This is a genomic window from Chryseobacterium edaphi, assembly GCF_025628985.1.
GTDB classification, from domain to species: Bacteria; Bacteroidota; Bacteroidia; order Flavobacteriales; family Weeksellaceae; genus Chryseobacterium; species Chryseobacterium edaphi.
The window spans coordinates 57,672-115,342 of record NZ_JAOTEM010000005.1 but is presented as its reverse complement, the minus strand read 5'-3'; the positions used below and the strand labels follow the sequence as shown (position 1 = coordinate 115,342).

Here is a 57,671-nt window from a genome sequence, read left to right as displayed (position 1 = left end):
CTTCTGTTCAGCAAATCTTCGATAACCAAATAACCGTTTGTGGAGTAACCAACCTCACCTTCGCGCTTGTAGAAGGCATCTACGTTTCTCAGAATACCGTTTTTAGGCATCGGAACTCTTTTCCAAGTATCACCAAACATACCTGAAATCACGTTTTTGCACTGTGACTGCAACATCATCGACATCAACAAACCGATATCGTACAACAAAACTTTAGATTTCGGAGAAACCGGCTGTTGCATTGAACCCGAAACGTCTGCCGCTATCACCACTGAAGTATCGAAACCAAAACCTTTGATATTTTTTGCACTCACCATTACTGCGTCTTCCAACGCTTCTAAAATTGAGGACAAATATGGTGAATCAATTGTTTTCAATTCTCTATACGCCGCCAAAAATCTGAATGGCAATTGTTTTGAATTTCTCACCGCTTTTTCATCCGACAAATAATTGCACACCTTGTACATTGCATCCGAAGAAACGTTGGCTTCCAGGATGTTTCGCAAGTTTCTCAACGTTGCCATATAACCCAGTTTGTTGCTGAAAATCAATTCTTCCCATTTGTTTTTGAAAGCCGAGTTTCTTTCTGCTTCGTCCGCAAATTTTGTCTGACCCAAAACGGAAAGTTCAACTTCCCAAGTGTATGGAGTTTCCAAGGCATCGTTGACGATTTTGTTGAAAATTGCTTGTTGATTTTCATCTTTTGCTTGTGGGTGAACCAAAAACAAGGCGTCTTTCAAAGTAACTTCAGCTTTCCTGTTGTATTTTGCGAATTGGTATTCATCAAATTTATTGAAAGATTTTACCAAACCTTTTTGGATTTGTTTTGAAAGTTTATTTAACTTTTTTATTTCTTTTCTATCGTTGGCTAATTGGTAATACGCCAGTAATTCTGTGATTTCGTCTGCTCTTTGGATCACTCCGTCAACGGTTTTGCTTACCAAGTCTGTACCTGAAGTCTGCTTCGCCAATTCGGTCGTCAAAACCAATGGAATGGAACGCAAATACATATCTTTTCTTGCATAAACTGCCAGTTTTGCAACGAATTCCGGATCATTTTTCTGAATCAAAGACTGTATTCTCGCCAATCTTTCATTTCCTTTTTCATAGGAAGTGTTTGATAATCCTGTTGTAACAACAGCACTGTATAGTTCTTCTGCAGGCGTCATTATGTACGCTTTTGCACCTTCGTAGTTGGTCACTACTCTATTTTCTTTTCTTAAAAAATTAAATTTCATGGTTACTGTTTTTTTGTTAAACATTAAGGAGGATTATCGCTTCCTCTCTGATTTCTAATGCAAAGTAAAGATGGTATTGCGCAGTTTTTTTGCGTAGTATTTATTTTTGTGAAAAAGTTTTATTTTTTCTGATTTCTCTAATTGCTGAATATTTTTAAAACATCATAATATCCATAAAGTTTGGTGTTGATTTTTTAAAGTCAATTAAAAATAAAATCTATTTATTATTTATTTTTAAATAAAGGAATTAATATTTTGAGACTTTTGGAAAACCGTTTTTTAGCTTTGTACATTAAAAATTTAAGCTATGATCAAAGGATTATATGAAACTCACGTTCAGGTAAGTAATTTAGAAAACTCAGTGAAATTTTATACTGAAGTGTTGGGATTGGAATTTGCTCACAAAGACGAAACCCGCCCGATTGCATTTTTATGGATCGGAAAAAATAAAGAATCGATGTTGGGTTTGTGGGAACAAAAGGAAAATTTACAGACAAGACATTTTGCTTTTTCTGCCGATAAAGAAGATATTTTAAATTATTCTGTTGAGTTTTTGAAAAATAAAAATTTAAAGCCTTACAACTTTTTAAAAGACGGAAGTGATGAACCCATGGTTTTTGCGTGGATGCCTGCGTTAGCGATTTATTTTAATGACCCGGATGGAAACCAATTAGAATTTATTTCGATTTTGGAAGGTGATGGAAAACCTGAGCTGGGAGTACTTTCTTATGAAAAGTGGCTGGAAAGAAAATAAAAAAACTCCCTGTAAAAGGGAGATATTCATATATTTTCAGATTGCTAATTGCTGCATTAATACTGGTTTAAGCACCAATACAAAATTTTCGCAATATTTTTCGCATCATCAACACCTCTATGATGTGTGCCTTCAAGCTTGAGATTCAGTTCACCTAAAGCTCTTGCCATTCCGACACTTTTTCTGACGGTTGGATGCGTTTGTCCGAATAATGTTTTTACATTGATATGATCATCACTCAAAGGATAATCGACATTGAATTTTCTTGCCTGATTTTGAAGCATATTCAAGTCATAGTTTCCATAACTTGCCCAAGTTAGATCCTCAGAATCGTATTCTGCTCGTAGAATATCTAGCGCATCTTCAAGTAAAATACCTTCTTCATCAAGCATTTTCTGAGTAATGGAAGTCAGTTCCGTACAAAACGGACTTACTTTTGAGTATTGAGGTTTCACTAGGATTCCTTCATTTTGCGAAATCTTACCGGTTTTTGCATCCATGATACACACGCCGATTTCTATGATTTCACTTTCCTGACCTCTCGGCGGCCGGTCATCCCAACACGTGGCTTCGAGGTCTATAATTAATATATTGTCTGTTGTTTTCACTTTTTTAAATGTTTTAAAAGGTTGGAAGATGGGTGTAGGAAGATGGAAGTTCTACAGTACGTCATTCACTTCCTGCCTCCAACTTCAAACTTCCAGCCCAAGGTTATTCCAAAATTTCTCTTAAAATCCTGGCTGCATTATACGCATCGTCTGCTCCGCTGTGATGATTTCCTTCAAAATCCATATTCATAGCTTTAAGAGCTCTTTTTAAACCCATCATTTTGTAAAGTCCATTATAGGCTTTGAACTGATGCATAATGTTAATATAATTTTCTGAAAAAGGATTTTCGATACCGAGATAATCACATTGTTCCATAATCTGCTCTTTATCAAAATTTCCAAAACCTGCCCATGTAAGCGAAGTTGAATCAAATTCATCTCTTATTTTCTTGCAGGCTTCTTCGAAATGAATTCCTTTTTCTTCTATCAGTTGTGGAGTAATTCCTGTCAGATCTGTACAAAATCTGTTGATTTTAGACCTTTCCGGAATGACGTAAATGCTTTGTTTCTTAGAAATTGCTTTTGTTGTTCTGTTTAATTCGCAAATTCCTATTTCTATAATATCGACTTTTTGACCAGGTGGAATTCTGTCGTTTTCCCAACAAGTGGCTTCTAAGTCGACGATTAATATTTGATTTGTTGTTTTCATGTTTTTTGGTTTAAAGGATGGAAGCAGGAAGTTAGCGGATGGAAGTTTTCTACCGCACGAAAATACTTCCAGCCTCCAGCTTCAGACTTCCAGCTTATTAATTTCTCGGAGCAAAAGGTGGTGTCCACTTTTTTATTTTCATCAATTCTTTGACTTCCTCGTAAGAAATTGGATAAAAATTGTGACAATCGACTCCAACGTCAATGCTTAATGCGTTTTCGTCATCCGATAAAGTTCCGTGCGAATGTCCGTAGAGTTGCCAAACACCACGATGTGAACCGTTCCAGGTTCTCATGGAGTAATGAAAAAGAATGATTTTCTGTTTGCCGTTGCTGTTCTCGGGTTCATCAATTTTCAATTCATGGTAATATCTGATGGAAGCAAATCTTTTAGGATAAGTTAAAGCTGCACCTTCATGATTACCTTTTATTAAATGAATATTTCCATTTAATCTATCTAAAATTCCTTTGGTAAAGTCTGGTTTTCCCAAACTCATATCACCTAAATGGTAGACTGTATCGCTGTCTGCAATCTTTTCGTTCCATCTCTTAATAAGTTCTTCATTCATGTGCTCCAAAGACTCAAACGGTCTCTCGGAGAATTTTATAATATTTTCGTGACCAAAATGATGGTCTGCTGTGAAAAATATATTGGGTTTCATTTTTAGAATGCTGGAAGATGGAAGCTCGGTGCTGGAAGTTTTAATTTGTTTCTAAAACTTTCAATGTGCAACCTCCTTTTCCAGGCTTTTTTTTAATTTTTAATACAACTTTTAATAATTACATCAAGAGCTTTTTTAGCATTACTAGCATATAAACCTGAGCACCAAGCTGGATTTGCTTCTATCAATGCCCAACCGTTATCTTTTATGATTCCAAAATCCAACACAATTGAAGGTGGCAAAGAATCTAAATTATCTTTTACGAAGCTTTCGAAGAAACTGAAAAGTTCCACTTCCTCAGAATCAGATAAACCATTGGTATCAAATTGATTATCTCTCCAATATGTAGAATATGTTTCTACTTTTCCGTTAAGAACAAAGCAACGAACTTCCAATTCCCACTCTACAACATCAGAAATAAACACCATACTTTGTTTATCCAGACTGTCAAATCCTTTAATATCAGAAACATTCTCATAAACTCCGGCTTTGAAACTTTTAAAATCTGAACATTTAATAAAAATATTCTGATGATTTATAAATTGCTCCAATTGACCGTATTGAATATTACGTTTGGTAAATTTTTCTGAAATATTTGATAACCAATTATCTTCAGTTTTTAGTAAAGTCAAATCACATTGGCTGGAAACGATTTCAGCATAAATATCTTCGCCATAGACTGCAATCACATCATTTCTGAACTCTTTTGGAACATTCCATTTTAGATTAAATCGATTCAAATTGTAATCTGAGCCTATTGAAGCGTGTTTCAAATTGATACTGTCCTCAGTAAAAACAGGCGATAATGCAACTATATTTTTCATAATTATTAATTGTAGATATTTATACAAATCAGTTCCGATTTAAACCTTTCAAAACTACACTTTAACAGTCATCAATTCTTCTTTTATAACATCAATGACCATAGAATTCAACTTTTTGTTGATCCTTTTCTGTTCTTCTTTTTCTATACTTGTGAAAACTTTCGGGAAATCTTTTTCAAAATCCTCCAAAATATCCTTTGAAAAAAGACCGATGACTTTCCCAATCATTTTGGGTTCGAATTCACCAATTTTGCTGACAACATTATTCAATCGGCTTGCAGTTGCATACTTTTGGATTTCATCCCAAATATTCTGAGCATTTTCACTGAAATGAACCTCCTTTTGAGCGGGTCTGTCTTTTCTAACCATTTTAGATTTCTCAGTCCACTTTTCATTTTTATTTTTCAAAATGACTCTTGAGCCGTTTCCAAAATATTTGGTTTTCAAAGTTTTAACAATCGTTCCCTCACACATATTATTTTCGATTTCCGGCAATCCCAACCAAGCCGGAATTTTAGAATCGAAAACATTGGGAAACTTCAAAGCCTCATCCAAAGTCCCTTGAAATATAATTTTTGCATAGAAAAATCCGGTTTCCTCGAAAATTTGGTTCACCAAATCAGTATCCAAATAAGTAGTACCGTTCAACTTAATGTCGAATGCGTAAAATTCGTTATGAGGCGCATATTCAACACCTTTTTGAACTTTTATCGCATCTTTTACGGGTTCTACTTCTTTATGTTTGTAACCGCCACCGAACAATTCACCGTAGATTACTACAGTTTCCAAATCCGGATGGATCGTTTTCACTTTTCCGAACAAATCAATTACGTTTTTCCTGTAACGTTCCAACATTTGATGGGCATTATAGAATTTCTCATCCTTCCCGATGAAAGCGGTTCTTTTGGCAATTTTAATCTCCTTTCCATCGGTAAAGAAAGAGAAATTAGCACCGTGAACCTTCTCCTGCACGATGAAAACCTCGTCCCCAAAACCCTGCAACCTGATCTGATCGATCACGCGGGTTTGGTAAGCATTTTCTATAGAGTTATATGTTTTAAAAATCATTTTTTTAGTTTTTAATAGTTTCTAATTCGTTATTCTTCATTTGAGTAACGTGTCTTTGGGCGTGAAGTGAAAGGAAATAAATGTATTCATACACATTGATTTTTCCCAGTTCATTCACTGTCATGGTTGTTTTACATAGAAGGCCTTCGCCGTTTTTCATCAAGTCTAAATAGTTTAAACATTGATGATATTGCTGAGAAATTAAACTTCTGATTTCATTTAAATTTAATTCTTCTTTCGGCTCCATGTGTTCCGGTCTGATCCACTCAAAAGCTCCGTACTCACCTACTTTTTCAAATTTTTCTTTATTGAAACTGTAGTTTTTTATTTCAAGATTCAAATCAAGATTCTGATAATTACGCATTGCTTTTTTTGAACCTTTTTCAATAAGAATCAACAAATAAAAGTTCGTCAAATAAATATGTTCTAAAATCTGCTCAACCGTCCAACCTCCGTTTGAGGGCTGAAAGTTCAACGTTACTTTATCTTTTTCAAACCATCTGTCGACCTCATCAAAACTGAGTTTCAAATGCGTTTTTATCTCCTGAATTAATCTAAAAACATCCATTGCTTTAATTTTTTAAAACCTGATACAATAATTTCGCTGTATTGAAAGCATCATCTGCTCCGCTATGCGCATTACCTTCAAATTCAATATTTCTGGCCTGAAGTTCTTTTAACAGTCCGATTGGCTTTTCTCCTTTCATCAAACTTATCAGCACTTTCAAATCAAGATATGTTTCACTGAAAGGAAATTTAACATCCAATTCTTTGCATTGACTTTCCATAATCAATTTGTCAAATCCACCATAACCGGCGTATGTTCTTCTTAATGAATTGTATCTGTTTTTGATGTTTGAACAGGCTTCTTTAAAAGAAATCCCTTCTTTTTCCAGCTTTCCGGAAGTAATTCCTGTCAATTCTGTACAATATTCGCTGACTTCCGATTGTGTTGGCTTTATCAGATAACTTCTTTTATCCTCGATACTCCCGTCCGACATATTGAGTTTACAGATTCCGATTTCAATGATTTCTCTTTTTTGATTTTCGGGGATCTGCCCTTTTTCCCAACAGGTGGCTTCAATATCTATGACGATTACTTTGTCGTATAAAAACATATTACTTTATTTTTTTTAATTTGAAAAGTAAAGATTCAGTGCTTTAATAATACTTTTCACGTTGGTGTTTGGATAAAATCCAGAGCTGTTGATACAGTTTATTTCAACAATTTTCCAGTCTTCATCCGTTAAACAAATATCCATTACAAAGGCTTCTTCAAGAATAAAAAGCTGGATCATTTCATTAGCGAAACTCAATCCATCTTCTGAAACTTTTTCTTCAAAAGGAGTATTATCATTAAATTTATAATATCCTGCATCGATAATCTGTCCGCCAACAATCCAAAGTCTTGCTTCTTTAATCGTCCGTTTTGCTTCAGAAACCTGAACTAAAGAATCTTCTGTAATTCTGTTTGATTGATTTTTTAATGATTCAAAAACGAAGTCTTTCCATTCTGTTTCGTTGAAAATTTTTCCTGTGAAAATCTTCGCTTCGTTGTAAGGTTTAATGAATTTAATTTCATCTTTTTTCCAAATCAATTCTTCTGAAATTTCGTGAACGGAGACTTTGTGATTGAGAAGGTTTTCACCATAATATTTAGATTACACTTCATACAAATGATTACCTCCGTACAAAGAACCGGGAGACCAGTCTGTATTTTGTTTTGCCAATCTTGCAATCGTCACCGAGCCGTACACGAAAACATCTTTTCTATCTGTTTCGAAATCTATTTTTTCTGCAGTTGGCGGAATATTAATTACATGATAATCAATACTTAACTCTTCCAAGGCATCAAAAATTTTGTAATGATCGGGATCTAAATACACATTAGCCTGAACTAAAAAATACATGGTTATTAATTTTTTAAGGTTTATTTATTTATTTTTTGATGGAAGTTGGAAGCCGGATGCAGGAAGTTTATTTAAACTTTTCAAAAACTTCCATCTTCCTACATCCCGCTTCCAACTTTATTACACCATCATATCAGCACAATTTGAACTTGCGAATGCGTAAGGTTTTGCTTTAAATATATAACCCATTCCCAGAATATATCCCATTGCGTCTTTCAAAGCGACGTTGGATTTAAAATCTGGGTCGGTGTTAATATCTGCGTGTACCTCCATTTCCACATCATAAGTTTCCAGAATAGAACAAATGGCGTAGGCGATTTCTACGGATTTGTTGACCTCGTTCAACATTCGCTCTTTGATACTGATACTCTGTATTTCTCTGTCTTTTCTGATAAAGGTAAACGCTCCTTTTCCCTCACGAATGAAGACCACTGCCGTAGCATAATTAATGGCGTCACCATAAACGTGGGAGTCTGAACCCACACACACTTTCAGTCGGTGTCCATTTGCCTGTTCGCGGATGATGGCTTCTTCTACCAGCTGTGTGATAGAGTTTTGGAAAATTTTTCCGGTCATGTTTTGCCATGTTTGTTGTTGCGTTTCCATTTTTTCTACATGTTTTAAATTTGTTTTGTTTAAATTTTTATTTATTATTATTTACATATCTGTAATCCGGCAGAGTGCTATTTTAACGCAAAGTCCGCAAAGATTTTTTACTACTCACTGCTATTAAAGTTCGCAAAGGCGTTTCACTCAGCTAAGAACACAAAGCCTTTTTTCAATGATGACAGATAATTTTTGTTGATTCATCAGGACTCGAACCTGAACGACAAGAGTCAAAGTCTTGTGTGCTGACCAATTACACTATGAATCAGTTTTGTGGAACAGACAGGAATCGAACCTGTACCTCTAGTTTTTCAGACTAACGTGCAGACCTTCTACACCACTCTTCCAGGTTTATAAGTAATGAGCAATTGGTAATAATTAAAATCACGTTTAGAAATTTACATTTCTCTCAAATTACTAATTGCACATTACCCATTATTTATGTTTGTGTACGGAAAGAGGGACTCGAACCCCCAAAATCTTGAGCCTAAATCAAGTGTGTCTACCATTTCCACCATTCCCGCAAGTTTTTCATTGGTAATAAATAATGTGTAATTGGTAATATTAAAAATGTTGAATATAATTATTACTCATTGCACATTACTCATTACTTATATTCTGTATTCTATAAGGGAATCGAACCCTTGTTTTCTGCTTGAAAGGCAGGCATCCTGAACCATTAGACGAATAGAGCATTTTTCTTATGAATTGTCAATAGTCAATTTACTTCGTAGTCAATTTTTAAATTCACTTGCGCAGCAAAATTTACTATTCACATTTCACTTTATTTGACCATCTGACTAGGAATCGAACCTAAACAACAAGAGTATATTTCCTGCATGCTGCCATTACATTATCAGCGGTGTTTGTGGAAGTAGTAGGATTCGAACCTACTCAGCAATGAAGCAACAGATTTACAGTCTGCCCCGACTCTCCAACTTCGGCGTACTTCCCTTTTTTATGGGCAATAAGTAATTGGTAATGAGTAATTTTTCCAATTAACTTTTAACTCTAAATTTTGTGAAGAAAAACAAAGCTTGTCATTATTTTTTTAGTTTGATATAAGAACTTCTACGCTCGACAAACTTTTACTTTTTCTTCGGAACTAATCTCATTTTAGTTATTTGAGATGGTTATGGGAGTCAAACCCACTCAGCTTACGCAACGGTTTTGCAGACCGCCCCGACTCTTCCACTTCGGCGAACCATCAAGTTTTATGAATAATAAGTAATTGGTAATGAGTAATTTTCCAATTCTTAATTTTTCATATTGAAATTTTCATTAAAAAAATAAAGCCTGTCTTAATTTTTGTTTGATATAAGAACTTCTGCGCTTTGACAAACTATATTTTCACCTAAAAATTTATATTATGTTTAAAACTTCCTTCATCCATCTTCCAACCTTTACCTATTAATTTTCATTTTTTGAGTTAAGAAAAAGCCTGTCTATATTGTGTCTTTGGCGTAAGATCTTCTGCGCTTGACAAACTTTTTCTCTTCTCTTTTGAAACAATTAATTTTGTGTGAATGGTCAATTGTCAATTCGCATTGCTCGTCAATTTTTAAAATTCACTTGTGAAACAAAATTCACTTTTCACAATTCACATTTTCGTCTGGAAAGCAAGATTCGAACTTGCGACCTCCCGCGTCCAAGGCGGGTAAACAACCACCGTTATCTTTCCAGTTTTGCAGATTCACTTCAAAATTCTTCTCCGAGAGACAGTCGGATCGGAAATTTTTCCATGAATCTTTTGTAATTCTGAGAGGGATTGAACCTCTAACCTTCGGTTTAGAAAACCAACGCTCTATCCAATTGAGCTACAGAATTTTGATTGTGTGAATAGTTGTTAATTCGCTTTACTTGTCAATTTTAATTCACTTACGAAGTAAAATTCACCATTCACTCATTCACACTTTTGGGTATCTCCGGGGATCGAACCCTGTTCTCCGGTTCCACAGACCGGCGCTTTACCAAATAAGCTAAAGAAACCATAAAAAAAAGCGCCTCTTCTTGGGAGGCGCTCTATATTTTGACGTATCAGTTCATTAACTGACGCATTTATATAAGCACCTTTTATCCACAAATTCACTATCAAGTATACATGCATACCCTTTCGGCTCTTGTCCGTGTAGTCTTGAATACTGATTAGATATGTTATGTAATTGTTTCATTATATTCTTGTTTAAAATTTTTTTTTTGAAAAGATTAAAAACGTGTTGCTTTTAATTTTCGGTTGCAAAGTAAGGATGAATTTTTTTAACTCGCAAATCTATTTTTCATTTAAATATTTGAAAATCAATCAATTACAATTAAAATTTAGAATAGAGAATTTCCGTCCGCAATACTTTGCAGATGTCTTAAATACCTAAATGACTGTCTCTCATCGGGTTATTGATCACGCTCTATTTTCTTATTAATTGTTAATTTGTTATTAAATAATTTTCACTTTTATGGTTATTTTTTTTCATTCTAAATAATTTCTGCCTTAAAAACACAAAAAACGCCCCGATCATCGAGGCGTTTCTGCAGTATTTTGATTAAATTTTTACGGGTTTACAGTAAATAATTTTCAAAGCAAGCACATTTCGCCTCATTCAATATCATCCATTCATATCCAAACGATCCCTTTAGTACAGGGCGATCGCATAGATTTAAACTGATATGTGCTCTTTGTATTTTCATAATTTTATTGGTGCAAAGATAAATGTTTTTCTTTTATTGTTGATTATTAAGAGTCTGAACTTCAAATTTTTGGTTTTAAAAAATTCAAAATTCTATCCTATATTTTTAAATTTGTTTAAAATATGATCAACTTGAAAATACCATACACCTATTCAATAATTTTTCATCCATTGAGTTCGACTATTGGGGAGGTCATAAAATTCAAAAAAGATTTGACATCAAAAGCTGGCGATTATGCAAGTCAAAATTCTCTAGCTCATATCACTATTGCAGGTTTTGAAGCTACTGAAAATCAACTCACCGGTGTTAAGGAATATCTAAAGAAATTTGTAGAAAATATGGTTCCTTTTACCACATTATTCAATCAATTAAGTTGTTCGGCTTTTTCAAAATGTGCTGTGTTTTTGCCTTCTTTTGAATTTAATGATAGAATTCACAACATAACTAAGAATGTAAGAAACATAATTCCTGTTAAAGAAATGAGCAAAATATCTCCACCACATGTGAGTATAGGTCGGGATCTTTCAGAAGAACAATTGACAATTGCACTTCAATTTCTTAATAGTAAAAGTTTCAAATTCGATTGCTGTCAGTTAGCCTTGAGGAAATTTGATCCAAATACAGGTCAATATGAAATTATTCAAGAATTTTCTTTCACTGGAAAACCAAATCAGGAAAATTTCCGACAAACATCAATTGACTGGGATTTCTAAATGCCTCAAACTTGGTTAAATAAAAGATGATCAAAAATAATTAATTTAATTCCTAAACATCCTATTCCTCCCCGTCTTATACCTCGAAATATCTTTTAAAATCACCTCATCATCAGGATTAAAATGCTTCAATTCATTGACGATTTCAGAACGGGTCGCTACTTTTTCGGCGATGATTTCGTAGGCGATATTTCTTGTTGTAGTTTGAAGCTTTGGATCTTTTTTAAATTCATATTTAATGGCTTCAAGATAGGTGATCTTCTTATCTGAAGGTATTTTCTCGTACAATTCCTGAATCTGCTGATCGAGTTTTTTAACATCAAAAATATTCGCAAAATAATTGTTCAGACAATTGAATGCGTCGCGATCTTCTTCCCAACCTTTCAATAAAATTTTCTGTGCTTCATCCGGCAATTCCATTTTTTTTCGATAAATCAATGAACCTTTTACCATTTGATTGTTGTCTACATAATCGTCTACAACCATTTGATAATAAGCATTTGCGTTTTTTCTATCATTTATTTGTCTGTACAGATCGCCTACCTTCTCTTTCTGTTCGAGTTCTTTATACAAATCGATTGCCTTTCTGTATTGTTTTGCTTTCTCATAACAGTTTGCGGCTTCAGACTTATTTTTTAATTTTTTGAGATAAATCACCGCTGCTTCATTATATAAACCTCCGTCTTCCAAAGTTTTTGCTCCACGGTAGTTGTCCTGAAGAAGATTCATATACACTTTTGCCGCTTTTTTATAATCTTTTTCGGCGATGTATTTTTGTGCAAGCTCTTCATATTTATTTCTGATTCTGTCAAAAAGAGAACTCTCAACATACGAGCTTCCGCCTCCTCCACGGCGACCATTTGCTCCCTGATTTTGCTTTTCTTTGTCTTTTAAAGCGGTAATAACTAAAAAAATAATCACCGCTATGACAATAAAAATCACAAGATTTCCTATCACATTCCAGAACGTTGCATGAAATAGTTCAGCCAAAATTCCGATAACTTTGAAAATCACCAGAATAAAGAATGCTGCCATAAATTTGTCTATAAACTTCTGCCTATTCATCTTTATCCGATTTTAAAATTGTTTTGTCTTCGCTGAAAAGACGATAAAGAAGCAACACAACACCAATAATTAGAATCCAGACAAACCAGTTGTAGCCAAACATTTCGATCAAAGGATAAAATAGATAAGCCAACATTGCAACAAGCACAATGACGAGAAAAATTTTGATTCCGTTGGGAACATTTTCACCTCCGATATTCAAAGATTTTCTTTTAACGATGAATGAATATAAGCCGACAACTCCTGTCATAAAAATGATCAGCCAAATGATTTCCGAGAAAGAAATATCATTTTTTGAATAGGGTTTTTCGCTCTCTAATGTTTCAACTATTTTACCTCTGTTAAGATCAATCGGTGGTTCGACCATTTCTTTGGTTCCATAGAGACGGCCTAAAGAATCTTCAATTAAAATCTGTTTTTTTTTGAAAATGGTTTTCACAATTCCCTGATCGGCAGGTTTTCCCGAACTTATTTTGTTTAAAGAATCTGTAATTTTCTTCCTGACTTTTACTTCGTTTTGAACTAAATATTTTACTATTTTCTTACGGTAAATCTTTTTCAAAGAATCTGTAGCAGCACTTGTTTTATCATTAAGGTTAAAAATATCTGCTTGAATTTTATCAATCGGTCTTCCGCCGTTCTTTAAATACTCTTCATAGCTTTTTTCATTAGGTTTGCTGAGCTCTAAGGATGCATTGATATGCTCCTTCGTGAGATCATTCCGTTTTCTTCCATACATCGAATCGATCTTCAGATCAATATCTGTAACTCCTGATTGATAAGCAACAACCGGAGTCATAATATCTTTATCAACATCAGAAACTTTCCCGGATGAAGCCATTGGAACATTTTCTACAGCCTCAGTCTTATTCATATATACAAACAATCTGATCAAACCTATCACAATCAAAAACACCCAAAATACCCAACGATATTTTTCAGAATATGTCGATCTTTCTGAGCCTGAAGAATTTCCGCCAAATAATTTCCCCAACCAACTATTTCCAAACATCAATTTTGCAAAACCATCTCCTCTTGAAGTTCCTGTTACATCAAGAGGAATTCCAAGATCTACAGCTCGGTAAGGATATTTTTCGATGTATTTTAAATATTTTTCAATCTCCTTTTTATTTCCAGCCATCACTTTTTTCAGATCAAAAGGCAGATCTTTCATCCATTCTTCTTCGGTTTGTGGTTTTTGCAGAGCTTCAAGAACTTTTTCATCGTCCATTTCAACGGTATAGCTCTCAATTTTTCGTGGAATTTTCACACCGTTCGATGGTTTTCTTATTTTGTCTTCTGATTGTTTTGGATTTTGAACTAATGAGATCCAGTCAATTTCTTCATTTAATTTTACCAATCCGAATTCGGGATGCATGATTAAAAAATCAGCGTCAATATTTTGCCATTCTTCAGGATTTATTTTTGGGTAGAAAATTGTGTTTTCAGGAATAAAAAATTTATTGTCAACACACTGGAAATAGGAATTTCTTCCGATTTCACTCGGAGCATTATTTTGAAAAATTAAAAAACAACCATACAAAACATTCGGTTCATTTGAAGGAATCGGAAAAGACTGAATCTGATTTAAATCTATCCCTAAAGTTTCCATTTCATGAAGCCACGTAAAAGGTGAAGAACCTTTGATTAAAAGTCCTTTTTTGGGATAAATATTTTTCGGAAAAGGTTGTATTCTAAGTTCCATATTCCCAAATTTGATCAATGAATTTTTCCAAATATTCAGAGTACATTTCTTCTGAAGTTCTCACTTTAAGCAAAGTAGTTTCAGGTAAAAAGTATTCTGAACCGCTAAATTCCGTATTTGTTGCCAAAGCAAGAAAACCACCAATCGATGTTGGTACATAAAAAACAGGAATGTTTTTATCACTGCTTTTAAAAGTAAGCATTCCTCGAGAATCGGCAATGATTTCGCTGCCGTCGGAAAACGTAAATCTATTTTTATTTCTTTCAGCTAAAATATTGGCAACTGATCTGCTTTTGTAGATTTGTAGTGCGTCATTATAGCTTTTATGCAATTCATAATTTGAAAGAACAATGTTTTTATTTTCATTGATTCCGATAGTCATGACATTATTTAGAGTTTTATTCTCATAATCATTTAGTCTTGAAATTTCAGAGCTTACTTTTGAGACACTTTTTTTTATTAGATCATTATTTAAACTATTTTCTACCGAAATACTTCCTTCTGTATTTATCAAATGAATCAAATCGCTGTCTTCGTTAAAAAGATAAAAATATTTCTTGAAATAAATCAAACGATGGTCACTTGGAATATTTTTCCCTGTCAAATTCAATTCAGAATATTCCTTTGTATTCAAATTGAGTTTTGAAATCAGCTTTTTGTCCGGTTGATATTGACAAAGAATAAACTCTTGTCGTTTATTTTTTGCCAACGCAAACTGTCCTTTTGGCTTTAGCGAAATATTTTCTATTAAAACTTCACATCCACGATAGATTTTCGATACATGATAATTTTTCTTATCGTAATAATTATCAGATAAATAAGTTCTAAGAAGTTGTTTTTTATTACTTAAAATGAAAAATTCTCCTTCATATAAAAATGTAGCAATTTTATTAACAGGATTGGGAAACAGGATCGGATAATTCAGTGGAAGATCGGTTTTTCTACCGTTGTTATTTTCAATAATCTTCTTTCTTCGTGGCGGATTTGCCCATAATTCCTTTAAAGGAAGCACGATTTTCTGAATATGTTTTCTCGTTCCTTTATGATGTTTATAGAAATTCAATTCGCCGTCTGACGAAGTTGTCACTAAAAATTTCAGTCGGTCTCTATTTTCGTGAATGACTTTCTGTAGGTTTTGATTGGCTAAATTTTCCTGATTCGTAATAAAGAAAACTTCCAGATCTTTTTGAGTATGTTCTTCATTAAAAAACTTTTCGAGAGCATAAGAAACTTCCAAAACCGGACTCACCTGATTCAGATTTTCCACCACTTCATTTACTTTATCCAACGAAATTGGGATAGTGGTTTCTCCTAAAGCATAAACTTTACATTCCGAATTTGCCTTTGGATGTTTGATCACAGCAATCGCCGACGCAAACGCCAAAACTTTCGGAGTTCCCCAGTTTTTCAGAGAAGTATCAATCAAAATAATTCTCTCAAAAATATTTTCCTCAGGCGGAATTTCACGTTGAATGTACAATGCCTCGTTATTTGCAACACGGTTCATAAAAACCTCATCTTCATTGGCAAATTCGGACAAAAGCATTCTGTTGAAATCGCCTTTGTTGGTCACATCAGAAATCCCACCGATTGGCTGTTCGCCGGGAGAAAGATGACGCATCGGGATTTTCAGACCGCTCCAAATTCTTTTTATTAAACTACCGACCTGAAAAGTTTTTGGTTCTTCAATGAGTTCCTCAATAAAATCTTTGTCGGTTTCAACGGTGGTTTCTTCTTCGATAACTTCATCTTCAATATCTGCAATTTCCAAGTTGCCTTTCATTACCTGAATAAGCGTTTCACTTGAAGGAAACTTCTCATTCAAAGCAACTAAAATCCCTAAATCTTTGGAAAGTTTGGAAACAGTAATTTCTATTTTCTGCGCCGATTCGGCAATTTTCCGTGAGTTTCGTAAATATCCATTTAAAATATATTCTGAATGTTTTTCCGACACATTACCGGATGAATGTTTGAATATGGTCTGTAAAAGAAGAACTTTATTTTTTCCTTTTTTGTAATTGTAATGTAGAGATTTTAATGTCTCTAAGAATTGAAATGCAGGCCGAATCAAATGTTTAACATGTTCGTGCGATGCTAAAGGATGTTTTCTCAGATTTGTTTTAATTCCTTTAAGATCTAAATATCCGTCACTTGTAGCATACAACGTTAATAAAAGTGGACTCAAAATAGGCAAACCTATAAGTTGAAGTTCCTTTAATATTTCAATTAAATAAGGTCTATAAACAATTGGCCCCATTTCGGGTATCGAAATAAGGTTATTTTCATTATATCCGGTATCGTCAGGAACATCCTCATCTGTTTTCCATTCCCAGAAATAATCTTCATATGATTGGAAATATTCTTTTACATCCATTCTTGTGATTTTTCAGTGAGACGAAATGAACTAACAGACAATTTTCTAAAATCCCTCTTATTAATATGCAAAACACTTCCGTCTTCATTCCATAAAAGCCATTTTTCTTGAGTTGAATTAAATTTACTTTGGAGCAAAGAACTCAAATTTTTGAACTCAAAATCAAAACCTGTCGGTAAAAGATGATTGTCTTTCGTCCAATATGTTTTTCCCGGAAAACTCAATAAAGGATTTCCTGTAAATAATGCTTTATCATTAATCACAACCCAATTCAATTTTTCCAGTTTGAATTTTGGTAATGTGATGATTGTTTCTTTAATTTCAGCAATTGAACTTAATAAAGCAAATTCAGGCTGTTCGTCTTCACTTGGTTTTAACTGAACTTCAACTTTTTCATCAATTCCAAACAAATTATTGTTTGAAATTGGGAAAGTTAGTCGCAAAGCTTTATCAATCGGCGTCCAAAGCAAAGCCGTTCTCACTTTTTTACTTGGTACTAAAGCATCTTTTCGAAATAAAAGTCCGTCTCTCAATTCGTACAACAAAAAATTGGGCAACTGCTGAATTTCCGACGAAACAGCTTGTTCATCAGTAAAGCCTTTTAGCCAGATCACGTCATCATCTGAAGCAATCTGAACATTTTTCCAATCTCGAATTGAGCCAAGAAAATCCTCATCAACTCGTGGAATTTCTGCCCAGAATTCTTTTAGACGGTTTGAAGAATCTTCTGCCATAAGCTCTCAATTTCATGTTGAATATATTGCTTCTGTTCAGGATTTCTGATCCAGTCACAACGGGTTTGAAGATATCTTAATTTATCTTTAATCACATTTTGCTCTTCAAAACTCAGATTTCCTAAATTCCATTTGTCGACAAGAATTTTCACATCTTTCATCACTTCTTCCGGATTCGGAGTTTTGTTGTGTAAAGCTTGTGGATGAGATTTCGGATGATCATCTTTATCTATTGTTCTGTTAATGATTCCTTCTAAAATTTCGATTTGTTCTTCGGTGTCCCAAATGTGTTTCAACACCCATAAATCTGAAAGAATCGCTTCGTTTCGACCACAAATCAATGCGCTTGCAGCAATCAGATTTTGCAGTTTTACCGCTCGACGATCGGAAATAGCAATTCCGGTATTTCTAAGATTGATAATTGTATTTAAATATACTTCGTAAATCGGTTTTAAGTCGATGGTTTTACATAAATTCTGAAGATCTCTGATTTCGTTGGAAAGAATTTCAGGAGTTTCTGTTTCAATATTATTTTCAAGTTTTCTTCCGGCTAAAAGTACCTGCTGAAGAAGATCGGGATGTACGTAATCTACATTAATTCTGATCAGAAAACGGTCAAACAGCGCATTCAAAGCTTCGTCTTCGGGAAGCACATTACTCGCTCCCACAAACATCAATGTAGGAAGATTTCTGGTTTCTTTTCCTCTTTTAAAAATTTTCTCATTTAAGGCCATCAAAAGGGAATTCAGAATCGCAGAATTAGCATTGAAAATTTCATCTAGAAAAACCATTGAAGCTTCGGGCATCATTCCGTCGGTATTGGTAAAAAGCTCTCCTTCTTTTAGTTTTCTGATGTCGAAAGGTCCAAAAATTTCATTCGGTTCTGTAAAACGTGTCAATAAATATTCGAAATTTTTTCCGTCTTTCACTGTTTTTGCTAAAGTTCTTACGATTGCGGATTTTGCAGTTCCAGGAGGTCCGTATAAAAACGCATTTTCTCTTGCTAACAAACAGATTCCTAGTAAATCGACCACGTCATTTTTGCCAACAAATGTATCTTTGACGTAGGTAAGAACTTTGTTTAATTTTTCTATATTTTGAGTCATTTGTTTTTATATTTTTTCTGTAATTTTTTTTAACGCAAAGTCCGCAAAGTTTCTTTTTAACAACTAACCGTTTTTAAGTTCGCAAAGGCGTTTCACTTAGCGAAGAAATACAAAATGATTAGTTTTCTATTATTTTTAATTCTCTCCAAAAAACCTCTTTATACATTCCGAATTCTGCGATCAATAACTTATTAATAAAAGGAATTTCAGCTAATTGATAAGCTTTCTTTTCTACAATTCTTTCGAGATATAATTTTCGGTAGGTTTTATCTTTTAATTCTTCTTCCCAATTGATATTTTCCAAGTCCAGATCATATCCTATTCCTGAATAATGAAATTGCTGTAAAACAATTTCCAACATTTTAATCAGTGGATCTTCAGAATCTGCATTTTGTAAGGCTAAAATTGTCTGTGGTAAAAACCGTAAGGATAAATCGGCAGACAAAATTGAGGAAACATTTTTTGTTCCTTTAAATTTTGGAATCAATTTATTCAAATCCTTTGCCGTGTTTTCTCTGATCAAATACAATTGCGCACTGTAATACAGAATTTTAGCCGCCCAAACTGCCGTTTCTTTATCGCAATCTATTTGATCAGATAAAAATTCCAGTCGTTCTTTTTCAAATTCCATTTCAAAATAATCTGCGGCATCCTCTTCTTCCTTTTTTGAAATTTCTTTTAAATCTGAAAAAATCGTGATGCACTCATCTTTTCGGAGAAGAAACAGGGTGTCTAAAAATGGGGATTTGGTTTCCATCATCTAACAAAAATAGAAAATATTATTTGTGAACGGCTAATTTTACATCACAAGTTAATGGTAAATTAAAATTCATAAATATGATTGAATCACTTCATTCTCTACTTTTTACAAAACGTTTCTTAGCCCCGATTGAAGTGGAAATCCTTTTTTGAAAAAAAAGATTGCAACGGAAAGCGGGAAATAGCTCCAAAAAAAATTCACGCGCTTTGCGAATTGATCATTCATTTTTCACATATTTATTATCTTTGCACCATTCAAAATAATATTATGAGTGTACATATCAGTGCAAAAAAAGGAGAAATCGCTAAAGTAGTACTGCAACCGGGAGATCCGCTTCGAGCAAAATATATCGCTGAAAATTTTCTTGCAAACGCAAAATTGGTAAGTCAGACCAGAGGAATTTTTTACTATACAGGAACTTACAAAGGCAAAGAAATCACTGTCGGAGCGAGTGGAATGGGTTTCCCAAGCATTGGAATTTATTCTTTTGAGCTGTACACAGAATATGAAGTTGACACCATCATCAGAATCGGAACTTGTGGAGCTTACACCACTGATCTGAAAGTTTTTGATCTATTAAATGTTGAAAATGCAGCAAGTGAAAGTACCTACGCAAAATTTGCATGGGAAATTGAAGAAGATATCATTTCTCATCAGGGAAATATTTCTGAAATCATTAATGCAACTGCAGAACAATTATCTTTAAAAGCAAAAGCGACAAATATCCACAGCAGCGATATTTTTTACAGAAAAGATCCCGCAGTTCCTGCAATTGCTACAAAATACGATTGTCCGGCTGTTGAAATGGAAGCTTTTGGGTTGTTTGCCAATGCAAAACATTTAGGTAAAAATGCGGCTACGATCCTTACGGTTTCTGACATTATTCCGACGCATGAAAATATTTCTGCCGACCAAAGAGAAAAAGCGTTGAAACCTATGATCGAATTGGCTTTGGAAGCTGCCTGGAAAAGTATTTAAGTAAAAATTTAATATTTAAATCATATAAAAAAAGAGCTTTACATTTTCTGTAGAGCTCTTTTTTATATTTTGAAAAAGTTTCGGGCGACTTCGGTTGTTTCATCTGCGACCTCGGAAATCTTTATTTTTTTAAGATGTGCGATGGTTTGTGCGACATAAGGTAAAAATTTCGGTTCATTTCGGCGGCTTTGCATTCTCGGAACATTTTTCGGAAGCATAAAAGGCGCATCGGTTTCAATCATTAATCTGTCGAGTGGAACATATTTAATGACATCTTCCAAATGTTTAAATCTTTTATCATCACTTATCGCTCCTGTAAATCCTAAATAAAATCCTTTATCCAGATAAATTTTTGCTTCTTCCAAAGTTCCGGTAAAACAGTGAACAACTGCTTTTGGAAGTTTCGATAAATATTCGTCGGTGATTTCGTTAAACCTTTTAAAAGCCGATCTTTCGTGAAGAAATAAAGGTTTATTAATTTCGATTGCTAATTCGAGTTGGGCACGATAACATTTTTCCTGAATGAGTCTTGGCGAAAAATCCCTGTCGAAATCCAGTCCGCATTCTCCGACTGAAATGACGTGGTCTTGTTTTAATAATTTCCTTAATTCATTAATGTTTTCGTTGTTAAAAGATTTTGCATCATGAGGATGAATTCCTGCTGTTGAAAATAAAATTTCAGGATAATCTTCTGCGATTTCAGCTGATTCTTTGCTTCCACGGACGCTTGTTCCTGTGAGAATCATTTGTTCTACTCCATTGTCGAGAGCTTGGTTGATGATTTCTGCGTGCTCGTCATTAAATTGTTTATTGGTCAGATTGATACCAATATCAATGAATGTATTCATTTTTGTTTATTTTATTGATTAAAAAATATCTTTTTACGTTTGCTCTTTTTATTGAATCTTTAAAAGATTTTTCCGAATAAAAACTTCTGTAAGCAGAATGTGTTTTGCCGTAAATCTCTTGTGTAATTTTAACCCAAATCAGTTTTCGTCTTTTTTTTCTTTGCTTAAAAAATTTAATGGTTTCACTCAGCTGATTTTCGATTTCAGATTTTTCAGTTCTCCTCCATTTTTTGTTTCCATGCTTTTTCAAATAAGGTCCGATTTTACCATATTCGAAGCTTCTGAAAGTTCCTTTGTTGTAGGTGTTTTTCATAATTATTTAAATTAGAAAAGGGAAACAGGCAAGATTTGAACTCGCAACTTCTCGAGGTTTGAGACGTTTTTCCATTTAAACTACTGCTTCCATTTGGGGAGACAAGCAAGATTCGAACTTGCAACTCATTCTGGCAGAAATGTATTTTTCCACATTTATTACTATTGTCTCCAATTTGGGAGTACAGCGGGAGTCGAACCCGCAACCTCTAATCAGTGAAGTCAGTGTTCTTCCAATTAGAACTATGTACTCCTTTCGAAACGCATGGGACTCGAACCCACAACCTCTGACTTGGAGGGTCAGCGCTCTTCCTTTGAGCTAACGTTTCTGTTTTGGGAGATAAGCGAGATTCGAACTCGCGTCAATTCCGTGCAGGGAATAAATTTTTCCGATTAAACTATTATCTCCATTTTGGAAAGCGTGTGGGACTCGAACCCACGACCTCCTGCGTGTAAAACAGGCGCTCTTCCCGCTGAGCTAACGCTTTCTATACTTTACCAATTATTGACTTTATAGTTTTTCAATAAAACTCCACTGAAATAATTCCCTTTGATCCCTTCCACAATCGGATGCAGAATTCTCGCAGCACCGTCGACGGAATCTAGTGGCGGAATATATCCTTGCTCAAATTGTTTTTTTCTTAAGCTTTCTTTTGCTCCTGTAGAAATCCATCCCACGTCAACTGCGGTCATATATATTTGATCTTTTTCAAATTCTTTTGCAGAAGTCAGAGTCATCATATTCAAAGCAGCTTTCGTCATATTTGTATGAGGATGAAACATTGTTTTGTTATCATAACTGAAAATCCCTTCCGAAGAAGTTACATTAATGATAAACTTTTCTTTAAAAGACGAGCTTTTCATGAGAGGTTTTAATTCTTTGATTAAAAAATAAGGCGCAATATGATTGATTAAATTTACCTCAACCAATTCATACATCGAAACTTCTTCCAAAGTAGAATTCCAACTTGTTTTATCTCTGTTGTCAACGGGTTGTCCGAAACGTGTCAAAGCTATACTTGTCTCTTCATTTTGGGCATATTCTAGTTTTCCAATTTCTTTTGAAATTGCCGTGTTGTTGGGAATTAATTTTTGATTATTTTTAAACTCTACCAACATTTCGTTTTCACGTTTAATGATTGGTAAATAGTATTCATCAGGATATTTTATGGTTTGTGCTGCATTGTTGATTAAAATATCAAGCGTTTCAAAATTCGATTTATAAAAATCTATAAACTCCTGAATTGCTTTTAAATTTCTCAAATCCAAACCATATACCCAAAGTCTTTCTTTCCACTCTTCGTAATCGTCTTCATTTTGTAAAGTTTCTAACGCTAAAGCCGGAAAACGAGTTGTCAAAATCAGATTTGCTCCATTTCTTAATAATTTAAGAGCAGTTGCAAATCCTACTTTTACTCGTCCTCCTGTCAGAATAATGTTTCGTCCTTTTAGCTCTATAGATTCAAAACGTTTTTCATAATTTTCTTCGGCACATTTTGGGCATAATCTTGTGTAAAATGAGTGAGCGTAGGAATAACTTTGATTACAGCAGTAACAATTTTTAGGAATATTAAGTTTTGTAAGATTTGTCTCGTCTTTTTCATCGTCATAAAAATCAGAAACTCCCGCCAAAGCTTTCTTTAGCAAAACAGATTCAGAATTGATTTCCAAATCATGCGTTTTCATTTGAGTATAATTTTCTTGACGGTTTTGTTTTTTTGCATTTTTATGAATCTTAGTAATCAATCCCGAAAAAGTTTTATTGTCAGGATTTTCAAAAGGCTCATCTTTCAAAGCATTCAAAACCTTGAGACAGGCTTCCCATTCTTTTTCCGAAAAATTTTGATTATAAAAATTCATAGCTTAATTTTATATTGACAAAACTATTATAATAGTACGCAATCTTTTTACGCAACAAAAATAATTTTTCATTCATTAATAAAAGTCTCCAAAAAACCGATCAGTCGCGTTCCATCTTGGCTCCACCGAATTCCTTGACCGTTTTTTTCTCTGATTTCATAGACCAATTCGTGTTTGTAATGATAGAAAACGTTCCACCAAGTTTTATTTTCGATGATGTAAGTGATTTTTTCCATGACTTTCTGCTGTTTCTGCAGATTGTTTCCTTTTATTTCTCCCCAAAACTGGTTATCCATTCTTCCTATATGCTTTTCACAAGCCCTTTGAGCCATACTAACCTCATGATTAAACGGTTTTCTACAACTTTCAATCAAAACATTTTCAAGTGGCGGAATTGAATTTTCATCTCGCAAACTTGCAGAAGTAAGGCGTTGTCCCAAAATATTCAGCCAATATTCAAAAGGGATTTTTTCTAAATCTTTAGCTTTAATTTCAGTTGAACTTTCACTTTCAAGAATGTCAATAAAAGTTTTAAAACTTTCTGATCGGTCAATTTTTATTTCTTCATTAAAATACGGAAGTTCCCAATCTAAAGTTTTGTCTTTAAATCTTTGAATATTTCTACTCATATTTTCCAGATGTTCAATCTCCAGAATTTTACCGAATTTTTCTTTCCAGGAATCTGAAAATAACGAAATATATTTTCCAAATAAATTCTTCATCTAAAACATTTTTACCAAATTGACAGAAAGTTTTTCTTCTTCTTCTTCAATCAAAAATCCAACAAGGTTACACCAATTTTTACAATGATCTAAAATCCAGGCATCAGAAGAAGCCACAATTTTAGTATTTTCAACTAAAAATTTGTCTGGATTAAATTCTAATTCTACTTCCCAATTAAGATTATTTTCCTTAGCAAAATCGAGAATTATTTGTTTAATTCTTCCACTGTTTGAAACGGGTTGATCAAAAATCCAGACGAGTTTTTCCAGATCAGATTTTTTAAAGAATACAGAAACCAATTCTATCGCTTTAAAAGTTTGCTGCACTCGTTTATAGGTTCCATGAACTCCGGAAAGATCACGAAAACAGCCATCCAAACCTTCAAAAATATAAGCTTCTGAAAGTAAACTTTCCAATAAGATCAAAACATTGAAACCGTCAAGATAAAGTGTTTTATTTTTTAAATCTGAAATTTCTAACCGTTTCGAATTCCTGTTTTCAATTTGTTGATCCGAAGCCGAAACTCCACGCAAAGCCTTAATTTGTCTGGTTTTCAATTTGTAGCGACTTGCTACCAATTCAGAACTTGATTTTTCAGGATATTCTTTGCTTAAAAGATAATTCATATCCTGAACTGCGAATTTCAACTTATCTAATTCTTTCGTTGGTTGAAATAAAATATCGTCACCTGTATTTTTACCTCGATTTCTGGTATTCATTTTTCAAAAATATAATATTTCCAATAAATTGATTTAGATTAAAAAAGTCCGCTTTGCCCGATCGATTAACTAAATTTAATATTTAAGCAATCTTTTTAGGGAAAAATGGGATTGTAAAAATCATCCAAAGCAATCTACCTTATCATAAATATTACGATAACTTAACAAAACAACAATTCTGAATATCAAAGACTTGAAACCGTTTATTATCATTAAAAATGAAGTATTAATAAAAAAAATATTGATTATATGATAAAATTATTACATTTAGAGCCTAACAATTATTAATTAATAATGAAGTTTATAGGATATGATGTCGGGAGCTCATCGATAAAAGCATCCATTGTAGATGAAAACGGAAAAGTAATTGCTCACGCAAAATATCCGGAAAGTGAGATGGCTATTGATTCTCCAAAGATCGGCTGGGCTGAACAGGACCCGGAACAATGGTGGCAAAATCTGAGAATTCTGACTCAAAAAATAATTGCAGAAAGTCATATCGACAAAAATGAGATCAAAGGCATCGGGATCTCTTATCAGATGCACGGTTTGGTTTTGGTGGGAAAAGACAAAGAGGTTTTACGACCTTCTATCATTTGGTGCGACAGCCGCGCAGTAGAAACCGGCGACAAAGCTTTTGACGATTTGGGTGAAGAAGTTTGTATGAATAAACTTTTGAATTCACCAGGAAATTTCACCGCTTCAAAATTAAAATGGGTCAAAGAAAACGAGCCGGAAATCTATGAAAAGATCTGGAAGTTTATGCTTCCAGGAGATTTTATTGCTTTAAAATTAAGCGGTGAAGCAACCACAACCGTTACCGGACTTTCGGAAGGTGTGCTTTGGGATTTCCAGAAACATCAGGCTTCGAAAACCTTATTGAATCACTGGGGAATTGATGAATCTTTGGTTTCAACAGTAGTAGACAATTTCACGGAGCAATGTGTAGTTTCAAAACAGGGCGCTGAAGAAAGCGGTTTGCCGGAAGGAATTCCTGTTTTGTACAGAGCCGGAGATCAGCCGAATAATGCGTTGTCCTTAAACGTAATGAATCCAGGAGAGATCGCTGCTACAGGCGGAACTTCAGGCGTTGTTTATGGTGTGACAGACAATATTCATTCTAAAGAATCTGTGCGGGTAAACAATTTTGCGCACATCAATCATACAAAAGAGCAGCCTAGAATCGGCAAAATGCTTTGTTTAAATGGTGCGGGAATTCAGTACAGCTGGTTACGTCACCAGGTGGATCAGAAAAGACATTCTTATCAGGAACTGAATGATCTGGCTTCACAAATCCCAATCGGTTCAGACGGAATCATTGTTTTACCATTCGGAAACGGCGCTGAGAGAGTTTTAAAAAATAAAGACATCGGTTCTTCTACTTATAATGTGAATTTTAACCGTCACAAAAGTGTTCATTTATTCAGAGCCGGACTGGAGGGTATCGCCTACTCTTTCGTTTACGGAACTGAAATTCTGATGAATGACGGTTTACAGAAAGGAATTATTAAAGCCGGTGGAGATAATTTATTTCGTTCTTCTCTATTCGCGCAATCGATTGCAACCTTGTTAGATACGGAGATCAGAATTTTCGATACGACTGGTTCCACAGGAGCAGCAAGAGCAGCGGCAATCGGAGCGGGAGCATTTGAAACCTTAACGGATATTTTAACCGAAAAAGATATTACCACCACTTACATTCCTGATTTTAAAAATATGGATCAGTACAGGGAAAGTTATGGGAAATGGAAACAAAAATTGGAACAAGTGATAAGCGCGACTTAGTCTCGATTTAATGGTTAAAGTTCATTTTGAAAGACAAAGTTGCAGCCCGACTTGAACGGAGCTCTTTTTCTGAAAAAATGGATGGGAAATGCGGAGGTTTTTCAGAAAAAAGCGGGAGTGGAAGGCGGATAAAGCTGCCCAAATAAAAATATTAAACAAATTGTAAGAATCAATAAAAATATAAAATCAAAATAATGGCAATTACGACAGGAAACAAAGAGTACTTTAAAGGAATAGAAAAAATCAAGTTTGAGGGAAGGGAATCAGATAATCCGTTGGCATTCAAATTTTACGATGAAAATTTAGTTGTTCGTGGAAAAACGATGAAAGAATATTTCAAGTTTGCGTCTGCTTACTGGCATACATTCTGCGCAACTGGTGGAGACCCATTTGGTGCAGGAACTCAGCAATTTGACTGGTTAACTGCTTCTGATGCAAAACAGAGAGCAAAAGAAAAAATGGATGCCGCTTTTGAATTTTTCACAAAATTAGGCGTTCCTTACTACTGTTTCCACGATTACGATTTGATTGACGAGGCAGATAATTTCGCAGAATCTACAAAGAGACTGGAATTCATCACCGATTATGCTAAAGAAAAACAGGCAGCTTCTGGTGTGAAATTGCTTTGGGGAACTTCAAACTGCTTCTCAAATCCAAGATTTATGAACGGTGCGGCAACCAATCCTTCATTTGACGTTTTGGCGTACGCAGGTGGACAGGTGAAAAATGCTTTGGATGCTACGATTAAATTAGGTGGAGAAAACTATGTGTTCTGGGGCGGCCGTGAAGGTTATATGTCACTTCTAAACACCAATATGAAGCGTGAGCAGGAGCACATGGCGAAGTTTTTACATTTGGCTAAAGATTATGCAAGAGCTCAGGGATTCAAAGGAACTTTCTTCATCGAACCAAAACCGATGGAGCCTACAAAACACCAATATGATTTTGATGCTGCAACCTGTTTAAATTTCCTTCGTCAGTACGATTTATTGAATGATTTTAAATTAAATCTTGAAGTGAACCACGCTACGTTGGCTCAACATACTTTCGAGCACGAACTTCAGGTAGCGGCTGACAACAATGTGTTGGGAAGCATCGATGCGAACAGAGGAGATTACCAGAATGGTTGGGATACAGACCAATTCCCGGTTGATCTATACGAAATGACTCAGGCGATGTTGGTAATTATCCAGGCTGGAGGTTTCCAGGGCGGAGGTGTTAATTTTGATGCTAAAATCAGAAGAAACTCAACCGATTTAGAAGATATTTTCATCGCTCACATCAGCGGAATGGACAATTTTGCGAGATCGTTCCTGGCTGCTGATAAAATTTTAGAAAAATCAAAATATTCTGAGATCAGAACCAACAGATATTCTTCATTCGATTCCGGAAAAGGTAAAGATTTCGAAAACGGAAGCTTATCTTTAACTGACCTTGCCACTTACGCTCAAGGGCTTGGAGAAGTTGGTAGAGAAAGCGGAAAGCAGGAATATCTTGAGAGTATTATCAATCAGTATTTATAAAAATTATTGAAGATAAATCATCTCTAAAATAAGAAAACTGCTATCAAAAAATTCATCAAAATTAATTCCCCTACCCTAAAGGGTATAATTTTGATGAATTTTAAGGACTTTTCCTCCCTTTAGGGTTGGGGTAAGAAAAGTCCTTAAAATTTAAACAACGAGTCTATTTGATAAAGATATTTATCATTTTCTAACATTTAAAACTAAATCAAACTATGCAAATAATAGATTCTGGGCCTAAATATTCTTCAGGAACAAAGGCGCAGATCAACATGCTGTACGTTACTGTACTCACGTTGGTCGCCACTTTGGGAGGACTTTTGTTTGGATACGACACGGCCGTAATTTCCGGCGCCGAGAAATCGATTCAGGAATATTTGATTATTCCACTAGGATTGAGCTCATTGGCACACGGAGCGACCATTTCGAGTGCATTGATCGGATGTATCATCGGTGGCGCTATTTCCGGAATGATCTCCACGAAGCTGGGAAGAAAAAAATCATTGATGCTTTCGGCGTTTCTTTTTTTCATCAGTGCTTTGGGAGCGGCGTATCCTGAATTTTTATTCTTCAAACACGGCGAACATTCGATGGGTGTTTTGCTGGCATTTAATTTTTATAGGATCATTGGTGGAATCGGTGTGGGACTGGCTTCGGCGGTCTGCCCGATGTACATTGGTGAGATTGCACCTGCCGAAATACGTGGTAAACTGGTATCACTGAATCAGTTTGCCATTATTTTCGGGATGCTCGTAGTTTACTTTGTGAACTGGGGCATCGCAAGCGGACAAACCGTAGAATGGATCAATGAAATCGGATGGAGATACATGTTTTTATCACTGACGATTCCTTCTGCTCTATTCGGGATTCTTCTGTTTTTCGTTCCTGAAACACCGCGATATTTGACGTTTATTAAAAAAGATGAAGAAGCACTTAAAATTTTAACCAAAATCAATGGTGAAGCCCGTGGAAAAGAAATTTTCTCCGAGATAAAAAGCACCGTTGTTGAACATAAAAGTGAAATTTTTGCCTTCGGAAAAACCGTGATTGTGATTGGAATTTTGCTTTCTGTTTTCCAGCAGTTTGTGGGAATTAACGTGGCTTTGTACTACGCTCCAAGGATTTTTGAAAGTATGGGTGTTCACAAAGATTCATCGATGCTGCAGACCGTTGTAATGGGATTGGTCAACGTTGTATTTACCGTTATTGCCATTTTCACTGTGGATAAATGGGGAAGAAAGCCTTTATTAATAACAGGTTCTGTTGGGATGGCGATTGGAATGTTTGCGATTGCAATTTTATCGTATTATCAAATCATCGGAATTGCAACTTTGGTCTTTATCATTGTTTACACCGCGTCATTTATGATGTCTTGGGGACCAATTTGTTGGGTTTTAATCTCAGAAATATTCCCGAATAAAATCAGAGGAAGTGCGATTGCGATTGCAGTTGCCGCTCAGTGGGCTGCCAATTATCTAATTTCATCTACTTATCCTTTTATGATGGAATTCAGTGGAGCATTCACTTACGGATTTTATGGGGTGATGAGTGTTTTATCGCTGTTCTTCGTATGGAAATGGGTTCCTGAGACCAAAGGAAAATCTCTTGAAGAGATCGAAAAGGTTTGGGAAAAATAATATACTTCAGTTTTAAAATTAGTTTGTTAGGGCATCGAGTTTTTCGGTGCTCTTTTTTATTTTAAATAAATCTATGATAATTATTTTACCAAAAACAAAAGCTACTGAAATTCAGCAGCTTTTAATCTCAATTTTATCTAAATCATCTTCAAGCGTTCTTCTTCCAGATCAATCTGATATAATTGCTGGCGGATGATTTCTTCATTGATTTTGGGATCTTTATTAAGTTCGGAAAGATATTCGCGCTGAATTTCCAACATTTCTATAAAAATAGTTTTTGTCTTATTATTCATCCAACTGTCATCGGTTGCTTTTGCACGTTCTTCCCAATGTTTCAGAAACATTTCCATTCCTGCATTATCTTTCAGCTCGTTTTGATATTTAGACTTCAGAAATTGATGCATATGCAACTTTAGATCTTTTTTAATTTTTTTTCTTGTTGATTCTTCATCTTCTTCATTAAAAATACCATCAAAAAATTGGGTTCTTTTTATAATATAAGGCAACGTAAGACCTTGCACCAAAAGCGTCAAGAGAATAACAACGAACGTGATAAATAAAATTAAATTCCGGTGAGGAAAAGCTTCGCCATTACTCAATGTTACCGGAATTGCCAACGCAGCGGCGAGAGAAACTACGCCCCTCATTCCAGTCCAGCCTAATAAAAGTGGCATCATCCATCTCCTTTTTCGGGAAGATGCGTGAGGTTGTACGCTCGGACGGAAAATTACTGTTGCAACTAGGGCGGCATAAGAACTGATCATTCTTGCAGCAATCAGAATTCCTGTCACTAAAACTCCATAACCGATTGCCGTTTCAAGAGGAATCTGATCATCTTTAAGTCCATCAATAATTTCAGGAAGCTCTAACCCGATGATTAAGAAAACAATGCCGTTTAAAATAAATATCAAACTTTCCCAAACACTATATGCGTGAATTCTGCTTGTACTGTTCAGGAATTTCAATCGCCTTGCCGACATAAAAAGTCCACCTGCAACAACTGCCAAAACGCCTGAACTGTGCAACTCTTCGGCAATCCAATACATCAGATAAGGCTCGATGATTGTCAATGCAATATCGGAAGGTGCATCTGTAGGAAGAATTTTGTGCGCCTTCACAAAAAGCCAACCTAAAAGCAATCCTATTCCTGCACCACCAATCACCATCCAAAAGAAACTCATTGTTGCATCCTGCCAAACAAACTGACCTGTCCCGACTGCGACCAAAGCAAATCGGAAAATAATCAATGAGGAAGCATCATTCAGTAAACTTTCACCTTCAAGAATAGTCGCTGTAGATTTTGGAATACTCACAAATTTTGTAATCGCTCCAGTACTTACAGCATCTGGCGGAGAAACGATTCCTCCGAGTAAAAACCCTAAAGCAATCGTAAATCCGGGAATATAATAATTGGTCACCAAAGCCACCGATAAAGCCGTAAAGAAAACAACGAGGAAGGCAAAGCTCCCAATAATCCGCCACCATTTTTTCATTTCCTTAAATGAAATTTTCCAGGCTGCTTCAAACAATAATGGTGGAAGGAAGATGAAAAAGATCATATCAGGATCAATTTTGATCACTGGTAATCCTGGTATGAAACTGATGACCAAACCTCCGACAACCAATAAAATGGGATAAGCAATTTTCAGTTTTGCTGCAAACATATTCAGCAGAACGATGACTGCGATCATTGCTAAAAGAAAAGGTAAAAGACTGTGCATGGAAATATTTGTGTTTAAAATACAAAAATAATAATTACAACGACTTCATTCCAAAGACCAAATCTGACATCATTTGTATTATTTAAATTTCAAATAAAAATTCGGATAAAATTTCAAAATAATAATTCTATCACATTTGAAATCATTCCTCACCTTATCATATTTAATTCTAAATTTTTTCTGCTCAATAAAAAGCACAAAATTGCAGTTTTTAATGCGCTGATAACGTTAATTTGATTAAATTAGCCACTATTCCGAAAACGAATTTTGAAGGAAGAATAACGTTAGTCCAGAATACCTATGACAAAGAAAAATGCCACGATTTATGACATTTCAAGAAAGCTGAACGTAAGTGTGGCAACGGTTTCCAGAGCGCTGAACGATAATCCGAGAATAAGTCAGGCAACCAAAGAGCTTGTAGTGAAAACCGCCAAGGAAATGAACTATAAGCAGAATAATCTTGCCAAAGCACTAAAAAGCGGGGAAACAAAGAACATCGGCATCATCGTTCCGTACATCAACACCAACTTTTTCTCGTCTGTAATCCGTGGAATTGAGGAAGAACTTTCTCCACATGGTTATCATGTAATTATTTGTCAAAGTCATGAAGATGTTTTAATTGAAAAAAAACATCTGAATACTTTATTGAATGCCCAGGTTGACGGAATTTTCATGTCGGTTTCACGAACAACGATTGACACTGAACATATTCAGCATATTTTAAATACCACCAACACACCGATTATTTTCTTTGACAGAAAGAAAGATATTCCGGGAATCAGTACCGTAACGATTGACGATTATCGTGGTGGTTACATGGCAACAGAACATCTGATTGATGAAGGTTACAAAAACATCTGTCACTTTGCCGGAGATCTGAATCTTGAGATTTATCAAAACCGTCTCAGTGGCTACAAACAAGCCTTGATTGATCATAACTTTCAAGTAAAAGAAGAAAACATCATCTCTACCGGAAGTTCAATCGATGCCGGAATTGAAGCCATCAAAACTTTGTGGGACAGCAAATCGATTCCAGATGCGATATTTTCTGCCAGTGATTTTGCTGCTTTGGGCGCTTGTCAGGAATTGAAAAAACGAAAGATCAAAATTCCTCAGGAAGTTGCAGTTATCGGTTTTTCCAACGAACCTTTCACCCAATTTATGGAGCTTCCGATGAGTTCTATGGATCAGACTCCTCTGATTATGGGAAATATGGCGGGACAGGTTTTTATAGATCACGTGAAAGATAATTCTTCGGGAGTTTCTATTGAGAAGAAAGTGGTGTTGGCGCCTCAGATTTGTGTGAGGAAATCTTCGAAAAGGAAATGATTTTTCAAAATTAAACACTCGGTATAAATGAAACCTATCAAGGATAGTCAATTTTTATTTATTGACGATGATGGTACGAAAAAAGTGTTTCTCAGAGAAAAATACTTTGAATTTGTCTGCCTTTTAGTTACAGATTTTTATGAAAAAGAAATTGTTGAAAATAATTTTTACAATTATTTTGTCAACTTATTGAATGACTTAGAAGATGATTATGGAGTCTCCTTCATAGAACATCATATACCTCCACATTGGGCATTATGCATTATTCAAAATAAGCACACTATTGATACTTATGACAAAAATGACGAAGCTAAATTAAGTGATATTTGGTTAGAATTCACAAAACATAATAGTTTAAAATCATTTATTATAGACTATAACACTCCAAATTAGTTTTTAGAATTATTCTCTAATTTAGAATTTCCTTTGTCATGAAAACAAAAACCTTTGGTGCGGTCCAATGAACAATTGGCAATGAATTTATATTTTGACGAGGTGATTTTACGAAATCAATGCTAAGACTATTCATTCTCGAAAAATCTATAATCATTTTAAATTCATTATTTAAATGGTAACTACAAACTTGCACTTCTCATTCTTCCAGGCGAAGCAACTCGCTTTCTGCATTCAAACGCTTTAGAATAACGGTGCGTAAATGCGTTTCGTTTTGATCGCCCCAAATTCCCAACTGCAAAATTATCGGTATAACGCTTTTTCCCAGTTCAGTAAGACTGTACTCTACTTTGGGCGGCACTACAGGGTAAATTTTCTTGGTAATCAATTCGTGATCTTCCAGTTCTTTCAACTGTATATTTAATACTCTACGCGTGGCGTCAGGGATTTTGCGCTGTAATTCACTCGGCCTTTGATGTCCTTGGTCGATAAACCAGAGCAGACGTATTTTCCATTTGCCGTAAAGTACCTCACCGATCAGATCTAGACCGCAATTTAAGTTCGGGATTATTTTTCTCTCATACATAAAGCAAATTTAAACGTATGTTCCGATTTGCACAATAGGGGAATAATTTATCCCTATCTGAATCGTAATTCCGTACTTGTACAAACTGTTTTTATACCCCAATTTTGCCCTATAAATAATTATAAAAATGGAACAGTTTAATTTCAACAATGAGTTATCAGGCCAAATTGCTCTGGTAACTGGAGGTACAAAAGGAACCGGAAAAGCGATTGCAGAAAGACTTTTGCAGGCCGGCGCAACAGTGATCATTTCGGCAAGAAATGCACCAGAAAAAGAAAACAGCAATCTGCATTTCATTGCTGCTGATCTGAGTACTGCGGAAGGAACACAGAAAGTAATCAGTGAAATAATGTCTACTTATGGCCGGCTGGACATTCTGATCAACAACCTCGGCTCTTCAACAACACCTGCCGGTGGCTTTAATGCATTATCGGATGAGGACTGGGAATCTACATTAAAGGCTAATCTACTTGCTCCGGTAAGACTAGACCGTGGGTTTTTGCCCCAAATGATTGAGCGGAAAAGTGGTGTTATCATCCACATTGCTTCCATTCAGGGTAAGCTTCCTCTGTACGATTCTACTTTGCCTTACGCCGCTTCAAAAGCAGCATTGAGAAATTACAGTAAAAGCCTGTCGAATGAAGTAACTCCAAAAGGTGTCCGTGTCTTGGCTGTTTCACCTGGATGGATTAATACGACAGCATCGAAAGACTGGCTGGGCGAAATTGCAAGAAACGCAAACAGCACCGTAGAACAAGCGCAACAGGGTGTGATGGATGCGCTGGGCGGAATTCCTTTTGGCAGACCTTCCGAACCGAGAGAGGTTGCCGAATTTGTAGGTTTTCTTGTCTCTCCGAGAGCCGGCTATTTAACAGGAACCGAATACGTCATCGACGGCGGTACCGTACCAACTATTTAATCATTTTAAAAATAAAATATAATGCAATTACCAAACATCATCTCAGAATTAGTAAAGACCCAAAACGAATTTAACAGCGCTGCCTATGCAGACTGTTTCGCCGAAGATGCCCAGGTATCTGATGAAGGCAAAACGCACAACGGAAAGGCAGAAATTGAAAAGTGGATCGACAAATCCAACAAAGAAAACAAAGCCACAATGGAGCCGGTAGATTATGATGAACAAGAAAATATATTGTCGGCTAAAATTGCAGGATCCTTTCCGGGAAGTCCTCTGATTTTGAAATTTCATTTTAAAATTGCTGACGGAAAAATTCAGGCTTTAAAAGTAACAGGATAAAATATGTCTGGAATTACAATGTTTTACCATGCAGGGCTGAAGTGAAAATTTCAGCCTTTTTACTTTTTTTGTATGCTTAACTTTTTAAAAGATTTTGGGTTTTGTTTATACTCAATAACCAACCCGTCTTCTTTCTGCGAAAGAATCCACCCCTCCAAAGGAGGGGAATTGTTGTGTGTTTAAGAAGGCTCAGTCTCAAATTCAAATTTAGAATTGTACGACAAAGTATTCAACAGAAAGTCAACGTTGAAAAAATTCCCCTCCTCTGGAGGTGTGGATTAATTTTCAAAGAAAATTAAGACGGGGTGGTTTCAGCAGCATAATTCTCAACAATAAAATCCTCCAAATCTTTCATCACGCTACCCAGATTATTCTTCACATCAAAATCAGTTGCTCTGAAAATCTTCAATCCTAAAGATTCCAAAAACTTTTGTCTTACTTCATCATAATCTTTTTTAACATCATGACTCCAACCATCAATTTCGATAACCAATCCTAACTTTTTGACATAAAAATCAACAATATAATTCCCTATAATTCTCTGTCTGTCAAAATCTATCTCATGAAAAATTTTCGCCCGAACCTGCTTCCAAAAAATTACTTCACTTAAAATTCCTGCTTTTCGCTTTCCGTGTAATAATGGTTTTAATTTGGGATTGTAAGGGAGATTTTCTACGTAGTTTTTACGGATGGGAATTCTGTTGATTTGGGATAATATTTCTTGCATTGTGTTTTTGTGTTTTCTAATCGTGGACTTTTAAACCACCCCGTCTTCTTTCTGCGAAAGAATCCACCCCTCCAAGGGAGGGGAATTTTGTGACGCAATGGGATTGAAGCATCCAAATTTAGAAAATTTATTGAAAATATTCAACCAAGTTCATACGTGAGAATTCCCCTCCTACGGAGGGGTGGCGAAAATTCAAAGAATTTTTGACGGGGTGGTTTATTACTCCAGAAAAAAGATAAGTTATTTTAAGTTTTTAAAATTTCTCTTCTGATTTTAAATTTTTTCTATCTTCGTTTTCCATTACAAAAAAACACACGATTTTACTCATATAGTATTAACCTTTAAAATCAAAAATGATGGGATTAACAAATTTGAACTCCACCCATTTGAGCAGTGCAAAGATCACTGCGGCACAGGATGCCATCGCGGCATTGGAAACTGCTCTTGCTGAAATTACAGTCAACCTTTCAGCTGAAGACCGTAAAAAATACGGAAGCATCAACGAGCAAAACAAACTCTTTGTCAATAAGGTCTACGACTACAACAAGAGCCAGGCAAACCTGAGCTCTCCAGAAGTAGACTGGGAAGAATTTGACAAAGATCACAGCTCCCGAAACAACATGGAAGCCATGATCAGCAGGCTCGAAAGTGTGATTACAAGACTGAATAATGCCAAAACGCTTCATGATTACGACAACTATCAGTCGGCGTTGGTAGATTATTCTTTCACCACTTACAAAGCGGGAACGTCAGCGACGGGATTTGAAGACAAGTACAAAGATCTGAAACAGTTCTTTGTGAAAAATTCAACCTCTACGGCTCCACCCGAGGAGAAAAAATAAAAAGCAACAACCAGCAACCCTTCCTATTGAAACGGAGGGGTATTTTTATGCTTTCAAACGGTCTTTTAATATATTCGATACGTTATTGAATACTCGGGAGAGGTTCTTTACTCCTTCCGACACGTCTTGGATAGCTTCGGAGACGTCTTTTAGCCATCCGGAGACGTTCTTTAAGAGTCGGGAGAGGTTGTTGACTCCTCGGTATACGTTCAGTATAGATCGGGAGTGGTCTTTTACCTATCCGGACTTATGTTTTACCTGTCGGGATAGGGCTTATAACGTGTCTGGATGTATCAATCACCCCATCGGAGGCGTTGATAACCCCCGCGGATGTTTGCTGAACGTATCGGGACAGGTTGTACAACGTATCGGAAGGTCATCAGAATGTATCGGGACTTGTTGGAAACATGTTGGGTTAGGTTCGGGACGTGGAATTTGGGGTTGGAGACGTGGAGGGATAGGTTTTCGCTGGCGCATGCGTCTCGCTTGTGACCGCTTTACTATACAATGGGTACGAGCGGGAAGTTTATGCCAGGTTTAGAAAAAATAGGAAACTGCTTTTTTGAGCGGTTTCTTATTTTTTCCAATTGCTTATTTAAAAAGATTAAATATATCTTTTTGTTTTGCACCTTGAACCTCTACGCAGTTTGCACCATCTCTTTGATAAAGTTTATCCTCAAAATATACAGGTTCATCTCCTGCATCAACTCTAATCATTAAAATTGTATTATTATGATAGGTAATAGGTGTAATATTTGTAGTCACTCTAGTTTTAAGACCAGTTTCTAAATTAGAACTACTAATTTTACCTGTTATAAAACTTATATATTGATCTAAGGATACACCTTTTATTTTAGCTTCTCTTTCTAAACCAACAATACCAAAATCATGAAATCGAGGAGTATCAACTAAACCATCAAGTTTTTCAACTTGTATTGTATCTTTTTCTTTATCTGTGACTCCAATAAATAAAAATCCAATTTTATTTTTTCCAAGATTGGCAAGAGCAGAAATATTACAAAGAATTTTATAAAAACTAGCTTCATCAAATTCTCTTTTTGTTGGATTTAACGTATAAAAACCTTGTTTAAAATCATATATAGCAGACTCTGTTTTTGACTTCATAAGATAAGCTTGGAAATCTATTATGTAGGATGTTGAGCTCCTAAAAGTTGAGGCTGACTTTTTGAAATAATTCTGAATTAGTCCTTTGCACACATTAATGTTGTTGATTCTATCATCTGTAGTAGTATAATTACGAGATCTAATTAGTTTTGAATGTATATTTCTAAGACTCTCTTTAATTTTTTTGTAATCAAACGGGACTAAATTATCGTTAATCATTAAATCATAAAAAGCCATAAACATTGTATAAAAAGCTTCTTTTACGGGATTACCACCTGCAGAAGGATTTAAAACATTTTTAAGTCTTTCTCCCTCAAAATGATATTCTACAATATTTACTATTTCAGAATATACTGTTAATAAGTTGCTACGTAGGTTTTCAGCACCCAAAGAGTTTATTTTGATTTCAATATCATTTGACTTATTGTCGTCTCCGCTACCATAGTAATTGTCAAACGCTCTTCTGCTTGCAGGAAATGGCTCTCCTAAAGAGACTGATAATATAATATCTGCTAGAACTTGCTCATCCTCACTTTCCTTCAAATCCGAGATATTAAGAACGCCTTGTTTACACCAAAATGTCTCTTCTGCATTTATTCCATATTGATGTTTAGATAATTTGGAATCGATACTGATTTCGGGCATATCTTGAAGTAGCAAAATCTCACGTGATGCATCACCTCTAATTTCTGACGAAACCTCCCTTACAAGTAATGAGAATTTCGAAACATTCCCCGCCTGTCTAACTTCTTGATGAGATAATTTCTTACCAGTTGAATTAATTCTTCTAAATGTTTCATTAATTTCATCAGTGCTACCCGTCTTGAATATTGTTACAGGAAAAGGATACTGAATAAATGATGAAACTTGTTCTTGAGTAAGTAATGAAACACCCTCTTTTATAAAAATAATTCCTTTTGAAATTTGGGTTTGTGCAAATGTATAGTCGGGTATATTAAAATATTTTTCTTCACCATCTATTTCAATTCCAAAATGGTTTTCAATAAAACCAAAGATTGCATTTAATCTTTGCATCCCATCAATTATTTCAAATTTTTCCTCTTTTGACGCCAATAGAATCAAAGGAATTGGATATTGTTTTAAAATTGAATCAATTAAGGATCTTTTTTCGTTTTGGCTCCAAACTAATTTTCTTTGATATCGCCTATTAATTATGAGCCTATTATTACGATATAATTCATAAGCTTCCATTATTGTCATTCCTCTTGGTGATTCTATCATATATTATATTTTTATGAGATAAAGGTTAAAAATTTAATCTGATACTAAGGTACAAAAAAAGTAAAACGACTTCATTTATAAATGCATTATAGCAAAAAAAAGAAAATGCTCCCTACCGAAGCAAGAAGCATTTTCAACCCTAATATTTAATATAATTAACCCATTACAGAGAGACACCTCGTCTCCATGGAATGAAATCATTCTGATTAAGAACGTCCGCTTTGGTTTTTACTTCGCCGCTGGCTACGTTGATGATGAGTTCCAGAAGTTCGTCTGCCGCTTCAGGAATTGTTTTTTCTCCGCTTATTACGGTACCTGCATTGAAATCAATAATGTCTGACATTTTTTCTGCCAAAACCGTGTTGGAAGAAATCTTCACAACCGGCGAAATAGGATTTCCCATCGGAGTTCCAAGACCAGTAGTGAAAAGTACTACTGTAGCACCTGAACCTACTAAAGCCGTTGTACATTCGGCATCATTTCCGGGAGTACATAGGAGATTCAGACCTGGTTTTGTAGCGTATTCTGTAAAATCAAGAACTTCTACGATTGGTGCAGCTCCACCTTTTTTAGATGCTCCTGCGGATTTCATGGCATCTGTAATCAAACCGTCTTTGATGTTTCCGGGAGACGGATTCATATCAAATCCTGATCCTGCCGCAACCACAGAGGCTTCAAAATCTTTCATCAGTTTCAGGAATTTTACACCGTCTTCATCGTTGATGCAACGGTTCACCAGCTCCTGCTCTACTCCACACAATTCAGGGAATTCGGCTAACATGGTTTTTCCGCCAACAGCCGCCATAATATCTGAAACTTCTCCCAAAACTGGGTTTGCAGAAATTCCTGAGAAACCGTCTGAGCCGCCACATTCCAAACCAATGTTCAGTTTGGTGATAGATGCCGGTTTTCTCTCTATTTCGTTGGCTTTTTTAATGCCTTCGTATGAATCTTTAATAACGCCGGTCAGCATTTCATCGATGGTACCCGATTTTTGCTGTTCGTAAACGACGATTGGTTTTTTGTTATTTGGAGCCAGTGCATGCAGTGAATCCATAAAAATCTGTACCTGAAGATTCTGACACCCTAAGCTAAGAACCGTAGCTCCCGCAACATTCGGGTTGTTGACATATCCTGCGAACAGTCTTCCCAAAGCTTCAGCGTCCTGACGGATTCCGCCACAACCACCCTGATGCGTGATGAATCTTACGTCGATATTTTTGAATATTCTCGTATCCGGTTCTTCCTCTTCCACCGCAACATCTGCAGTTGCACCGCCATTCAGTAAAGAACGAAGTAACAATTGATGTTTGCTGGCTTTATCGTGAAGTAATTCTTTTTCGAAAATATCTTTCAGTGTTTCGATATTCTTGTTTTCGCAGAATACCAACGGGAAAAACAGCCATACGTTTTCTGTACCTACCTGCCCGTCTTCACGGTGGTAGCCCATGAACGTACGGTCTTTCCACTTGTCAACATTGGGTGGAGTCCAGCCCAAAGTATCGGTTTTGCCGACCACTTTTGCACTTTGGTGCTTTACGTTTTCGGTGGTAATCACTTCGCCCTGACTGATGGATTGGTTGGCTTTTCCAACGATTACGCCATACATTAAAATATGGTCGCCATCCTCAAAATCTACGGCAGCGAATTTATGTTTTGCTTTAATATCTTTAAGAATCGTATAATCTGTACCGTCTAAGTGCACCGATTCTCCGGCAGGCAAATCCATCAACGCTACAATAACGTTGTCTTTGGGATTTACTTTCAGTACTTTCTTCTGCATGATTTTTTAAGAATAAAATTGAATAAAATTTTTGTAAGCATTTTCCATGTCATTGTGGTCGATTTCGTACAATGCTTTTGCGACTGCGGCTTTCAGGCCTTCTACCTGTGTAAGGTCGGTATCCCAGAACAGTTTTTCGCTTAACGCCTGTTCTGAAACTACTTCATAATCTTCGTTTTTCCAGATTTCCTTGAATCTGTTTACGATCGCTTCTTCGTCATTCAGAGGAAGAGATTTTTCACCAAAACTTCCCTGATAGAATCTGATTAAACTTGCCAGAGAGAACGTTAAGTTCAGTGGAAGTCTGTTATTTCTTTCAACATAAGTCAGCAAACTCGGAACGACTCTTACTTTAAATTTAGAAACAAAATACAAAGCAATACTCGCCAAATGGTGCTTGATGAAAGGATTTCTGAATCTGTCGAAAACTTCTTCCGCAAATTCCTTCAGTTCAGTTTCGTCTAAACCTAAAGTCTGATTGACCTCACTGAATATCGATTCGCTTAAAAAAGTTCCGATAAACTGGTCATCGATGGCTTCTTTTACGATTTCTTTTCCTGCTAAAATAGCCGGAGCCAACATCAAGGTATGTCCGCCATTCAGAATTCTCACTTTTCTCAAACGGTAAGGCTGAATATCATCCACCACCAAAATCTGTTCGTTGATCTGATCGAAAGGAATTCTATTTTTCAAATCTTCACCTCCCTGAATCACCCATAAAAGGAATGTTTCAGAAACCACCATCATCGGATCTTCATAATCCAACTGGTCTTCATACGTCGCCGCATCATCTTTCGGATAACCCGGAACAATTCTGTCGACCAACGTATTGTGGAAGTGATTGCTCTGTTCAACCCATTGCGCAAAACCTTCGTCTAAATTCCAAAGTTGGGCATATTTTAAAATAATACCTTTTAAAACGATTGCATTTTCTTCAATCAGCTCGCAGGGAATAATTCTTAAACCTTTGTCTGCCGCACCATTGAAATGCTTATATCTTTCGTGAAGCAAAACCGCTACTTTCGCTGGGAAATTTTTGTGCGGACCTTCATACGAATTTTCTGTTTCATCATAGGCAATTCCGGTTTCGGTTGTATTTGAAAAAACAAATTCAAGCTCTTCTTCTTTTGCCAATTCCAAAAAGCTGTTATAATCTGCATAAGGATTGATTGACTTCTGAATCGCTGAAATCACACATTTCTCGTCAATGATTTCTCCTTTTTTGATTCCTCTTGAGAACAATGTGTACAAATTCCCCTGTTCTTCAAGTTTGTGGACAGAACCGTTTGGAGTAGGCTGAATATTTACAATTCCTGCGTTGAAATCTGCTTCTTTATTTAATTTATCAACCACATAATCTGTAAATCCGCGCATGAAGTTTCCTCCCCCGAACTGTACGATTTTGATTGGTAATTTTGTATCTATACCGCTGTTTTGACGGTTTAACTGTTGTTTTGTCTGATTTTCCATTTTTCTAATTTGAATTAAATTGTGTTTTTAATTCTGCTAAATCCTTATGCGGGATGCTGTTTTTAAACGCAAAGTCCGCTAAGATTTTTTTAATGCTTGATGTGTATTTTTAAGTTCGCAAAGGCGTTTCACTTAGCTAAGAACTCAAAGTTTTTTTTCAAACCTTGAAGGTTTATTTTCTTATAAAATTTCATCAAAATTATTTTCCCCGACCCTAAAGGGAGTAATTTTGATGAAATTCTAATGGAATTTTTCCTCCCTTTAGGGTTGGGGTAAAGAAAAATACCATTAGAATTTCTACTTACTGATCACTTTATATTTAGGAACCAACATTTTCATCACTGTCCATGCGATCAGGTAAGCGACTGCGCAGATGGAGAAAATAATCATGTAACCTTTGTCGATACCGTCTGAAACTACGGCACCTGACTTTTCCAACTGCTCAAAGAATCCATCCGGCAAACGGTCGTTAACGTATTGAGGATATTTTTCCAATAACGGAACTCCATCTACGGTTGACCAGGCTTTGTGAGCGTGATCGAATAAAACTCCTGAAGATTTATTGATGATAAACGATCCGATTCCGCCTGCCATTCCACCAATTCCAGTGATGGTTGCGATGGCTTTTTTCGGGAACATATCTCCTACCGTTGAGAAGATGTTTGCTGACCACGCCTGGTGTGCTGCTCCTGCAACTCCGATAATTAAAACCGGAATCCAATAGGTAATGGTTCCTAAAGGTTGTGCTAAAAGTGCCAGCAGAGGGAAAAATGCGAAAATCAACATCGCTTTCATTCTTCCTGTGTAAGCGTTCATTCCTAATTTTTCAACAAAATATTTTGGAAGCCATCCACCGATAATCGACAGTAAAGTAATCATATACAATACGAATAATGGCAATGCACTTTGCGTAGAATCCATTCCGTAAACCGAACTTAAATAAGCCGGAGTCCAGAATAAAAAGAACCACCAAACGCCGTCAGTCATGAACTTTCCGAAGGCAAAAGCCCAGGTTTGTCTGTAGCTGAAACATTCTTTAAATGTAAATACTTTTTCCGGAACTGAAGTGTCTTCATTCGGAAGGTCGTCCTGATCCTGATTGATATACGTTAATTCGTGTTCGTTAACTCTCTTGTGTAAATGTGGCTTTTTGTAAACGAATACCCAAAGTCCCATCCAAACAAATCCTAGTGCACCGATGATGATGAACGCCCATTCCCAACCCATTGATTTTGCAATGAAAGGGATTGTAAGCGGTGCTGCCAGAGCTCCAACTGTTGCTCCTGCGTTCCAGATACTTGTAGAGAATGCTCTGTCTTTTTTAGGGAAATATTCTGCCGTCGTTTTGATCGCTGCCGGAAAATTTCCTGCCTCACCAATCGCCAATACGAAACGTGCAAAAATGAATAAAGTTACACTTGTGCTGATGATTGCCCCAGTATTAGAAACGGTTCCGATCAATTCTTTAGAACCGTGAAAACCGGCTGCCCAATTTCCAGTAAGAATTCCTGAAGTGGCGATTCCACAGAATGCGTGTAAAACAGCACCGATTGACCACACTCCAATTGCCCAAAGGAAACCTTTTTTGGTATCCATCCAGTCCACGAATTTTCCTGCGAAAAGCATTCCCACTGCATAAAATATGGAGAATAATGCCGTGATATTTCCGTAATCGTTGTTATTCCAGTGAAATTCCGGTGCGATAAAATCTTTCCACGTCAAAGATAAAACCTGACGATCAAGATAATTGATCGTTGTTGCGAGAAATAAAAGAAGACAGATCGTCCACCTGTATTGTGTCGGCTTAATAGATTTAACTGAACTCATAGTCAATGTATTTATTTTAAAGTCTGAATGATATCCAGCACTTTTTTGGTTTCAATTTCTATTGTCGCATAGTCTTTCGCAAGCATCAATTCTTTGCTTACCAGCTTGCTTCCCATTCCTACTGCAGAAACTCCGGCCTTAAACCAGCTTTCAATGCTTTCCTTCGTGGTATCAACACCTCCGGTCGGCATAAATTTCAGATTTGGGAAAACATCTTTGATGGCACTCATAAATCCTGGTCCCAAAGCATTCCCCGGGAATAATTTAATGAAAGTTACCCCAGCCGTTTCAGCCTCAATAATTTCAGTCGGAGTCATACAACCCGGGCTGTATAACAGATCTTTCGGAATTAAAAATGCTGCAACTTCCGCCACAAAACCCGGACTGATAAAGAAATCAGCACCTGCCTTGTAATATTCTTCTGCTTGTTTTACATTTTTAATAGTTCCGATACCAAGAAGCATTTCAGGCATTTCTGCATTACGTACTTCTACCATTTTTGTGAAATTGCTCAACGCGGCTTCTCCACGGCTGGTATATTCTACCGCACGGATTCCAGCTTTGTAAAGCGATTTTAATATTTCTAAAGTTACCGTTTCATCAGCATTGTAATACAGAGGCAAAGCTCCCTGATTGATGATGGTGTTTGTAACCAATTGAATTTTTGTCATTTTGTTTTAATTATTTTGTTGAAAATAATCTTTGATGGGGTTTTATCCATCCTTTGGTATGCTGTCCTGTTGGGGACTTGTTAAAATTTGGTTTTCTTCCACCCCTTAGGGTTGGGGTAAAGAAGAAAATTAAATTTTTCTTTGTTTGAATTTTATTTGACAGGATTTTATCCTATCCTTTGTTAAATCGTCCCTTTGGGACTTTCTATGCTGTTTTTTTTGAACACAGAGTTTACTAAGTCTTTTTACTGCTAACTGTTTTTTAGTTTCACAAAGCCGCTTCGCTTATAAAAGAGAATTAAATTTTAATTGATAACCTTTTTATTTTGAAGAACTTCCTGAGCCAATTGCCAAAAGCAAGAAGCCAAAAGCCAACTACCTCTTGATGCGTCCTCCGGAATTTCCGGCCATTACTTCAAGAATATCTTCTGCGCTGCAGTAATTGATATCGCCTAAAATGGTGTGTTTGATGGCACAGGCTGCGTTAGCAAAATTTAAAGCTTTTTCGTCATCGAAATTTAATAAACCATAAATTAAGCCCGCTGCAAAAGCATCTCCCGTTCCGATTCTATCGACTACGTTGTCTATTTCTAAAAATTTAGTTTCAAAATAATTTCCGTTAATCAAAGCTCTTCCCTGTGTCTGCTGAGAACTTGCTGTCAAACCGATTCTTATTTTGTCGAAAATTTTATGAATGGATGGACACTGTTTTTTTAATTCTTCACAAGCTTCCACGAAACCTTGTTGATCTGAAGTAAACTGAGTTCCGAGAATTTCATTAATCTCATTTACACCACCGATAAAAATCGTTGAGTAAGAAACCAATTCCTTTAGAACCTCATTTCCGTTTTTACCATATTTCCAAAGATTGGAACGGTAAGCCGGATCAGTGGTAACTTCGATTCCCATTTCTCTTGCAGTTAACAAACCTTCTTTCAAAGTTTCGTAAGCGCCTTCAGAAATTCCTGGGCTGATGCCTGTCCAGTGAAAATAGTCACAACCTTCCAAAGCTTTTCTCCAGTCAACCTGTTCGGGTTTGATGTTGGCAAAGGAACCGTTCAGTCTGTTGTACGCAATTCTGCTCGCACGAACGGATGCACCCACTTCAAGGAAATATAAACCTAAAGGATGTTCGTTTTTATTGATGAAAGTCGTATCGATCCCAAAACTTTTGATGAAAGATAATGCTGATTCTCCCACAAAATCATCAGAAACATTGCTGATATGTGTCACATCGCAACCCATTGTTGCCAATGAAGAAGCTACGTTGAGCTCAGTTCCGCCGAAAAAGAATTCCATCTCGTGGCTCTGTTTCATTGTTTTGTTTCCGGGAGGTGAAAGCCTCATGATTACTTCACCGAAAGTAAGTATTTTACCCATAACTTTAATTGACTGCTTTTTAAACCACAAAAGACACAAAAGTGTTTGATGCTTTAGTTATTTTGAGCTTTAAAATATTGAAAATAAAAAGATCAAATAAGCTTTTGCTTTTAATGATCGTCAATGTTTTATTTTTTAAACCATTAAGATTTATAAGTTATAAAGATTTTTTAAGGTGAGCTTCGCTTTAAGCAGTGTGCTTAATAAAATCTTGGATTTTAAGCTTAAAAAACCTTAACCTTTTAATTCTCTTAATGGTTTAAAATTTTATTATTTAATTCGAAATTTAAAAATCGAAATAATTTTTAGCATTATGATAACAGATATCGGAAATGGTTTTCCCGATCAGTTCCATATCGTCCGGCAATTCGCCGTTTTTCATTTCTTCTCCGAAAAGATTACACAATACTCTTCTGAAGTATTCGTGTCTCGGGTAAGATAAGAAACTTCTGGAATCTGTCAACATTCCTACGAAACAGCTGATCAATCCCATGTTTGAAAGGGCATTCATCTGCTTGATCATTCCGTCTTTCTGATCCAAAAACCACCAGCCCGAACCGAACTGTACCTTTCCTTTGATACTGCCGTCATTAAAATTTCCGATCATTGTTGCGAAAATTTCGTTGTCGGCAGGATTTAAGTTATATAGAATTGTTTTGGTCAGTTTGTCTTTTCCATCTAAAGCGTTTAATAATTTAGACAAAGTTTCAGCCTGTACGAAGTCACCGATAGAATCCCAACCTGTATCAGGACCTAAAATTCTGTGCATTCTTTCGTTGTTGTTTCTCAATGCTCCCAAGTGGAACTGCTGAACCCATCCGAACTTATGATACGTTTCGCCTAAGAATAATAAAATCGCAGTTTTGAACTGATTCACCTGCTTTTCAGCGATTACTTTTCCTGAAATTTTATCATTGAAAATGGTGCTTACTTCTCCTTCTGAAGCTTCTTCGAAAGAAATATTGTTCAATCCGTGGTCGCACAATCTGCATCCATTTTCGTGAAAATATTCTACTCTTTTTAATAAAGCATCGCACAAAGTCTGGTAAGAGTTGATTTCAATTCCAGCCGACTCGCCCAATTTAGAAATATAATCTGCGAAGTTGTGGTTTTCAATTAAGATCGCTTTATCCGGACGGAAAGCTGTACTTACTTTAATGCTGAAATCACTTTTCGCCAAATCCTGATGGTAATTTAAAACATCAATCGGATCTTCTGTGGTGCACAAAGATTCTACGTTCATCATTTTCAGCAAACCTCTTGTCGACTTTTCAGGAGTCTGAAGCTGTGCCGTGATGTTGTCGTAAATATCTGATGCGTTTTTTTCGTTTAACAATTCATCAATTCCGAAATAACGCTTTAATTCTAAGTGAGTCCAGTGGTACAAAGGATTTCTTAACGTATAAGGAACTGTTTTTGCCCAAGCCTCGAATTTTTCTTTGTCTGAAGCGTCGCCAGTGATGAATTTTTCGTTCACACCCATCGTACGCATTGCACGCCATTTGTAATGATCGCCTGCAATCCAGACTTTAGAAATATTTTCGAAAACCGTATCCTCAGCGATATCTTTTGGAATCAAATGATTGTGATAATCGATGATCGGCTGTTTTTCTGCGAAATTGAAGTATAATTCTTCCGCGTATTTATTTTGTAATAAAAAGTTGTCTGTAATAAAAGATTTCATTTCTGTAAAATTCTTGTGTTATTCATTAGCAGGTTTCCCGATGGTCGCCAAAATACCTCCGTCCACATAAATAATGTGTCCGTTGACAAATTTACTTGCGTCTGAAGCTAAGAAAATAGCGGTTCCTGCAAGATCTTCCGGGTTCCCCCATCTTCCTTCCGGAGTTCTGCTGATGATAAAATCGTTAAACGGATGACCGTCAACTCTGATTGGTTCTGTTTGGGTTGTCGCAAAATAGCCGGGACCGATACCGTTCACCTGAATATTGTGTTTTGCCCATTCTGTTGCTAAATTTTTAGTCAGCATTTTAAGTCCGCCTTTTGCAGAAGCATACGCCACTACATTGTCACGGCCAAGCTCACTCATCATTGAGCAAATATTAATGATTTTACCGGACTGTCTTTTGATCATGTGTTTCCCAACCAGTTGAGACATGATGAAAGGACCGGTAAGATCTACATCGATTACTTTTCTAAAGTCTGCAACATCCATCTCTAAAGCCGGAACACGTTTGATGATTCCTGCATTATTGACTAAGATGTCTATTTTCCCATGTGTAGCAAGCATTAATGCTACTTTCTGAGCCGCTTCCAGTTCGTCTGTCACATCAAAAAGATAACCTGTAGCATTATATCCTTTACTGCGATAATATTCTAAGGCTTCATCTAATTTTGAGGGAGTTGTACTTGTGATTGCCAGTTCAGCACCTGCAGAGGCAAGACCTTCAGCCATTGCCATACCTAATCCGTGAGTACCGCCGGTTACAACGGCTACTTTTCCGGATAAATCGAATAAATTCATGTAGAAAAAAATTACTTTAGTTCGTTAGTTTTAACAGCGTCCATGTCGCCATAATCCATATTTTCTCCTGCCATTCCCCAGATAAAAGTATAGTTGGAAGTACCAACTCCTGAGTGAATAGACCATTCCGGAGACAAGACTGCTTCATTGTTTTTCATAAAGATATGACGGGTCTCGTTCGGCTGGCCAAGAAAATGACTTACCGCCTGCCCTTCTTCAAGATCAAAATAAAAATAAGCTTCCATTCTGCGGGTATGCGTGTGAGAAGGCATCGTGTTCCAAACACTTCCTTCGTGCAACTCGGTCATTCCCATTTGTAGCTGACAGGTTTCCAATACGCTGTTGACGATCAGTTTGTTGATGGTACGTCTGTTGGCATATTTTGCTTCACCTAATTCTACAATTTCGGCTTCATTTTTAGTGATTTTCTTTGTAGGGAAAGTGTGATGCGCAGGTGCTGAGTTGAAATAGAATAAAGTCTGACCTTCATTTCCGTTTTCAAAAACAACATCTTTCTCTCCTTTTCCTATATATAAAGCTTCCTTATTTCCGAGCTCGAAAACCTCTCCGTCAACGGTTACCTTTCCGGCAGCGCCAACGTTGATGATTCCCAATTCTCTTCTGTCAAGAAAGTTTTCTGCCTTCAGATCATCAGTAGGTTCAAGTTTCAATGCGCTTTTTACAGGCATTGCACCTCCTACGATCATTCTGTCGTACATAGAATACACTACATTGATTTGATCTTCATTAAATAAATCATTGATTAGAAACTCCCTTCTCAGGTCTTCAGTTGTATATTTTTTTACATCTTCAGGATGATGGGCGTAACGAAATTCTGATTTTGTCATACTCTAGATTTTTAATCTTAAAATTGTGGTTTTAAAAAACCTGTTAAACATTGCGTAATCGATTGCATTAAATTACACTTAAATTGTACAGAAATACTTGTGGTTAAATATATATATAATAAGTATTCCGTTAATAAAAAATTCATTTAAATTTTCAAAATACTGAAAATCAATTCAATAAAATTGATTACTGAGAAAAAATTAAGAAAATTTAAGAAAAATATCAAGAAGAATTTTAACGAAATCAAGATCAAACCTTTAAGAAAATAAAAATCATGCCATAAAAATCGATATCGAAAGAACGAATGCTGTATATATAATAATATTTCGGTTTTTGCAATCAAAATATGTTAAATATTTGTAATTCGATGTTATTTAGAAAATACACAATAATTCCGACACCAAAAAGCTGATAAAAATCACAAAAAATATAGAAATTTGATTGTTGAGTATGTGTTTTGGGAGTTTTTCAACAAGATATTTGTTGACTTTCGAGGGTAATTCTACTGAATTTTAATATTAAACACATCAAAAAATAAAGTTTTTTTTAACAATCGTTCATATATCACGTAATATTATTAAAATATTCATTATCAATAATTTATATAAATTTAAATATCTAATATTTTGTGTTTTTAAACAAATCAAACAGTCAAATTAATGAAAAAATAATATTTTTTTCTTTGCATATTGAAAAATAATATTAGTTTAGAACCCACGATAAATATGAGTTGTGAAAAATTACGCAATCGATTGCACAAGAATAGCGTAAAAAGAAACATAAAATCAAACAGAGTACTTAAAATCCACAAAAAACTAAGCGAAAGGCTTGAAAACGCTTTTCGACCATACTTTAAAAACTATATAAGGATATAATAATGAATAAAAAAGTACAATCAATTAAGTGGTTATATCTATCTGTCTTTCTGCTTCCGGTACTTGGTATGGCGCAGGAAAAAGGCAAAGAAAAGGAAACCAATATTGACGAAGTGGTTTTGGTAGGTTATACCAAAGTCTCTAAAAAAGATGTTACCAACGCTGTATCATCTGTAAAAGCTGAAGCCTTGAAAGACATGCCGGTAAACAGTGCTGCTGAAGCAATTCAGGGGAGATTGGCCGGGGTTCAGGTTCAGACAAGTGAAGGTTCACCAGGTGCAGAGGTGGATATCAAAGTAAGAGGTGGTACTTCTATCACCGGAAGTAATGCTCCGCTTTATATTGTCGACGGCGTACAGATGGATAATGCAATGTCTCTTTTAACGCCAAAAGAAATTGAGTCTATTGAAGTTTTGAAAGATGCTTCATCTACATCAATCTATGGTTCTAGAGGTGCAAACGGAGTTGTTTTGATCACCACAAAAAGTGGTCGTAAGAGAGCTACTACTACAATCAACTACAACGGTTTTACAGGTGTAAGAAAAATCATGAACACACTGGATGTTCTTGATCCTTACCAATTTGTAATGTATCAGTATGAGCTTTACAACAAAAATGGTGTTGCAGACGATATCACAGCATTTGCTACGAGATATGGAACATACAACGAATTGGAAAGTAAATACAAAAATGTAAAAACGAGAGACTGGCAAGATGAATTATTCGGAAAAGAAGCCTTTAACTTTACACACAACCTTACCGTAAACGGAGGCTCTGAAAAATCAGCTTTTGCGTTAACATTAAATCATGTTGATGAGGACGGTATTATGTTGAAATCAGGCTTCAAAAGAAGCATGGTAAATTTCAAATATGATTATGATATCAGCAAAAAACTTAAATTTGGTTTTAATGCAAGATACAGCCGATCATTGATCAACGGTGTAGGAACATCAAGCACTGGTTCTCAGAGTAATAACAGATTGAGAAACGCAGTAAGATATCAACCTTTCGAGGGTGGATCTAATATTCCTGTTGATGATTTTGATCCTAGCTACGCAACGAATACCAACCTTGTAAATCCTTTGATCCTTAATGATAATGAAGTAAGAGACAACAGATCAAACGATTTATTATTAAATGGCTATATCAATTGGAACATTACGAAAGATATTACTTTCAGAAGTGTTATCGGTTATGTACAGAGAGACATCATCACCAACCAATTTTGGGGTGTTGTAACCTCACAGGCAAGAGCCAATGCTGATATGCCGATTGTACAGTTAGACAGATCTCAATCCAGAAGAATTACCAATACCAATACATTAAATTATACCAAAAAATTTGGTGATCATAAATTAGATATTTTATTAGGTCAGGAAATTATTAAAACAGATGGAGAATCAAGCTATACTTATGTAAAATGGTTCCCGAAATCTATCCTTCCTGAAGAAGCGTTTGCTAACATTGCTGCTGCTACTCCACCTGCTGGTTTGATACAGGATGCTGCAAGAACAGCGGCTTTACCACCTGATCGTCTGGCTTCATTTTTTGGACGTGTTAATTATATTTATGCCAATAAATATATCCTTACAGCATCTGTAAGAGCTGACGGATCAAATGTTTTCATGAAAGGAAACCAATGGGGATATTTTCCGGCGGCTTCATTAGCATGGAAAATTAAAGAAGAAAAGTTTCTTAAAGATGTTAACTGGCTAGACGAATTAAAACTACGTGTTGGATATGGTCTTTCAGGGAACAACAGAATTACATCTTACCTTTGGGCAAATTTCTATAACGTAAGTGCAAACAACGGATACGTATTCGGAACTTCGGTTACACCAGGAGCTGCAATCTCTACTACACAGGCAAATCCTAATGTAAAATGGGAAGCTACAGTATCTAAAAATGCCGGTATTGATTTCGAATTTTTCAACAGCAGATTGTATGGTAGTGTTGACGGATATATTACCGATACAAAAGACTTGTTGGTTTTAGCGAAAGTTCCTTTTCCTGGATATTCAAACCAGTTCCAGAATTCAGGTAAAACTCAAAACAAAGGTTTAGAATTTACGCTTGGAGGTGTTATCGTTAACAAGGAAGACTTCACATGGAAAACAGACATTAACCTTTCTGCCAACAAAAACAAAATTTTAAGTTTAGGAAGTGGTGTTCGTCCGGGACAAGACTCATATCTTGTACAATCTGGAGGTATCGGAGGATTTGATTTTATCGCTAAAGTTGGAAGTTCAGTTGGTACTTATTACGGATATGTAACTGAAGGAAGATACGAAATCAGTGATTTTGATTATAATGCTGCAACACAGGTTTATACCCTAAAAGCGGGAGTTCCAAGTAGTAGTGCAATTGCTTTAGGTGCAAAAGCAGTTCAGCCGGGAGATCTTAAGCTAAAAGATTTAAACGGTGACGGACAAATTACCGATGCAGACAGAACTGAATTGGGAAGCGCTCAACCAAAATTCTATGGAGGTTTTAACCAGACTTTCCGTTACAAAAATTTCGACATGAGTTTATTCTTCAACTTCTCAGTTGGAAACAAAGTATATAATGCTAATAAAATCGAGAATACCACTCAATATTTATACAGAGACAACAACATGGCTGCAGAAGTTGCAGACAGATGGAGATGGTTTGACAATAATGGTGTAAAAGTAAACGATCCTACAGCTTTGGCAGCATTGAACGCAAACACTACAATGTGGACTCCACCAACAGGACAATACATTTTACATTCTTACGGGATTGAAGACGGATCTTTCTTAAGACTAAATAACGTAACTTTAGGATTCACTTTACCAAAAGGTTCATTGGATGCGGTTGGTGTTAAAAATTTCAGATTGTATGCTACAGTAAACAACGTTTTTGTTATTACAAAATACAGCGGATATGATCCTGAAGCTAGTACAAGAAGAAATCCTTTGACTCCCGGAGTTGATTATTCGGCATATCCTAGAAGCAGATTTTTTGTAACAGGTGTAGATATCACTTTCTAAAATTTATTATCATGAAAAAAAGCAAATCAATATTTATTTTATCTTTTCTGGCAGGTGCACTTTTCCTTAATTCGTGCAGCGATTTCCTTGAGCCGGAAAACCTTTCAAGTATCTCTGAAGCGCAACAGTTTGACAGTACAGCAGATACTTTTTCAGCACTAATCGGAGTGTATGCTCAATTAGGCGGAGATGACGGTTACGGACAAAGATTATCTTTGATTATCACTCAATCCGGAGATGACTTCAGAACTTCAGGAAGTTACAACTGTAACGACAGAAGAGGTGTGGCAACTTTTGGCGCATGTACTACAAATACAGAACTTAACGGTCCTTTCTCAAAACTATATACAGGAATTGAGCGTGCAAATCTAGTTATCAAAAACATTCCTTTATCGCCTGTGATGCAAAGTGGAACTGCGGATGATAAAAAACTGATGGACAGATATTTGGGCGAAGCTTTAACGCTTAGAGCACAATATTATTACGAGCTTATCAGAAACTGGGGAGACGTACCTTTTTACCTTGTTCCTGCTTCTGATGTAGCAGAGCAAAACCAGCCAAAAACAGATAGAGATATTATTTATGATCAAATGATAAATGATCTTGAAAAAGCTGCAACTTTAGTACCTTGGAGATCAGAAGGCGGAACTACTAGCAACAGAATTTCTAAGGGTGCCGTAAAAGGTCTTAGAGCAAGAATTGCTTTGGCAAGAGCTGGATATTCTTTAAGAAGAAGTCCACAGATTATGGCTCAGGGATCAAATCCTCAAAAATATTATCAGATCGCTTTAGACGAGTGTAAAGATATCATGAATCATACAGGAGAACATAGCTTAAATCCGAGCTACGAAAATGTATTCAGAGCTTTACATACAAATGCACAAGATGCAACCAATGAAGTTATTTTCTCAGTTGGAGCATTTGGTGGCGGTGTTAGAACAGACTCTAAAATCGGATATTACAACGGTCTTAAACATCATGACAATTCCAACTGGAAAGGTGGTGGTGGTATCAATGCATTGCCAACTTACTTCTATGAGTTTACAAAATATGACTTGAGAAGAGATATGAACGTAGGTATCTTCACAATTAACGCAACAAATCAGGCTGAATTGGCTGCTTCAAACGCATGGACAGATGCTAAATACAGAAAATCTTGGACAAGTATTACAGGACCTTCTCAAACACTTGCGGTTGACTGGCCTTTAATCCGTCTTTCTGATGTAATGTTAATGTTTGCTGAAGCTGATAACGAAATTCACGGAGCTCCTTCACAGGAAGCGAAAAATGCATTATTAGCAGTAAGAAACAGAGCTTATACAGGAAATCTTGGACAGGTAGGAACGATTCCTTCTGACAAAGTAGGATTCTTTAATGCAGTTGTGAAAGAAAGATTGTTGGAATTAGGTTCTGAAGGAATGAGAAAATACGATTTGATCCGTTGGAATTTATTAGCCTCAAAAATTACTGAAACTAAACAAAAACTGACTGATTTTATCAACGGTGTAGGAGCTTATGCAAATGTACCAATGAATATTTACTATAAAGCTTCAGTTTATGATCCTACAAAAACGGCTCAGCAAAACATCGCTGCAATCGACGTTTATACAACAGGAACAGACAAAACTCAGGTATTTTACCTTCCTAATCAGTCTGCAACGACTCCTGCAGGTTACAAATCAATTGCTTGGAGATCAGGAATTACTGCAACATATGTAAATGATCCTTCCGCAGGATATGCACAATATTTCCAGGCAAATAAGAGAGAATTATTGCCTATCTATTTCGAATATATTCAAAATAACTACAATCTTACTCAAGATTACGGTTACTAGAATCAAGATACATTCATATTAATTTTAATACAGACTTTCTCCTTCATTGGGGTAAAGTCTGTATTTTCCTAATGAAAATTAAAATCTATGAAGATTTCAAATTTTTACAAAAAACTAAACTTCTTAACCCTATTTTCAGTAGTTGTAATCAGTCTTCTTTCTTTCAAGATTAATGAGGTTAAAACCATCGTAGTTTCGAAAGACGGAAAAGGTAATTTCACTACCATTCAAGAGGCAATAAATTCTGTTGAAGAAGGAAAAACGGTAAGAACAAAAATTATTGTAAAACCAGGAACTTACAGAGAAAAAATTACAGTAGATGCTTCAAAAAGCCCTATCACTCTTATTGGTGAAAATGCAGAAAATACTATTTTAGTGTACGGTGATCATGCTTCAAAGCAGAACGCTGAAGGTAAAAACATCGGAACCACAGGTTCATCAAGCATTTTTATTTTCTCTGACGATTTTTCAGCTAAAAATATTACATTTCAAAACGATGCAGGACCAGTTGGACAAGCCGTTGCAGTTTTAACGACAGGTGACAGAATTGCTTTTGAAAACTGTAAATTCTTAGGATTTCAGGATACACTTTATACCAAAGGTGCACAGGACAATCCGAATAAATCTAAAGTTTCCAGAAACTATTTTAAAAACTGCTACATCGAAGGAACGACCGACTATATTTTCGGAGCCGGAACTGCGGTTTTTGAAAACTGTACAATTTACTCTAAAAAAAATGCATCATATGTAACTGCAGCTTCAACTCCGGAAGGAAGTGAGTTTGGTTATGTATTTATTAACTGTAATTTAACAGGAGATGCATCGGCAAATTCTGTATATTTGGGAAGACCTTGGAGACCTTTTGCGAAGACTGTTTACATTAACTGTGCAATCGATTCCACAATAAGACTTGAAGGTTGGCACAATTGGGGAAAAGTCGATGCTGAAAAGACAACTTTTTATGGAGAATACAACTCTAAAGGTATTGGAGCAGCTACTGAAAAAAGAGTTTCGTGGTCTCATCAGCTGACAAAAGAAGAAAGTAAAAAATATACTGCCAAAAATATTCTGTCCGGAAAAGACAACTGGAACTACAAAAAAGCCGCTCAATAATCTCAAAAAGTTTTCAATGAAATACGCTTTTTCTTCACTCTTCCTTTTGGGAATTTTATCATTACAAAGCTGCACCAGTCAGGTAAAAACGTCAGTCAATTCCGAAACAGTGGTTTCAGGAAAGCTGATCAGTTTCCCCGGTGCTGAAGGTTTTGGAAGATTTACAACCGGCGGACGTGGTGGAAAGGTTTTATTCATTACTAAACTGACAGATGACGGTTCGGAAGGTACGTTAAGACACGCTTTAGAACAAAAAGGTCCGAGATATATTGTTTTCAGAACTGCCGGAAAGATTTCCCTTGAATCCCCATTAAGAATAAAAGAAGGCGACGTTACGATTGCCGGACAAACCGCTCCCGGAGACGGAATTACCGTTGCCAACTACGAAACTTTTGTGGCAGCAGACAATGTGATCATCCGTTATATGCGTTTCAGAATGGGTGATAAAAAAAAGTATGAAGGTGATGCTTTAGGCGCAAGATTTATAAAAAATTTAATCGTTGATCACTGTTCGATGAGCTGGTCAACAGACGAAACGGTTTCAATCTACGTCAACGAAAATACGACGCTTCAGTGGTGTGTGATTACAGAAAGCCTTAGAAACTCTGCCCACCAGAAAGGCGCTCACGGATACGGCGGAATTGCCGGTGGAAAATTCGCATCTTTTCATCATAATATTTATGCAAACCACGACAGCAGAAATCCGAGACTGGGAGAATATGCGGGAAGTAAATTTGCGCTGACCGATCTGACCGATTTCAGAAATAATGTCATTTACAATTGGGGGCACAATAATGTCTACGGAGGTGAAGGAATGAATGTGAATATGGTCAACAATTATTACAAACCTGGTCCTGCGACAATGACGAATAAAAGAATTGGAGCAATTGATAAAAATGAAAAAGCGGGCACTGAGGTTTACAACATTTGGGGCAAATACTACATCAATGGAAATGTTGTGGAAGGAAGCCCGGAAGTTACTGCAGACAACTGGAATTTGGGAGTTTTTAATCAAATGAAACCTGCGTATAAGTTGACAGATGCTGATAAAAACTCAATTAAAATAAATCAGCCACACGATATTCAGAATAATGTGAAAACTGAATCTCCAAAGGAGGCCTACGAAAAAATATTAAAAATTGGAGGCGCAAGTTTGGTGAGAGATGCTGTAGATTTACGGGTTTTGGAACATGTGAAAAAAGGAACTTTCTCTCACAAGGGGTCGCTTGGAAGTGACAACGGAATCATCGATTCTCAGGAAGATGTTGGTGGATTCCCTGTTTTAAAACCAGGAAAAACTCCTCTTG

General features: G+C 35.9%; 49 protein-coding genes and 15 tRNA genes (2 of these 64 cut by a window edge). 15 read left to right on the top strand and 49 right to left on the bottom strand.

The window, feature by feature from the left end:
• Window positions 1-1,238, bottom strand: partial view of a TROVE domain-containing protein gene (locus tag NZ698_RS16845; protein WP_263004375.1) — the 5' portion only. Its footprint begins 280 nt before the window's first position; 1,238 of the gene's 1,518 nt are visible here — the first part of the coding sequence; it begins with the start codon at window positions 1,236-1,238; the stop codon falls past the left edge of the window.
• Between the two features lie 307 nt (window positions 1,239-1,545).
• Here NZ698_RS16845 and NZ698_RS16840 point away from each other — a divergent pair, with 307 nt between their 5' ends.
• On the top strand, window positions 1,546-1,992 hold the full coding sequence (locus NZ698_RS16840) for a VOC family protein (RefSeq protein WP_263004373.1): 447 nt from the start codon (window positions 1,546-1,548) through the stop codon (window positions 1,990-1,992).
• A gap of 56 nt (window positions 1,993-2,048) precedes the next feature.
• Here the strand turns inward: NZ698_RS16840 and NZ698_RS16835 are convergent, their stop codons facing one another.
• The 19 genes from NZ698_RS16835 to NZ698_RS16745 form a co-directional block, all read right to left on the bottom strand.
• On the bottom strand, window positions 2,049-2,600 hold the full coding sequence (locus tag NZ698_RS16835; protein WP_263004372.1) for a 3'-5' exonuclease: 552 nt from the start codon (window positions 2,598-2,600) through the stop codon (window positions 2,049-2,051).
• 103 nt (window positions 2,601-2,703) lie between these two features.
• Window positions 2,704-3,249 (bottom strand): 3'-5' exonuclease, encoded by a 546-nt coding sequence (locus NZ698_RS16830; RefSeq protein WP_263004371.1) that lies wholly within the window; start codon window positions 3,247-3,249, stop codon window positions 2,704-2,706.
• 97 nt (window positions 3,250-3,346) lie between these two features.
• Complete coding sequence (locus tag NZ698_RS16825; protein WP_263004370.1) at window positions 3,347-3,910, bottom strand: metallophosphoesterase family protein; 564 nt, start codon at window positions 3,908-3,910, stop codon at window positions 3,347-3,349.
• A gap of 92 nt (window positions 3,911-4,002) precedes the next feature.
• A complete protein-coding gene (locus NZ698_RS16820) occupies window positions 4,003-4,734 on the bottom strand; it encodes an ATP-grasp domain-containing protein (RefSeq protein ID WP_263004369.1) in 732 nt (243 codons plus the stop codon).
• Window positions 4,735-4,788: 54 nt separating this feature from the next.
• Window positions 4,789-5,802 (bottom strand): RNA ligase, Rnl2 family, encoded by a 1,014-nt coding sequence (locus NZ698_RS16815; protein ID WP_263004368.1) that lies wholly within the window; start codon window positions 5,800-5,802, stop codon window positions 4,789-4,791.
• 4 nt (window positions 5,803-5,806) lie between these two features.
• Window positions 5,807-6,370, bottom strand: coding sequence for a DinB family protein (locus NZ698_RS16810; protein WP_263004366.1), 564 nt, complete (start codon window positions 6,368-6,370; stop codon window positions 5,807-5,809).
• Between the two features lie 4 nt (window positions 6,371-6,374).
• A complete protein-coding gene (locus NZ698_RS16805) occupies window positions 6,375-6,920 on the bottom strand; it encodes a 3'-5' exonuclease (protein WP_263004365.1) in 546 nt (181 codons plus the stop codon).
• Between the two features lie 15 nt (window positions 6,921-6,935).
• Complete coding sequence (locus NZ698_RS16800) at window positions 6,936-7,400, bottom strand: ATP-grasp domain-containing protein (RefSeq protein WP_368407665.1); 465 nt, start codon at window positions 7,398-7,400, stop codon at window positions 6,936-6,938.
• Window positions 7,401-7,463: 63 nt separating this feature from the next.
• Window positions 7,464-7,712 (bottom strand): hypothetical protein, encoded by a 249-nt coding sequence (locus tag NZ698_RS16795; RefSeq protein WP_263004364.1) that lies wholly within the window; start codon window positions 7,710-7,712, stop codon window positions 7,464-7,466.
• A 120-nt stretch (window positions 7,713-7,832) separates the two neighbouring features.
• On the bottom strand, window positions 7,833-8,318 hold the full coding sequence (locus tag NZ698_RS16790; protein ID WP_263004363.1) for a ribonuclease H-like YkuK family protein: 486 nt from the start codon (window positions 8,316-8,318) through the stop codon (window positions 7,833-7,835).
• 195 nt (window positions 8,319-8,513) lie between these two features.
• Window positions 8,514-8,586 (bottom strand) — tRNA-Gln (locus tag NZ698_RS16785).
• A 6-nt stretch (window positions 8,587-8,592) separates the two neighbouring features.
• Window positions 8,593-8,665: transfer RNA gene (locus NZ698_RS16780), tRNA-Phe, on the bottom strand.
• 103 nt (window positions 8,666-8,768) lie between these two features.
• Window positions 8,769-8,842 (bottom strand) — tRNA-Leu (locus NZ698_RS16775).
• Window positions 8,843-8,939: 97 nt separating this feature from the next.
• A tRNA-Glu gene (locus NZ698_RS16770) sits at window positions 8,940-9,012 on the bottom strand.
• A gap of 175 nt (window positions 9,013-9,187) precedes the next feature.
• Window positions 9,188-9,271: transfer RNA gene (locus NZ698_RS16765), tRNA-Tyr, on the bottom strand.
• Window positions 9,272-9,445: 174 nt separating this feature from the next.
• Window positions 9,446-9,527 (bottom strand) — tRNA-Cys (locus NZ698_RS16760).
• 402 nt (window positions 9,528-9,929) lie between these two features.
• Window positions 9,930-10,001, bottom strand: a tRNA-Pro gene (locus NZ698_RS16755).
• A gap of 70 nt (window positions 10,002-10,071) precedes the next feature.
• Window positions 10,072-10,145 (bottom strand) — tRNA-Arg (locus tag NZ698_RS16750).
• Window positions 10,146-10,234: 89 nt separating this feature from the next.
• A tRNA-His gene (locus NZ698_RS16745) sits at window positions 10,235-10,302 on the bottom strand.
• An 829-nt stretch (window positions 10,303-11,131) separates the two neighbouring features.
• On the opposite strand from NZ698_RS16745, the gene NZ698_RS16740 reads away from it, so the two are divergent.
• Window positions 11,132-11,713 (top strand): 2'-5' RNA ligase family protein, encoded by a 582-nt coding sequence (locus NZ698_RS16740; protein ID WP_263004362.1) that lies wholly within the window; start codon window positions 11,132-11,134, stop codon window positions 11,711-11,713.
• A gap of 45 nt (window positions 11,714-11,758) precedes the next feature.
• Here the strand turns inward: NZ698_RS16740 and NZ698_RS16735 are convergent, their stop codons facing one another.
• The 6 genes from NZ698_RS16735 to NZ698_RS16710 all read right to left on the bottom strand — a co-directional run bounded on the left by NZ698_RS16735 (window position 11,759) and on the right by NZ698_RS16710 (window position 19,457).
• Window positions 11,759-12,778 carry a tetratricopeptide repeat protein gene (locus tag NZ698_RS16735; protein WP_263004361.1) on the bottom strand — a complete coding sequence of 340 codons (1,020 nt, stop codon included), beginning with the start codon at window positions 12,776-12,778 and terminating at the stop codon, window positions 11,759-11,761.
• Window positions 12,771-14,483 (bottom strand): APC family permease, encoded by a 1,713-nt coding sequence (locus NZ698_RS16730; protein WP_263004359.1) that lies wholly within the window; start codon window positions 14,481-14,483, stop codon window positions 12,771-12,773. The genes NZ698_RS16735 and NZ698_RS16730 overlap by 8 nt, the downstream gene beginning before the upstream one ends.
• Complete coding sequence (locus tag NZ698_RS16725; RefSeq protein WP_263004358.1) at window positions 14,473-16,857, bottom strand: hypothetical protein; 2,385 nt, start codon at window positions 16,855-16,857, stop codon at window positions 14,473-14,475. Before NZ698_RS16725 ends, NZ698_RS16730 begins: the two co-directional genes overlap by 11 nt.
• Window positions 16,848-17,591 (bottom strand): hypothetical protein, encoded by a 744-nt coding sequence (locus NZ698_RS16720; protein WP_263004357.1) that lies wholly within the window; start codon window positions 17,589-17,591, stop codon window positions 16,848-16,850. The genes NZ698_RS16725 and NZ698_RS16720 overlap by 10 nt, the downstream gene beginning before the upstream one ends.
• Window positions 17,564-18,697, bottom strand: a complete 1,134-nt coding sequence (locus NZ698_RS16715; RefSeq protein ID WP_263004356.1) for an AAA family ATPase — start codon at window positions 18,695-18,697, stop codon at window positions 17,564-17,566. Before NZ698_RS16715 ends, NZ698_RS16720 begins: the two co-directional genes overlap by 28 nt.
• Before the next feature lie 118 nt (window positions 18,698-18,815).
• Window positions 18,816-19,457 (bottom strand): conflict system bpX4 domain-containing protein, encoded by a 642-nt coding sequence (locus NZ698_RS16710; protein ID WP_497006627.1) that lies wholly within the window; start codon window positions 19,455-19,457, stop codon window positions 18,816-18,818.
• A 267-nt stretch (window positions 19,458-19,724) separates the two neighbouring features.
• On the opposite strand from NZ698_RS16710, the gene deoD reads away from it, so the two are divergent.
• On the top strand, window positions 19,725-20,435 hold the full coding sequence (gene deoD, locus NZ698_RS16705; protein ID WP_263004354.1) for a purine-nucleoside phosphorylase: 711 nt from the start codon (window positions 19,725-19,727) through the stop codon (window positions 20,433-20,435).
• A gap of 62 nt (window positions 20,436-20,497) precedes the next feature.
• Here deoD and NZ698_RS16700 read toward each other — a convergent pair whose 3' ends face one another.
• From NZ698_RS16700 to NZ698_RS16650, 11 genes are all read right to left on the bottom strand, one after another.
• On the bottom strand, window positions 20,498-21,283 hold the full coding sequence (locus NZ698_RS16700; RefSeq protein WP_263004353.1) for a TatD family hydrolase: 786 nt from the start codon (window positions 21,281-21,283) through the stop codon (window positions 20,498-20,500).
• Entirely contained in the window at window positions 21,267-21,596 is a 330-nt protein-coding gene (locus NZ698_RS16695; protein WP_263004352.1) for a hypothetical protein, read from the bottom strand. The genes NZ698_RS16700 and NZ698_RS16695 overlap by 17 nt, the downstream gene beginning before the upstream one ends.
• A 20-nt stretch (window positions 21,597-21,616) precedes the next feature.
• Window positions 21,617-21,686: transfer RNA gene (locus tag NZ698_RS16690), tRNA-Val, on the bottom strand.
• 4 nt (window positions 21,687-21,690) lie between these two features.
• Window positions 21,691-21,767 (bottom strand) — tRNA-OTHER (locus NZ698_RS16685).
• A gap of 7 nt (window positions 21,768-21,774) precedes the next feature.
• A tRNA-OTHER gene (locus tag NZ698_RS16680) sits at window positions 21,775-21,848 on the bottom strand.
• Window positions 21,849-21,852: 4 nt separating this feature from the next.
• Window positions 21,853-21,924: transfer RNA gene (locus NZ698_RS16675), tRNA-Gly, on the bottom strand.
• A 7-nt stretch (window positions 21,925-21,931) separates the two neighbouring features.
• Window positions 21,932-22,003 (bottom strand) — tRNA-Ala (locus NZ698_RS16670).
• Window positions 22,004-22,012: 9 nt separating this feature from the next.
• Window positions 22,013-22,083, bottom strand: a tRNA-Val gene (locus NZ698_RS16665).
• 7 nt (window positions 22,084-22,090) lie between these two features.
• Entirely contained in the window at window positions 22,091-23,455 is a 1,365-nt protein-coding gene (locus tag NZ698_RS16660; RefSeq protein WP_263004351.1) for an SDR family NAD(P)-dependent oxidoreductase, read from the bottom strand.
• A gap of 68 nt (window positions 23,456-23,523) precedes the next feature.
• A complete protein-coding gene (locus tag NZ698_RS16655) occupies window positions 23,524-24,177 on the bottom strand; it encodes a tRNase toxin domain-containing protein (RefSeq protein WP_263004350.1) in 654 nt (217 codons plus the stop codon).
• Window positions 24,178-24,897 carry a DUF434 domain-containing protein gene (locus NZ698_RS16650; protein ID WP_263004349.1) on the bottom strand — a complete coding sequence of 240 codons (720 nt, stop codon included), beginning with the start codon at window positions 24,895-24,897 and terminating at the stop codon, window positions 24,178-24,180. It abuts the gene before it with no gap.
• A 294-nt stretch (window positions 24,898-25,191) separates the two neighbouring features.
• Between NZ698_RS16650 and NZ698_RS16645 the strand changes: the two genes are divergently transcribed.
• The 3 genes from NZ698_RS16645 (at window position 25,192) to xylE (ending at window position 29,842) form a co-directional block, all read left to right on the top strand.
• Complete coding sequence (locus NZ698_RS16645; RefSeq protein ID WP_263004347.1) at window positions 25,192-26,682, top strand: xylulokinase; 1,491 nt, start codon at window positions 25,192-25,194, stop codon at window positions 26,680-26,682.
• 194 nt (window positions 26,683-26,876) lie between these two features.
• Window positions 26,877-28,205, top strand: a complete 1,329-nt coding sequence (gene xylA / locus NZ698_RS16640) for a xylose isomerase (RefSeq protein ID WP_263004346.1) — start codon at window positions 26,877-26,879, stop codon at window positions 28,203-28,205.
• A 215-nt stretch (window positions 28,206-28,420) separates the two neighbouring features.
• The gene (gene xylE, locus NZ698_RS16635; RefSeq protein WP_263004345.1) at window positions 28,421-29,842 is read left to right on the top strand and encodes a D-xylose transporter XylE; all 1,422 of its coding nucleotides are present in this window, start codon (window positions 28,421-28,423) and stop codon (window positions 29,840-29,842) included.
• Between the two features lie 137 nt (window positions 29,843-29,979).
• Here xylE and NZ698_RS16630 read toward each other — a convergent pair whose 3' ends face one another.
• Entirely contained in the window at window positions 29,980-31,563 is a 1,584-nt protein-coding gene (locus NZ698_RS16630) for a Na+/H+ antiporter (protein ID WP_263004344.1), read from the bottom strand.
• Window positions 31,564-31,863: 300 nt separating this feature from the next.
• Here NZ698_RS16630 and NZ698_RS16625 point away from each other — a divergent pair, with 300 nt between their 5' ends.
• Both NZ698_RS16625 and NZ698_RS16620 read left to right on the top strand, forming a co-directional pair.
• A complete protein-coding gene (locus NZ698_RS16625; RefSeq protein ID WP_263004343.1) occupies window positions 31,864-32,892 on the top strand; it encodes a LacI family DNA-binding transcriptional regulator in 1,029 nt (342 codons plus the stop codon).
• A 27-nt stretch (window positions 32,893-32,919) separates the two neighbouring features.
• Window positions 32,920-33,285 (top strand): hypothetical protein, encoded by a 366-nt coding sequence (locus NZ698_RS16620; RefSeq protein ID WP_263004342.1) that lies wholly within the window; start codon window positions 32,920-32,922, stop codon window positions 33,283-33,285.
• A gap of 199 nt (window positions 33,286-33,484) precedes the next feature.
• Here NZ698_RS16620 and NZ698_RS16615 read toward each other — a convergent pair whose 3' ends face one another.
• Window positions 33,485-33,871 (bottom strand): winged helix-turn-helix transcriptional regulator, encoded by a 387-nt coding sequence (locus NZ698_RS16615; RefSeq protein WP_056075283.1) that lies wholly within the window; start codon window positions 33,869-33,871, stop codon window positions 33,485-33,487.
• Between the two features lie 127 nt (window positions 33,872-33,998).
• Here NZ698_RS16615 and NZ698_RS16610 point away from each other — a divergent pair, with 127 nt between their 5' ends.
• Both NZ698_RS16610 and NZ698_RS16605 read left to right on the top strand, forming a co-directional pair.
• Complete coding sequence (locus NZ698_RS16610; RefSeq protein WP_263004341.1) at window positions 33,999-34,790, top strand: SDR family oxidoreductase; 792 nt, start codon at window positions 33,999-34,001, stop codon at window positions 34,788-34,790.
• Window positions 34,791-34,811: 21 nt separating this feature from the next.
• A complete protein-coding gene (locus NZ698_RS16605) occupies window positions 34,812-35,129 on the top strand; it encodes a nuclear transport factor 2 family protein (protein WP_263004340.1) in 318 nt (105 codons plus the stop codon).
• A gap of 295 nt (window positions 35,130-35,424) precedes the next feature.
• Here NZ698_RS16605 and NZ698_RS16600 read toward each other — a convergent pair whose 3' ends face one another.
• Entirely contained in the window at window positions 35,425-35,856 is a 432-nt protein-coding gene (locus tag NZ698_RS16600; RefSeq protein WP_263004339.1) for an endonuclease domain-containing protein, read from the bottom strand.
• A 356-nt stretch (window positions 35,857-36,212) separates the two neighbouring features.
• Here NZ698_RS16600 and NZ698_RS16595 point away from each other — a divergent pair, with 356 nt between their 5' ends.
• Window positions 36,213-36,698: a hypothetical protein gene (locus NZ698_RS16595; protein WP_263004338.1), complete on the top strand. Its 486-nt coding sequence runs from the start codon at window positions 36,213-36,215 to the stop codon at window positions 36,696-36,698.
• A gap of 591 nt (window positions 36,699-37,289) precedes the next feature.
• On the opposite strand, the gene NZ698_RS16590 is transcribed toward NZ698_RS16595, so the two are convergent.
• The 9 genes from NZ698_RS16590 to kduI all read right to left on the bottom strand — a co-directional run bounded on the left by NZ698_RS16590 (window position 37,290) and on the right by kduI (window position 49,529).
• On the bottom strand, window positions 37,290-39,065 hold the full coding sequence (locus NZ698_RS16590; protein ID WP_263004337.1) for a GmrSD restriction endonuclease domain-containing protein: 1,776 nt from the start codon (window positions 39,063-39,065) through the stop codon (window positions 37,290-37,292).
• 163 nt (window positions 39,066-39,228) lie between these two features.
• Window positions 39,229-40,848, bottom strand: a complete 1,620-nt coding sequence (locus NZ698_RS16585; protein WP_263004336.1) for a UxaA family hydrolase — start codon at window positions 40,846-40,848, stop codon at window positions 39,229-39,231.
• Window positions 40,849-40,854: 6 nt separating this feature from the next.
• The gene (locus NZ698_RS16580) at window positions 40,855-42,318 is read right to left on the bottom strand and encodes a tagaturonate reductase (protein ID WP_263004335.1); all 1,464 of its coding nucleotides are present in this window, start codon (window positions 42,316-42,318) and stop codon (window positions 40,855-40,857) included.
• Between the two features lie 297 nt (window positions 42,319-42,615).
• Complete coding sequence (locus NZ698_RS16575; protein ID WP_263004333.1) at window positions 42,616-44,145, bottom strand: MFS transporter; 1,530 nt, start codon at window positions 44,143-44,145, stop codon at window positions 42,616-42,618.
• Window positions 44,146-44,156: 11 nt separating this feature from the next.
• Entirely contained in the window at window positions 44,157-44,816 is a 660-nt protein-coding gene (locus NZ698_RS16570) for a beta/alpha barrel domain-containing protein (RefSeq protein WP_263004332.1), read from the bottom strand.
• Window positions 44,817-45,191: 375 nt separating this feature from the next.
• Window positions 45,192-46,196, bottom strand: coding sequence for a sugar kinase (locus NZ698_RS16565; protein WP_263004331.1), 1,005 nt, complete (start codon window positions 46,194-46,196; stop codon window positions 45,192-45,194).
• A 286-nt stretch (window positions 46,197-46,482) separates the two neighbouring features.
• Window positions 46,483-47,880, bottom strand: a complete 1,398-nt coding sequence (gene uxaC, locus NZ698_RS16560) for a glucuronate isomerase (RefSeq protein ID WP_263004330.1) — start codon at window positions 47,878-47,880, stop codon at window positions 46,483-46,485.
• 18 nt (window positions 47,881-47,898) lie between these two features.
• Complete coding sequence (locus tag NZ698_RS16555; protein WP_056075317.1) at window positions 47,899-48,681, bottom strand: gluconate 5-dehydrogenase; 783 nt, start codon at window positions 48,679-48,681, stop codon at window positions 47,899-47,901.
• A gap of 11 nt (window positions 48,682-48,692) precedes the next feature.
• Window positions 48,693-49,529: a 5-dehydro-4-deoxy-D-glucuronate isomerase gene (kduI, locus tag NZ698_RS16550; protein WP_263004329.1), complete on the bottom strand. Its 837-nt coding sequence runs from the start codon at window positions 49,527-49,529 to the stop codon at window positions 48,693-48,695.
• Between the two features lie 878 nt (window positions 49,530-50,407).
• Here kduI and NZ698_RS16545 point away from each other — a divergent pair.
• From NZ698_RS16545 to NZ698_RS16530, 4 genes are all read left to right on the top strand, one after another.
• Window positions 50,408-53,416: a SusC/RagA family TonB-linked outer membrane protein gene (locus NZ698_RS16545; protein WP_263004328.1), complete on the top strand. Its 3,009-nt coding sequence runs from the start codon at window positions 50,408-50,410 to the stop codon at window positions 53,414-53,416.
• A gap of 11 nt (window positions 53,417-53,427) precedes the next feature.
• The gene (locus NZ698_RS16540; RefSeq protein ID WP_263004327.1) at window positions 53,428-55,251 is read left to right on the top strand and encodes a RagB/SusD family nutrient uptake outer membrane protein; all 1,824 of its coding nucleotides are present in this window, start codon (window positions 53,428-53,430) and stop codon (window positions 55,249-55,251) included.
• An 87-nt stretch (window positions 55,252-55,338) separates the two neighbouring features.
• Window positions 55,339-56,364, top strand: a complete 1,026-nt coding sequence (locus NZ698_RS16535) for a pectinesterase family protein (RefSeq protein WP_263004326.1) — start codon at window positions 55,339-55,341, stop codon at window positions 56,362-56,364.
• Between the two features lie 16 nt (window positions 56,365-56,380).
• On the top strand, window positions 56,381-57,671 hold the 5' portion of the coding sequence (locus NZ698_RS16530) for a pectate lyase family protein (protein WP_263004325.1). It continues 158 nt past the right edge of the window; only the first 1,291 of its 1,449 coding nucleotides appear in the window; the start codon lies at window positions 56,381-56,383; the stop codon falls past the right edge of the window.

Bases quoted from the DNA above. Each gene is read 5' to 3' on its own strand.
- NZ698_RS16840 (WP_263004373.1), top strand. From the start codon at position 1,546: ATGATCAAAGGATTATATGAAACTCACGTTCAGGTAAGTAATTTAGAA.
- NZ698_RS16830 (WP_263004371.1), bottom strand. From the start codon at position 3,249: ATGAAAACAACAAATCAAATATTAATCGTCGACTTAGAAGCCACTTGT.
- NZ698_RS16825 (WP_263004370.1), bottom strand. From the start codon at position 3,910: ATGAAACCCAATATATTTTTCACAGCAGACCATCATTTTGGTCACGAA.
- NZ698_RS16820 (WP_263004369.1), bottom strand. From the start codon at position 4,734: ATGAAAAATATAGTTGCATTATCGCCTGTTTTTACTGAGGACAGTATC.
- NZ698_RS16815 (WP_263004368.1), bottom strand. From the start codon at position 5,802: ATGATTTTTAAAACATATAACTCTATAGAAAATGCTTACCAAACCCGC.
- NZ698_RS16810 (WP_263004366.1), bottom strand. From the start codon at position 6,370: ATGGATGTTTTTAGATTAATTCAGGAGATAAAAACGCATTTGAAACTC.
- NZ698_RS16805 (WP_263004365.1), bottom strand. From the start codon at position 6,920: ATGTTTTTATACGACAAAGTAATCGTCATAGATATTGAAGCCACCTGT.
- NZ698_RS16795 (WP_263004364.1), bottom strand. From the start codon at position 7,712: ATGTATTTTTTAGTTCAGGCTAATGTGTATTTAGATCCCGATCATTAC.
- NZ698_RS16790 (WP_263004363.1), bottom strand. From the start codon at position 8,318: ATGGAAACGCAACAACAAACATGGCAAAACATGACCGGAAAAATTTTC.
- NZ698_RS16735 (WP_263004361.1), bottom strand. From the start codon at position 12,778: ATGAATAGGCAGAAGTTTATAGACAAATTTATGGCAGCATTCTTTATT.
- NZ698_RS16730 (WP_263004359.1), bottom strand. From the start codon at position 14,483: ATGGAACTTAGAATACAACCTTTTCCGAAAAATATTTATCCCAAAAAA.
- NZ698_RS16725 (WP_263004358.1), bottom strand. From the start codon at position 16,857: ATGGATGTAAAAGAATATTTCCAATCATATGAAGATTATTTCTGGGAA.
- NZ698_RS16720 (WP_263004357.1), bottom strand. From the start codon at position 17,591: ATGGCAGAAGATTCTTCAAACCGTCTAAAAGAATTCTGGGCAGAAATT.
- NZ698_RS16715 (WP_263004356.1), bottom strand. From the start codon at position 18,697: ATGACTCAAAATATAGAAAAATTAAACAAAGTTCTTACCTACGTCAAA.
- NZ698_RS16710 (WP_497006627.1), bottom strand. From the start codon at position 19,457: ATGATGGAAACCAAATCCCCATTTTTAGACACCCTGTTTCTTCTCCGA.
- deoD (WP_263004354.1), top strand. From the start codon at position 19,725: ATGAGTGTACATATCAGTGCAAAAAAAGGAGAAATCGCTAAAGTAGTA.
- NZ698_RS16700 (WP_263004353.1), bottom strand. From the start codon at position 21,283: ATGAATACATTCATTGATATTGGTATCAATCTGACCAATAAACAATTT.
- NZ698_RS16695 (WP_263004352.1), bottom strand. From the start codon at position 21,596: ATGAAAAACACCTACAACAAAGGAACTTTCAGAAGCTTCGAATATGGT.
- NZ698_RS16660 (WP_263004351.1), bottom strand. From the start codon at position 23,455: ATGAATTTTTATAATCAAAATTTTTCGGAAAAAGAATGGGAAGCCTGT.
- NZ698_RS16655 (WP_263004350.1), bottom strand. From the start codon at position 24,177: ATGAAGAATTTATTTGGAAAATATATTTCGTTATTTTCAGATTCCTGG.
- NZ698_RS16650 (WP_263004349.1), bottom strand. From the start codon at position 24,897: ATGAATACCAGAAATCGAGGTAAAAATACAGGTGACGATATTTTATTT.
- NZ698_RS16645 (WP_263004347.1), top strand. From the start codon at position 25,192: ATGAAGTTTATAGGATATGATGTCGGGAGCTCATCGATAAAAGCATCC.
- xylA (WP_263004346.1), top strand. From the start codon at position 26,877: ATGGCAATTACGACAGGAAACAAAGAGTACTTTAAAGGAATAGAAAAA.
- xylE (WP_263004345.1), top strand. From the start codon at position 28,421: ATGCAAATAATAGATTCTGGGCCTAAATATTCTTCAGGAACAAAGGCG.
- NZ698_RS16630 (WP_263004344.1), bottom strand. From the start codon at position 31,563: ATGCACAGTCTTTTACCTTTTCTTTTAGCAATGATCGCAGTCATCGTT.
- NZ698_RS16625 (WP_263004343.1), top strand. From the start codon at position 31,864: ATGACAAAGAAAAATGCCACGATTTATGACATTTCAAGAAAGCTGAAC.
- NZ698_RS16620 (WP_263004342.1), top strand. From the start codon at position 32,920: ATGAAACCTATCAAGGATAGTCAATTTTTATTTATTGACGATGATGGT.
- NZ698_RS16615 (WP_056075283.1), bottom strand. From the start codon at position 33,871: ATGTATGAGAGAAAAATAATCCCGAACTTAAATTGCGGTCTAGATCTG.
- NZ698_RS16610 (WP_263004341.1), top strand. From the start codon at position 33,999: ATGGAACAGTTTAATTTCAACAATGAGTTATCAGGCCAAATTGCTCTG.
- NZ698_RS16605 (WP_263004340.1), top strand. From the start codon at position 34,812: ATGCAATTACCAAACATCATCTCAGAATTAGTAAAGACCCAAAACGAA.
- NZ698_RS16600 (WP_263004339.1), bottom strand. From the start codon at position 35,856: ATGCAAGAAATATTATCCCAAATCAACAGAATTCCCATCCGTAAAAAC.
- NZ698_RS16595 (WP_263004338.1), top strand. From the start codon at position 36,213: ATGGGATTAACAAATTTGAACTCCACCCATTTGAGCAGTGCAAAGATC.
- NZ698_RS16590 (WP_263004337.1), bottom strand. From the start codon at position 39,065: ATGATAGAATCACCAAGAGGAATGACAATAATGGAAGCTTATGAATTA.
- NZ698_RS16585 (WP_263004336.1), bottom strand. From the start codon at position 40,848: ATGCAGAAGAAAGTACTGAAAGTAAATCCCAAAGACAACGTTATTGTA.
- NZ698_RS16580 (WP_263004335.1), bottom strand. From the start codon at position 42,318: ATGGAAAATCAGACAAAACAACAGTTAAACCGTCAAAACAGCGGTATA.
- NZ698_RS16575 (WP_263004333.1), bottom strand. From the start codon at position 44,145: ATGAGTTCAGTTAAATCTATTAAGCCGACACAATACAGGTGGACGATC.
- NZ698_RS16570 (WP_263004332.1), bottom strand. From the start codon at position 44,816: ATGACAAAAATTCAATTGGTTACAAACACCATCATCAATCAGGGAGCT.
- NZ698_RS16565 (WP_263004331.1), bottom strand. From the start codon at position 46,196: ATGGGTAAAATACTTACTTTCGGTGAAGTAATCATGAGGCTTTCACCT.
- uxaC (WP_263004330.1), bottom strand. From the start codon at position 47,880: ATGAAATCTTTTATTACAGACAACTTTTTATTACAAAATAAATACGCG.
- NZ698_RS16555 (WP_056075317.1), bottom strand. From the start codon at position 48,681: ATGAATTTATTCGATTTATCCGGAAAAGTAGCCGTTGTAACCGGCGGT.
- kduI (WP_263004329.1), bottom strand. From the start codon at position 49,529: ATGACAAAATCAGAATTTCGTTACGCCCATCATCCTGAAGATGTAAAA.
- NZ698_RS16545 (WP_263004328.1), top strand. From the start codon at position 50,408: ATGAATAAAAAAGTACAATCAATTAAGTGGTTATATCTATCTGTCTTT.
- NZ698_RS16540 (WP_263004327.1), top strand. From the start codon at position 53,428: ATGAAAAAAAGCAAATCAATATTTATTTTATCTTTTCTGGCAGGTGCA.
- NZ698_RS16535 (WP_263004326.1), top strand. From the start codon at position 55,339: ATGAAGATTTCAAATTTTTACAAAAAACTAAACTTCTTAACCCTATTT.